Origin of the sequence: Gottfriedia acidiceleris, assembly GCF_036421055.1 — a bacterium.
Taxonomy (GTDB): Bacteria; Bacillota; Bacilli; order Bacillales; family Bacillaceae_G; genus Gottfriedia; species Gottfriedia acidiceleris_C.
On sequence record NZ_JAZGQS010000019.1, the window covers coordinates 1 to 52,833 of the forward strand.

Below are 52,833 nucleotides of genomic sequence, written 5' to 3' on the forward strand. Positions count from 1 at the left end.
TTAAGCTGATGTTTTTTTGTATTTATAATAAATTTAATGAACCTAAAGTGAAATTATGTGAAACTGGATTAATATGATTAAATAAAATTAATTTTTACCAGCACTTCACTTAAAGACATTGGTTAATGACCTCAGCAAGGCAAATTTGGTAACGAATAAAACAAGTGTTTGTCCGCTAATCTGAATATACAAACGAATTGTAGTCCTTTTTTAGTGTTAAAAAGGAACAAAAAAGAATCAAAGTAGGAAAGTAGTACCATGTAAGAAAAAATATTTAAATTATAGAGCACAAAATTAGAACTATTTTCATATATTACAAAAAAATAGGCCTTAAATTGTATAAAATGTTTTTAATTTGCAAAACTAAATAATAAACAAAATTGTTTAATCAATCGTAATTTGCACAGGAAAAACACTTAGAGGAGGAATAAAGGTGAATGGTATTTCAAAATGTATAGTTTGTGAAGAGAAAAAAGAAAAGGGCATTCATATAATTGAAGCATTCGTATGTGAAGAGTGTGAAAAGAAAATCGTAAAAACTGAAACAGACTCACCTATATACAATTCCTTTGTAGAAAAGTTAAGATGTATAAGTACGGTGAAAGAAGAAATTGCGAATTAGAGATTAGCATAAGCGTAATAGACTAATAGTAGTAGTCTAATAAGTTTTTGTAAGTTAAAATAGGATATAAAGTGAAGGACCGATTCTATATACAGGTACCTCTGCCATAATTTATTACTGGTTAGTCACACCATTAGTGACTGGGCCTTTAAGTAATGGAGAGAACTTGTAAATATAATCGGTTTTTATATTGTCTATAAACTATTGGATTTTGAGTTAGGTAGTTGTATTAACATGTTGAAACATATGTTTGAAATGTTTAATTTAAAATTCGATTTAAAAATATACTAGTATAACGAAACATACAAATAAATTGCGAAAAATTAAAGGAAGAGTTATTGATGAATAAAATGCCATTACTAAATGCACTGAAACAGTTTGTAAACAAAGAAACAATATCTCTACATGTTCCAGGTCATAAAAATGGAAAGCACACTTTTATAAATGAATTAAGATTACCAGATATTTTAAATTATGATGTGACGGAATTAAATGGTTTAGATGACTTACATTATCCTTCCGAGGTGATCAGTGAGGCTCAAAAAATGTTAGCGAAAGTATACAAAGCAGAAGAAAGTTTCTTTTTAGTAAATGGATCAACTGTGGGTAACCTAGCTGCAATTTTAGCGTTATGTGGCGAAAATGACGAAGTATTGGTACAACGTAATTGTCATAAGTCAATTTTTCATGGACTTTTACTTGCGGGAGCAAAGCCTATATTTTTGCCATTAGATATTGATGAAGAGCTAGGGCAGCCACTTGGGGTAAACAGTGAGCAAACGATGAATGTAATAAAAAATTATCCAAAAGCTAAAGCAATAATTTTAACAAATCCTAATTATTATGGAATGTCTCAGAATTTAAACAATATAATAGAGTTCGCTCATAGTATGGAGATTCCTACTATCGTAGATGAGGCACATGGAACACATTTTATAATTGGCCATCCTTTTCCAAATGATGCGCTTTCTATGGGTGCCGATATTGTCATACAATCAGCGCATAAAACTTTGCCCGCAATGACAATGGGTTCATATTTACATATAAAATCAAAACTTATTTGCAAAGATAGGGTAAGAGAAATGCTGAGAATGCTACAAAGCAGTAGTCCTTCTTATCCCATTATGGCTTCCTTAGATTACGCCAGGAGTTTTGTCGAAGCATTTTCTCATGATAAAGTGAAAATACTTCAAAAGAAAATTGCCGATTTTATTAATGGAGTTAATGATTTATCTAGTATACAAATTGTTACATCAAGTCAAAAAAACTATACACAAGATTTACTAAAAGTAATCGTAAAAAGTAAAAAAGGACATACCGGTAAGCAATTACAGGAAATATTTGAAAATGAGGGAATCTATTCTGAACTATCAGATTGGGGACATGTTCTGTTTATCCTTCCACTAGATGAGAGAATGGATATTAATCACCTTATTAATCGTATAAAAAAAGCAACTGAATCTATGGCTCATATTGAAAATAAACAACCTAAGCTTCATGTACCTAATTTTACGAGTACAGTTTTACATAGTTATGCTGACTTAAAGAAAAAAAGGAAGTTGGTAAAAAGTTTGGCAGATTCGGTCGGGCAAATCTCTGCAGAAAATATTGTTCCTTATCCACCAGGAATTCCAATTTTACTAAAAGGTGAACTAGTTACTACTGAGCATGTTAATTACATTCATGATGTATATCAATATGGAATGACGATTCAAAATTTGATTGAAGATAAAAATTTACTAATTGAAGTATTGATTTAGGAGGAAACACACTTGAAATCTTTATTTATTACATTTGAAGGACCAGAGGGTGCAGGAAAAACAACAATTATAAATATGATATCAGAAGAACTTCGTAAAAGAAGTGTAAATTTTATATCAACCCGAGAACCAGGTGGTATACGAATCGCTGAAAGTATAAGAAATATTATATTAGACACAGAGAATATTGAAATGGACAAGCGTACGGAGGCATTACTTTATGCTGCAGCAAGAAGACAGCATTTAGCAGAAAAAGTAATCCCTGCATTAGCAGATGGAAAAATCGTACTGTGTGATCGATTTGTAGATAGCTCACTTGCGTATCAAGGTGTCGGTAGAGGAATCGGAATAGATGAAATTTATAATATTAATCAATTTGCAATCGATGGATTAATGCCTGATTTAACAATTTATTTTGATTTAGATCCTAAAGTAGGACTAAATAGAGTTCACCAAGCAGATGAGAGAGAAATTAATCGACTGGATTTAGAAGAACTAGATTTTCATTTAAAAGTTCAAAGTGGATATGCTGAAATCATGAATAGAGAACCATGGCGTTTTAAACGAATTGATGCATCGAATCAGGTGGATCAAGTATTTAAAGATACCTTGAAAGTCATTTTAGAAAAGATAGAAGAAATTTAATTATTTACAAAATTGATTACATGAACAATAACATGACGGAACTGGTATAATAGAATAAACAATACTTTCTGAACTTAACTGAAAATTACTTGCATTAATAGTTTAGTGTAGGTCTAGGTTAGGCATAAGTAATTGGTAAACGAAAAAAAAACGATACAATTTAAAAATACCATTGATTAATTTATAGATATGAGTAGGTGTACAAATGAAAACATCTTGGGAGAAACTAAGCGAGCGTCAGCCAGTTGCCACAAAAATGTTAAAAAATGCATTAATAAAGAACAGGGTAGCTCATGCTTACTTATTTGAAGGCCCAAGAGGAACTGGTAAACGTGAACTTGCATTATACTATACAAAAGTATTACTATGTGAGAATGTAAGTGGCGCTACACCTTGTGAAACTTGTCGTAATTGTAAGCGTGTCGATTCTGGTAATCACCCAAATGTTTATGTAATTGAACCCGAAGAAGCCTCAATAAAGAAACATCAGATTCAACAATTACAAGAAGAATTCTCTAAAACAGCTGTTGAATCGAATCGAAAAATTTATATAATAGACCATGCTGATCGGATGACGACAAATGCAGCTAATTCTTTATTGAAATTTTTGGAAGAGCCGGTCTCAATTACAACTGCATTTTTATTAACTGAACAAGTACAACAAATTTTGCCAACGATACAATCTCGCTGTCAATCAATCCATTTTAATCCATTACCAACAAAATACTTTGAAGAACATTTAGTTAATATCGAGCTCCAATCAAACTTAGTACCGTTATTAGCGAGATTAACAAATAGTGAAGCAGTCGCACTTCAAATTGCTGAAGAAGAATGGTTTGCACAAGCTAGAGATTTAGTGATAGAATTATATGAAGCATTATTAACGACAAAAAAAGATAGTCTTCTAGTCATACAACAAAATGTTTCTCGTCATTTTGATACGAAGGAACAGTTACAAATGATGCTGGATATGCTTGTATTAGCCTTTAAAGATATGCTATATATATATGCTGAGCAAGATCAAAATGTTGTTTTTAAAAATGAAGAACCATTAATGAGACAAGCATTAAATCGTATTTCATTAGAGAGAATAACCACTTGTTTAGAAATCATCCTTTTTGCTAAAAAGCGATTAACTTCCAACGCAAATATGTTAATGGTTTTAGAGCAAATGATTATAGAGCTACAGGAGGGATTGTAGATTGTGTACGAAGTAGTCGGAGTACGTTTTAAAAAAGCTGGTAAAATCTATTATTTCGACCCAAATGGATTAGCAATCCCTAAAGATACTTTTGTCATCGTTGAAACGGTGAGAGGGATTGAATTTGGAAAAGTAGTTGTACCAAATAAAAAGGTCGGAGAAAATGACGTAGTCCTTCCGTTAAAAAAAGTTATGCGATTAGCTGATGAGCATGATCGTATGATTGTTGAAGAGAATAAACAATCAGCTAAAGAAGCTTATGAAGTTTGTTCTAGTAAAGTTATGCAACATGAACTAGATATGAAATTAGTTGATGTCGAATATACATTTGATCGAAATAAAGTCATCTTTTATTTTACAGCAGATGGTAGAATAGACTTTAGGGAATTAGTAAAGGATTTAGCTGCGGTATTCCGTACCCGAATTGAATTAAGACAAATTGGAGTACGTGATGAAGCTAAAATGCTTGGTGGGATTGGACCTTGCGGTAGAATGTTATGTTGTTCAACATTCTTAGGCGATTTTGAACCAGTATCCATTAAAATGGCTAAAGATCAAAACCTTTCTCTTAACCCAGCGAAGATTTCAGGACTTTGTGGTCGATTAATGTGCTGCTTAAAATATGAAAATGACGAGTATGAGGCTGCAAAAGAACAACTTCCAGACTTAGAGGATATCATCAAGACAGCAGAAGGTCCTGGAAGAGTAGTAGGATTGAACATCTTAGAACGAGTTATTCAGGTAGAATTGATTAAAAAAGAACGCGTTGTGGAGTATACCCTAGATGATTTAATTCACGAGGGAGTCGTGTCAATACAAACCACAGATTAAGAGGTGGTAAGATTGGACAAGAAGAATATATTCTTATCTCTTTCCAATATGGAAGAACAAATTCAAGATTTATCAAAACAGCTTAGTGATTTAAAACAATATATTGCTGAGCTACTAGAAGAAAATCACTATACGAAAATTGAGAATGATCACTTACGAGAACGATTAGGTCTAAATAAACGTATAGAAGAAAAAGAGCAAATAAAAGACTCAAAGAAGAAAAAGGTACAAAAGGATAAGGATCTTGGGGAAGGTTATGATAATTTAGCCAGATTGTACCAAGAAGGTTTCCATATTTGTAATCTACATTATGGAAGCGTACGTCATGGTGAGGACTGTCTGTTTTGTTTATCCTTCTTTGATAAAAAGTAATGGTAGGCTATTCCGGAAGAAGCGAGCGATTACCTTTTTAGAAAACAGTTATTAAAATAAGCTGTTTAAAAAGGTAAAGTGAGTAGGTTCCAAATGGAATAGCTTCTTTTTATGCATTGCTAGTTAATTGTTATACAATTAGGCAATGCTAAAAGATAATATTGGTGTGAATTTGAAAGGAACTAATTATGCTTAAAGGTGACGAACGCTTAGATTACTTATTAACCGATGATATGAGGATTATTCAAAGTCCATCTGTTTTTTCTTTTTCATTAGATGCAGTTCTTTTATCCAATTTTACATATGTCCCGATCCAAAAAGGTACAATTGTTGATTTATGCTCTGGTAATGGAGTTATTCCATTGATGTTACACCGAAGATCTAAAGCAAATATAATAGGTGTAGAAATACAAGAGCGACTGTATGATATGGCTAAAAGAAGCATTGAATATAACAAGTTAGATTTTAAAATATCAATGATTCATGACGATTTAAAAAATGCACCAAATAAAATAGGTAGGGAATTTGTAGATGTTGTTACGTGTAATCCACCGTACTTTCAAGATATTCCGACCTCTGAACAGAATATGAATGAGCATTATGCAATAGCGAGACATGAGATTAAAACAAATTTAGAAGAAGTAATCAATGCAAGTAAACAACTTTTGAAGCATGGTGGAAAATTAGCCATGGTTCATCGTCCAGGACGTTTGTTGGATATTGTTACAACAATGCGTAAACATGGAATTGAGCCGAAAAGAATTCAGTTTGTCTATCCAAAAATGGGTAAGGAAGCAAATACGCTTCTAATTGAAGGGATTAAAGGAGGAAAGGCAGACCTTAAAATATTACCTCCGATTTACGTATATGAGGAAAATAACGAGTATACGGCTGAGTTAAAGGAAATTCTATATGGTAGATCATAAACACTATTTATATGTGCTCGAATGTTCGGATGCAACTTTCTATGCTGGGTATACAACAAATATTGAGCGTAGAGTAAAACAACACAATGATGGAAAAGGTGCAAAATATACGAGGGGTAGAACACCTGTAAATTGTATCTTTTTTGAGGAGTACCCTACTAAAAGAGAAGCAATGCAAGCGGAATATGCTTTTAAGCAACTATCAAGAGAAAACAAAGAACGGTATATGAGAGGAGGAACGAGTAATGATTAAAAGTCAAAAGAGCTTCTTAAATGAAGAATTAGGCTGTCTTTATTTAATACCCACCCCTATTGGTAACCTAGAAGATATGACGTTTAGAGCGGTACGAATACTAAAAGAAGTAGATTATATTGCAGCAGAGGATACTCGTAATACAAAAAAACTTTGTAATCACTTCGAAATACCAACACCATTAGTGAGTTATCATGAGCATAATAAAGAAAAAGCAGGATTAAAGCTTGTAGAAGACTTAAAACGAGGATTAAAAGTTGGATTAGTAAGTGATGCTGGAATGCCATGTATAAATGACCCAGGTTATGAATTAGTCAAACTTTGTTTAGAAGAGGGCATTGCTGTCGTTCCTTTACCTGGTGCAAATGCTGCCTTAACATCTTTAATTTCATCTGGACTACCAACTGATTCGTTTTTATACATAGGATTCTTGTCACGACAAAAGAAAGATAAGAAGAAGCAATTGGAACCGTTAAAGGGTCAACTTAGTACAGTCATTATGTACGAGTCTCCACACCGTTTAAAAGAAACATTACACGTTATTCTTGAAGTATTAGGTGACAGAAAAATAGTACTTTGTAGAGAATTAACAAAGAAGTTCGAAGAGTTTCTACGTGGGACAGTAAGTGATGCATTAGACTGGGCAACGAATGAAGAAGTACGTGGAGAGTTTGTAGTTGTTCTAGAAGGGGCATCCGAAGAAGATGTAAAAAACAATGAGGAGTATTGGTGGCAGGAACTATCCATTAACCAACATGTCGATTGGTACATAAATGAAAAAAATGAAAAAAGTAAAGACGCAATAAAACTTGTTGCGAAAGATCGTTCATTAAATAAAAGGGACGTCTACGCTGAATATCACGAAATTTAATAAGGTTTAAAAATGAAGTTAGGCTGTCTTATTTATTTGTAATTCTCTACTCATTTTTTCTAGCTTTTATTTAGAGAATGCAATAAAAATAGGCAGCCTCTTCCATTTAATTATTATCAGCTATAAATTGTTCAATCTCGAATTTTAGAAGCTCTGCGCCTTTTTTACTTAAAACAATTTTGCCATCAGCAACCTCAAGGTTATTTTGAGAAATTTCGCCTGTCATCATACAAGTCATATTTGGTTCATACTTTTTTAGGATAATTCGATCATCTTTAACAAATATTTCAAGTGTGTCTCTTTCAGTGATGTTTAGTGTTCTTCTAAGTTCAATTGGAATGACTACACGGCCAAGCTCGTCTACCTTCCGGACAATTCCCGTAGATTTCATAATTAAACCTCCTATATAGTTTTATGAAAATAAATGTACAATGTAGTCCAAAAGACAGAGCTACATAACTACTATGCCAAAATGGGTTAATTAAAGAGAAAATGTATGTATATTTATGAGAAATAATAGAAATAGATGTTACTATTGTGTAAAATTTAACTTATAAATAAGTATGAAGTTGTAATTAGATGGGGATATGCAGATAACTCATTTTTCATTTTATAATGAAATGCAAAATCATGCGAATAATTTAGTGTCAATATTTAGAAATTTTGAAGGAGGATTTTTGGTCAATGAGTAATAAAACTTTTTATATTACAACCCCAATATATTATCCGAGCGGAAAATTACATATAGGTCATGCTTATACGACTGTTGCTGGGGATGCAATGGCTAGATATAAAAGACTTCAAGGTTTTGATGTTTTTTATTTAACGGGTACAGATGAACATGGTCAAAAAATTCAACGTAAAGCTGAGGAGTTAAATGTCTCACCTCAGGAATACTTAGACGATATCGTTGTTGGAATTAAGGATCTATGGACAAAATTGGATATTTCGTATGATGACTTTATCCGTACAACGGAAAGCAGACATAAAGAAATTGTTGAGAAGATTTTCAAGCAATTACTTGATCAAGGTGATATATACTTGGACGAGTATGAGGGTTGGTATTCTGTACCGGACGAAACATATTATACTGAAACACAAATTGTTGATCCTCTATATAATGAAGAAGGAAAAATTATTGGTGGAAAGAGTCCGGACAGCGGCCATCCAGTAGAGCTGGTTAAAGAAGAGTCATATTTCTTTAAAATGAGTAAATATGCTGACCGATTACTGAAGTATTATGAAGAAAACCCAGAATTTATTCAACCTGAATCAAGAAAAAATGAAATGATTAACAATTTCATTAAACCAGGTTTAGAGGATTTAGCTGTCTCACGCACTTCATTCGACTGGGGTGTGAAAGTACCTGGTAATGCTAAACACGTTATTTATGTTTGGATTGACGCTTTATCAAACTATATTACAGCTTTAGGTTATGGTTCAGATAATGAGGAAAACTATAAAAAGTATTGGCCTGCGAATGTCCATTTAGTTGGTAAAGAAATTGTTCGTTTCCATACGATTTATTGGCCGATTATGTTAATGGCATTAGACTTACCATTACCTAAAAAGGTCTTTGCTCATGGCTGGTTATTAATGAAAGACGGAAAGATGAGTAAATCAAAAGGTAATGTTGTAGATCCGGTAGTTTTAATCGACAGATACGGCTTAGATGCCCTAAGATACTACTTATTACGTGAAGTTCCTTTTGGATCAGATGGTATTTTTACGCCTGAAGGATTCGTTGACCGTATTAATTTTGATTTAGCGAATGATCTAGGTAATTTATTAAATCGAACAATTGCAATGATCCAAAAATATTTTAATGGTAATATTCCTACAATTAAAGGAACAGTAACGGATTTTGATGAAAACCTTCAACAAGTGGCAAAGAACACGAAGGAAACTGTGGAAGCAGCAATGGAAAATATGGAGTTTTCAGTTGCGTTAACAAATATTTGGCAGTTCGTTAGTCGTACAAACAAATATATTGATGAGACACAGCCGTGGGTACTTGCAAAAGACGAAAGCCGTGTACAAGAACTAGCTTCGGTAATGGCACATTTAGCTGAATCTTTACGTCAAGTTGGGATTTTATTAAAACCTTTCTTAACTCAGACTCCAGCGAAAATTTTTGCTCAGTTAGGACTAGTTGATGAAAAGATTCTTTCATGGGACAGCCTGAATGAGTTTGGAGTAATTCAAGAGGATACGATTGTACAAAAGGGTGAACCAATTTTCCCACGTTTAGAGACTGAGGTTGAAGTTGCTTATATTAAAGAACAAATGCAAGGTACTGTAAAACCAGTAGTAGAAGAGAAAGTGGAAGAAACTGTACCTGAAATTACAATTGATGAATTCTTTAAAGTTCAACTAAAGGTTGCTGAAGTAAAAGAAGCTGGTGCAGTAAAAGGTGCAAAAAAACTTCTTAAACTTCAATTAGACTTAGGAAATGAATCAAGACAAGTTGTATCCGGTATAGCGGAATACTATAAACCAGAAGAATTAATTGGTAGAAAAGTGATTTGCGTAACGAATTTAAAACCTGTAAAGCTTAGAGGAGAACTATCCGAAGGGATGATCCTTGCAGGAAGTATTGAAGGTAAGCTATCACTTGCAACAATTGATCAATCATTACCAAACGGTACGATTATTAAATAATGTTACTAGGAAAAGTATTTCGTGTAAAAACTAACATGAAATACTTTTCTTTTTTGATTTATTTTACTGGAATAATTGTTGTACTGTGCAGAAAATTGTAAAAATATCGTAATAATCACAAATATGATAATAATTTGTTGATTTATGGCATGTGTTAACAAGTTGTTGTTAGAAAATGTCACTATATGAAGAAAATATTACAGATTGATTACAATAGTAAACTAAAAAAATTATCAGAATTTTGTTTCAAAAAGTAAGAAAGTCCTGATATAACATGGAATTAATTTAAAACATCTTTAAAAATTTATTAGAAATGGCTTAATTTTGACCGTTTCTTTTTGTAACGGAATTGTTAACTGTGCGTTAGGTAAGAAATTTTACGGTATGCTAGACTAAATCTCAGATGAGCAAAGGGGAAGTAAAAATGCTTTTTGATACACATGTACATTTAAATGCAGATCAATACAAAGAAGACCTTGAAGAAGTAATTAGTAGAGCGTTGGAAGCAGGAGTTGTTCATCAAGTAGTTGTTGGCTTTGATCGACCAACAATTACGAAAGCTATGGAATTAATTGAGAAGTATGATTTTCTTTATGCAGCTATTGGCTGGCATCCAGTTGATGCAATTGACGCAACTGAAGAAGATTTTGAATGGATTAAGGAATTGTCAAAACATCCTAAAGTAGTAGCAATTGGTGAAACTGGATTAGATTACTACTGGGATAAATCTCCAAAAGAAATTCAAAAAGAAGTATTTCGCAAACAAATTCAATTAGCAAAAGAATGCGGACTACCGATTGTTATTCACAATCGAGACGCAACAGAAGACATTGTAACCATTTTAAAAGAAGAAAATGCATCAGAAGTAGGTGGCATTATGCACTGCTTCAGCGGAAGTGTGGAAACTGCAAAAGAATGTATTAAAATGAACTTCTATATTTCATTAGGAGGACCAGTTACATTTAAGAATGCAAAAAAACCAAAAGAAGTAGCGACAGAGATTCCGTTAGAAAATCTATTAATCGAAACGGATTGTCCATACTTAACACCACATCCGTATAGAGGAAAAAGAAATGAACCTAGCTATGTATCACTTGTTGCTGATGAAATTGCACGTTTAAAAAACATATCAGTTGAGGAAGTTCAAAAACGAACTTTCGAAAATGCGTGTAATATTTTTCAGATTAACAAATGATCTCATGAACTAGTACGAATACATAAAATTCGTCACAGTTCACGTATGAAGAGTTGAAGAATTTGTCGAAAGAAAACTCTTCTACTTCTAAATCTAGTAAACATACATTCAGTAGAGTAGAAGCACTAGTTAATAGGTTTGGAGCTAGTCAATCTTTTTTCTCAGGCGAAAAGGAGGAGTAAAATCGTGATAGACGCGAATAGGTTACTTTCTAGACTTGGGAGTAGTAAAAAACTAGCAGTACAACTTGCAGGAGCTTTAGTTTTCACTGGATCAGTAGGTACAGGAGCATATGAGGGACTTAAAGAACAAGTAACTCTTGAGGTAGACGGGAAGGAACAGGTTATTCAAACACATGCAAATACTGTGGCTGAATTATTAAAAGAACAAAATATTAATATTACGAATGCTGATGAAATATATCCGTCGGCCAAAACGAAAATATCAGATGATATGGATATAACAGTTCATTTAGCGAAACCTGTTAAACTTACGATCGATGGGCAAGAAAAAGTCATTATGACAACTGCTCAAACGGTAAAGGAATTATTAAAGGAACAAAATATTAAGATCAATCCTAATGATGTTATAATGCCTGCACTGTCAACACCGTTAGAGGAAAATGGTAAAGTATCTTACGAAAAAGCATTCCCTATGGTATTAAATGACGGAGGAGTTTCTAAAAAAGTTTTTGCAACTTCGACTACTGTCGCTGACTTTTTAGAAAAGCAGAACATTACATTAAACGAATTTGACCGAGTTGAACCAGGTGCCGGCGAAATGATCAAACAAAATGATACAGTTCGAGTTATCCGTGTCGAAAAAGTCAACGATGTGGTGGAAGAGCCTGTAGATTTTAAAGAAAAAGAGCAAAAAGATTCTTCAATGTATAAAGACGAATCCAAGGTCATTTCAGAAGGTGTAAAAGGACTTGTTAAACGTAATTTTGAACTGATTAAAGAAAATGGTAAAGTAGTTTCTAAAACGCTAGTAGATGAAACGATTTTAAAAGAACCAGTTGATCGAGTAGTTGCAGTTGGAACAAAGTCTGTGCCATCTTCTAGTGCATTAGTAAAATCTAGTGCGCCAAAATCAAGTAGTAAGGTAAAAGAAATGTATGTTGAAGCAACTGCATATTCACCTTACGATGCTGGGATGTCTGGTGTAACAGCTTTAGGTATTAATGTTCGTAAAAATCCTAATACAAAACTGATTGCAGTTGATCCAAAAGTGATTCCATTAGGATCTAAGGTATGGGTTGAAGGTTATGGAGTTGCGATTGCTGGTGACACTGGTGGAGCAATTAAAGGTAGAAGAATCGATATTTTAATGCCTACAAAAGACGATTGTTTTGATTTTGGTCGTCGTACTGTAAAAATTCGTATTATTAGCTAATATTTTTAAAATAGATCGTTATTTAAAAGAAAGTAGAAGGATAAGTCCTTCTGCTTTTTTTTATACTACTTTTAAGAGAGTATGAAGTTTTATTATCCTTATGGTATGATTACATATACTTGTATTGGTTGGAGGAACAAATGAAAATTAAAGAGATCATTGTTGTTGAAGGTAAAGATGATACGGCAGCAATTAAAAGAGCTGTGGATGCAGATACAATTGAAACAAGTGGTTCTGCTATAAATAAGGATACTTTAAAATTAATAAAGCATGCTCAGGAGACTCGAGGAGTTATCGTATTTACAGATCCTGATTATCCTGGTCAACGTATACGCTCGATTATAAAAGAACATGTACCAGGATGTAAGCATGCGTTTTTACCAAAGGAAGAAGCTGTTCGTTCAGGTAAAAAGGGGTTAGGGATCGAGCATGCTACTAGAGAATCTATTCGAAATGCTTTAATTCATGTTAAACAGGAATTTGTCGAAGCTGAATCTGAAATTACAAAGGAAGATTTAATAGATGCTGGATTAATTGGCCATCCCTCATCAAGTGAAAGACGAGATAAACTTGGAAAAATTCTTAATATAGGTTATACAAACGGTAAGCAACTAGAGAAAAGACTGCAAATGTTTCAAATCTCAAAAGATGAATTTGGGCAAGCAGTAAAAAAAGTTTTAATGGAGGAAAAATAATGAAGGATATCGCGACACCTAGTCGAACGAAAGAAATATTAGCCAAGTACGATTTCTTCTTTAAAAAAAGCTATGGTCAAAATTTCTTAATTGATACAAATATACTAGAAAACATTGTAAGTTATGCAGATTTAACTGAAGAAAGTTGTGCAATTGAAATTGGACCAGGAATTGGGGCATTAACTGAGCAAATTGCTAAGCGTGCTAAGAAAGTGTTAGCTTTTGAAATTGACAATAGACTAATCCCAATCTTAGAAGATACACTTTCACCATATGATAATATACAAATTGTTAATGAAGACGTTCTAAAAGCAGATGTTGAAAAAGCGATTAATGAATATTTGCCAAATGAGTTAGATATAATGGTTGTCGCAAACTTGCCTTATTATGTAACGACACCAATTATCATGAAGTTATTAACAGAAGGTTTACCAATCAGAGGAATTGTGTGTATGTTGCAAAAAGAAGTAGCTGACCGTATCGCTGCTAAACCGGGAACAAAGGATTATGGTTCACTATCAATAGCTATACAGTTTTATACACATGCTTCAACGGTTATGACTGTACCTAGAACAGTCTTCATGCCACAGCCAAACGTTGATTCTGCCGTTATAAAGCTAGTAAAACGTGAAGAACCAGCTGCAGAGGTAATTGATGAATCATTCTTTTTTGAAGTAGTTAGAGCTAGCTTTGCTCAAAGACGAAAAACATTAAATAATAATTTATTAAATAATTTTTCTCATCTTAAAAAGGATAAAGCAATACTTGAAGCTTGTCTTCTAGAGGCAGGTATCGAAGGAACAAGAAGAGGAGAAACTTTATCAATTCAAGAATTTGCAACATTAAGTAATAGCCTATATAAACAAGTTAAATAACAAAAAGATGATTATAAGCTAATTACCAACTAGTTTGTAATCATCTTTTTTATTTGATTTTAGTTCTGACGCCCTACAAAAGTTCATTAAACCTTCTTTTCACCCTTTTTTTTGTCCATACATAATCTAAAAAAAGAGAGCGAACTCGTAGTGTACTTAAGCAATTTTGGAGGGGAAGGCATGTGAATATTAATGTAGGGGATATAGTAGAAAGAGCATCTTATAAATATGACCTAGTTTTTCGAGTAGTGGAGGTAAAACAAATCGGGGATGAAGTCATTGCTGTTTTATATGGTGACGATTTTCGTTTAATTGCTGATGCGCCTTTATCTGATCTGCGAGTAATCATTGAATCAGAGTATCGAGAAAAAGGTAAAAGATCATCTGTTCAAATTGAGGAAAACTATAAACTATTTAAAAGAGAAGCTTTGGAGCAAAAAGAAAAAAGAAGATTTCAAGCAACAAATGGATATAGAACAGATGTAAATCTTTTTCAAATACCAGGTCGGGTTCTTCATATCGATGGAGATCCAATCTATTTAAAAAAATGTCTTGAAATGTATAATAAGATGGGTGTCCCCGTAGAGGGAATCTATTGTAAGGAAACAGAATTACCAACAAAAATTGGTTATTACTTAGATCATTATCGCCCCGATATACTAGTTATAACTGGTCATGATGCATACACAAAGGCAAAAGGGGTCGTTACTGATATAGAAGCTTACAGACATTCAAGATATTTTGTCGAAGCAGTAAAAGAAGCGCGAAAGAAAGTTCCGTCTTTAGACCACCTTGTAATTTTTGCTGGCGCATGTCAATCTCACTTTGAAGCGATTATCCGTGCAGGAGCGAACTTTGCAAGTTCACCAACTAGAGTTAACATACATGCATTAGATCCCGTTTATGTAGTTGGAAAGATAAGCTTCACATCATTTATGGATCGAGTAAATGTATATGATGTAGTTCGTAATACAATTACAGGTGAAAAGGGACTTGGCGGAGTAGAAACAAAAGGGATTTTAAGAACAGGGCTACCTTTCCAATCGATGGAAGAGGAGTAAGGAAAAGATTTTCTACATTAACGAGAGAACTCGTATGTAGAAAATCTTTTTTTTATTTTCATACATAATTTTCAGATTTTCACAAATAATAATCGGGTGTTGCAAAAAAATATTGACAGGTAACCAGTATCGTTGGTATAATTTTATCTTTTTTTGACTTAGTTTACATAAGATGGTATACTTGTCTTAGTGAGGTGGTATGAAATGGCAAAAAAATTATCTGAAATAAAGGATACTTTAGATAGTCATGTTGGACAACGACTTACATTAAAAGCAAACAGCGGACGTAGAAAGACTGTGGAACGTTCCGGTGTATTAGCAGAAACATATCCATCCATATTCGTAGTACAATTAGATCAAGAAGAGAACGCATTTGAACGCTTATCTTTTAGTTATGCAGATATTTTAACAGAAACAGTTGAATTGTTTTTCTGTGATGACCATACAAGTGGACTGATGGCGAATGGGCAGTAGAATTTTCTACTGTCCCTTTTCTTTTTATTATTCATGAAATTAAACAGATTTACACATACTAACAATGTCGAAGTGGAAAAAGGGGGTTGCTTTTTTTGGGTAGAAGAAAAAGAGGTATAATGTCACAGAGCTTTAAAGATGAACTTGCAAAAGATCTTGGTTTCTATGACGTCGTTCAAAAAGAAGGCTGGGGAGGCATTCGAGCGAAGGATGCCGGCAACATGGTTAAAAGAGCAATCGAATTAGCTGAGTTACAATTATCTAATAAGCAACAATAAACAATCTTCACTTCGACAAGCGAATTTGTCTACACATTAAACCGAAGCTTAAGTGCTTCGGTTTTTGTGAATCTTCCTAAAGAAAATTTACTGATCTAGCTCACTTTCATTAGGGTACATTTTTCTTATGAGTTAATTATGATACAATAGCAAAAAAGTAAGTGTTCATAAGAAGGTGAGAATAGTGAAATTAATGGTGAAGGCTCCTGCTAAAATAAATCTTTCATTAGACGTAGTAGGGAAAAGAGGCGACGGTTATCATGATGTAAAAATGATCATGACAACGATTGATTTAGCCGATCGAATTGAATTGGAGCTTATTCAAGAAGATAAGATTGTAGTAACATCGCATAATCGTTACGTGCCAGATGATCAACGCAATTTAGCTTATCAGGCTGCGATGCTACTCAAAGAAATGTTCGGAGTTAAATTAGGAGCGCATATTTTTATCACAAAAAATATTCCTGTTGCTGCTGGTTTAGCCGGAGGTAGTTCAGATGCTGCAGCAGTACTAAGAGGTCTAAATAAGCTTTGGAATTTAAATTGTTCATTAGATGAATTAGCGGTAATTGGTTCTAAAATTGGGTCGGACGTATCATTTTGTGTTTACGGTGGAACAGCTATAGCTACAGGTCGTGGGGAAAAAATTGAACATATTGATGCACCACCACCTTGTTGGGTTATTTTAGCAAAACCAACACAAGGCGTTTCAACAGCAACTGTTTATCAAAAGCTTAGATTAGAAAATATTCAACATCCTGATGTAGATCGGATGGTTAATGCCATTTCGAATAAAAATTACGACGATATTTGTCTGTCATTAGGAAATGTATTAGAATCAGTTACACTGCAATTACATCCTGAGGTTGCTATGATTAAAGATCAAATGAAACGTTTTGGTGCAGATGCTGTTTTAATGAGCGGAAGCGGTCCTACAGTATTCGGATTAGTACGTCATGATTCTAGGATGAATCGTGTTTATAACGGATTAAAAGGTTTCTGCGATCAAGTATACGCCGTTCGGATGTTAGGTGAAAGGGAAAAACTTGATTAAAAACGAATATTATTATAAAATTTTTATAAAATATTCGTGATTTGAGGTGCTGCATGAAAATTAGAAGAAGCTCTCGTCTTGTAGGTATGACACACTATTTGTTGCATCATCCACAACAATTAGTATCATTAACTTTTTTTGCTGACTTATATGCGTCTGCTAAATCGTCAGTAAGTGAAGATTTAGGTATTATCAAGCAGACGTTCGAACAGCAAGGAATTGGTACATTATTGACTGTGCCAGGAGCAGCTGGTGGAGTAAAGTATATTCCTAGTATCAGTAATCAAGAAGTAAATACAGTAATAGAAGAATTATGCGATCTACTTCAAAAACCAGACAGGGTGTTACCCGGTGGATACCTGTACATGACTGATATATTAAGCAATCCTAACTATGTTAATAGTGTAGGCCGTATGTTTGCATCTATATTCAGTAACCAAAAAGTAGATATCGTTATGACAATCGCAACAAAAGGAATTCCTTTAGCGTATGCTGTTGCAAACTTTTTAAATGTACCAGTTGTAATTGTTCGTCAAGATAACAAAGTTACAGAAGGATCAACAGTAAGTATTAATTACGTATCTGGTTCTTCAAAACGTATACAAACAATGTCATTAGCAAAAAGAAGTATCGAGGCAGGTTCAAATGTTTTAATTATCGATGATTTCATGAAAGCTGGTGGAACGGTAACTGGAATGAAAAATTTGCTTAAGGAATTTCAGGCAAATGTTGCAGGAATCGGTGTATTAGTTGAGGCAGTAAATATTGAAGAAAGATTAGTTGAAGATTATATATCACTTGTAAAGCTATCTGAAGTAAATGAAAGAGAACAGCTTATTCGAGTTGAAAGAGGCAATTTCCAAGAAGAATCATTTATTAAAATTGAAAGCTTATAGTCGTTAAATAGATAAGCTAATTGTATATAATGAAGAAGGGGAAGATACATAATGCAATTAATTCATACTGATCATGCACCTAAAGCAATTGGACCATATTCTCAAGCAATAATCGCTAATGGATTATTATACACTTCTGGACAAATTCCATTAACTGTAGATGGAAATTTAGTAGAAGGTGGAATTGAGGAACAAACAAAGCAAGTGTTTGCGAACCTTAAAGCAGTTCTAGAAGAAGCTGGAACAGATTTATCAAAAGTTATTAAAACAACTGTATTTTTAAAAGATTTAACAACTTTTGTTGATTTTAATGCTATTTATGAAGAGTTTTTCAACGGACACAAACCTGCAAGAAGCTGTGTGGAAGTTGCTAGATTACCTAAAGACGTATTAGTAGAGATCGAATGTATCGCAGTTGTATAAGACAAAAAACAAAAAAACCTGAAATTATTTCAGGTTTTTTTTATACTCTTTTTAATGTATTTTGCCTACGTACAGATTTCTTGTTTTCTCCTTCGAACACATATTCTTAGGAGGCGAAAGAATCTCGCCCCGTAAAAAGTGAGCACCCCGTAGTTGAAATCAACATCACTAAACTCCCTTTACGAAAATTTGATAATAATTGACTAGGATGTTTTCCAAAAGCGTAAAAAATCTGTATTATTTTTAGGTTTTTTCAGAGTGTTGAAATATAAAATAGTTAATTGGAAAACAGCCTTTAAGGGAACATTTAATTGATAAATAGCATTTTTTGAATGACCTATTTTATGGTTTAGTTTTTAGAAGTTAATATTTTAACTTTTTTAGAAAACAATTCGATAGTTTAGTTTAATATTTGTTCGATTTTAATTGATTTACGATCTATTTAATATAAAAATAAAGGCTATTTGATTAAGGTTTATGGCAGACTTTTTTTAATCAACATCACTAAACTCCCTTTACGAAAATTAGATAATTTAATTGACGAGGATATTTTCCAAAAGCGTAAAAAACCTAAAATTATTTTCAGGTTTTTTTTATACTCATTAAAATTCAATTAAAATAATCCGATAAATAAGTTGTGGACATCAATTTAGTAAACATTTATAAAAATTAAATAATTTAAATAAAAATTTTCCAAAAAGAAGGAAATTATTGATAATTGTTGAAACTTACTAATTATGGTTTAAGTTGATAAAGGTGGTGAACAAGATGGAAGTGACAGACGTAAGACTACGCCGCGTAAACACGGAGGGTCGTATGAGAGCTATCGCATCAATTACATTAGATCATGAATTTGTTGTTCATGATATTCGCGTAATCGATGGTAATAACGGTTTATTTGTAGCAATGCCAAGTAAACGTACTCCGGATGGAGAGTTCCGTGATATCGCTCATCCGATTAACTCTTCAACTCGTAGCAAAATACAGGATTCTGTATTAGCTGAATATCACCGTGTAGGTGAGTTGGAAGAAGACTTTGAAGAAGCAGGTGCTTCTTAAAAATATGACCAAAAAGAACCCATTATTGTATAATGGGTTCTTTTTTTATGGTATAATAAAATGGATGTATTTTGTGGAAAAATATTAAAATTAGCATTTTGAGCTACCAGGTATAGGTATTTAGATTGATGGAGGATGACTATGTCAAATAAATATGCGATTGTTCTAGCTGCAGGAAAAGGTACTAGAATGAAATCAAAATTATATAAAGTACTTCACCCTGTTTGTGGCAAGCCTATGGTTCAACATGTTGTAGACCATGTATTGTCAGTGGGTGTACAAAATATTGTAACTGTTGTAGGTCACGGAGCGGAATTAGTTAAAACACAAATAGGTGATCATAGCGAATATGCTCTACAAGCTGAGCAATTAGGGACTGCACATGCTGTTATTCAAGCGGCGCCAATGTTAAAAGATAAAGAAGGAACTACTTTAGTAATCTGTGGTGACACACCATTAATTTCACCAGAGACAATTCAAGCATTATTCGATGAGCATGAAAGATTACAGGCAAAAGCTACAATTTTAACAGCCCATCTTGAGGATTCAACTGGTTATGGTAGAATAATTAGGGGCGAAAATGGGTCTGTATTAAAAATTGTTGAGCATAAGGATGCAAGTCCAGAAGAGCTAACAGTTCAAGAAATTAATACAGGTACATATTGCTTTGATAATAAAGCATTATTTGAAGCATTAAATGAAGTAAACAATAATAACGCTCAAGGTGAGTACTACTTACCAGATGTTATTGAGATACTAAAAGCAAAAGGCGAAATAGTAGCTGCATATAAAACAGCAAATTTCGATGAAACATTAGGTGTGAATGATCGATATGCATTATCTATTGCAGAATCAATCATGCGCAAAAATATAAACAAAAAGCATATGTTGAACGGTGTAACAATTATTGATTCAGCTAGCACATATATCTCTGCAGATGCAAAAATTGGTTCGGATACAATTATTTACCCTGGTACAATGGTCTATGGAAATAGTATAATTGGAACGGGTAGTACAATTGGCCCAAACACTGAAATTATTGATAGTGAAATTGGTAATGATACAGTTATTAAACAATCAGTTGTACATGAAAGTAAAATCGGTCATTCAACTACAGTTGGACCATTTGCTCATATTCGTCCGGCATCAACATTAGGCGATGAAGTTCGAATTGGAAATTTTGTTGAAACTAAGAAAGTTACTTTTGGTAATGGAAGTAAAGCATCTCATTTAAGCTATATTGGTGATGCGGAAATCGGTCAAGGTGTTAATCTTGGTTGTGGTTCAATTACTGTGAACTATGACGGTAAAAATAAGTTTAAAACAACGATTGAGGACAATGTCTTTGTTGGTTGCAATTCAAATTTAATTGCACCTGTAACTGTGAAAAAAGGTTCATACATTGCAGCTGGTTCAACGATTACTGATGAAGTTCCAGAAGATTCACTAGCAATTGCAAGAGCAAGACAAGTGAACAAAGAAGGTTACTATAAAAATTAATTATAGATAAAAAGAAAAGAAAAAAAGCGGAGGGTACACGAAACATGCCTAATCATTATCCAGACAAGCATTTAAAAGTATTTACTCTAAACTCGAATCCTAAATTAGCTGAAGAAATTGCAAAACACATTGGTGTAGAGCTTGGTAAATGTTCGGTTTCTCGTTTTAGCGATGGAGAAGTGCAAATTAACATTGAGGAAAGTATCCGTGGTTGTGATGTATTTATCATTCAATCTACAAGTTTCCCTGTAAACGAAAGTATTATGGAATTATTAATTATGATTGATGCTTTAAAACGTGCATCAGCAAAAACAATTAACATTGTAATTCCTTACTACGGTTACGCTCGTCAAGATCGAAAAGCTCGTTCACGTGAGCCGATCACATCAAAGTTAGTTGCAAATCTACTTGAAACTGCGGGATCAACTCGAGTGATTACACTTGATTTACATGCTCCACAAATTCAAGGATTCTTTGATATCCCGATTGATCACTTATTAGGTGTACCTATCCTTTCAGATTACTTTAGAAAAAAACAGCTTGAAGATATCGTAATTGTTTCTCCTGACCACGGTGGAGTAACAAGAGCTCGTAAAATGGCAGATCGTCTAAAAGCTCCGATTGCTATCATTGATAAACGTCGTCCAAAACCAAATGTTGCTGAAGTTATGAACATCATCGGTAATATTGATGGTAAAACGGCTATCTTAATTGATGATATTATTGATACAGCGGGTACAATTACACTTGCTGCTAATGCATTAGTAGAGCATGGTGCAAAAGAAGTATATGCATGTTGTACACACCCTGTATTGTCTGGACCGGCAATTGATCGTATCGAAAACTCTTGTATTAAAGAATTAGTTGTAACAAATTCAATTTGTCTTACTGAAGATAAAAAGACTGATAAACTTGTTGAATTATCAGTTGCTGGCCTATTAGGTGAAGCGATTATCCGTGTATATGAAGAGCAATCAGTAAGTACTTTATTTGATTAATACAAAAATTACATCTTTGCTTAGAAACTTATAAGAGGACGTAACCAGAAGTGGTTACGTCTTTTCGTAATATACCCAAGTGAATTAGAATGGAGGATAATAAAATGAAGTTGTTTGTAGGATTAGGCAACCCAGGTAGAGAGTATGAAAGAACTAGACATAATATTGGGTTCATTGCAATCGATGAATTAGCTCACCGATGGGGCCTTTCGTTAACCCAACAAAAATTTAATGGAATTTATACTTCAGGTATTGTGAACGGAGAAAAAGTTTTCTTGTTAAAACCTTTAACATATATGAACTTGTCAGGTGAATGTGTAAGACCATTTATGGATTATTTTAATATTGATTTAGAAGATCTTGTCGTTTTATATGATGAAATGGATATTCCAACCGGAAAGCTACGTCTGCGTACAAAAGGAAGTGCCGGGGGTCATAATGGTATAAAGTCGTTAATTCAGCATTTAGGAACACAAGAATTCCAACGTGTTCGAATTGGTGTAGATCGTCCATCAAATGGTATGAGTGTCGTAAATCATGTATTATCAAACTTTTTTGAAGAAGAAATTGCTGAAGTAGTTGATGGGGTAAAAAGAGCCGCAGATGCATGTGAATATTTTTTAAAGCATTCTTTCGTGGATGTAATGAATCAATATAATAAAAAATAAAAAACAGGAATTTAAGCTTTCACATTGAATAAGTATAGTTAGTACAATCCATACTGTATATATGAATTTTTGTAGTATGGAGGCAGCAATGGAATTATTAGATTGTCAGTGTCGGTATTGTAGTAAACAAATGGGTAGTATTGAAAAACAACAGTTGTTACAAGTTTCATCTTCGTATTGTCATTCTTTCGATGAGGAATTAAGCGATTTTGTAAATTTTATTCAATCTCCTAATCAAGTAATTTATATTGTGTGCGAGGATTGCGAAATGACTCTATCTCAGTTTCCACATTATCATGAATATAAGAATTTCATAAATTAAATTGCCTTTGGTTTATAACTGAGGCGTTTTTCTGTTTTTTTCTAGACTCTGTTAAGATGTAGTGTGTTTATCTATGTAAATAACACTAAAAACGGAGCTAATTACTAAAAACTATAAATATAAACTTCAACTAAGATTATTGTAACTTAGATTGACTGTTAGGGGAGATTGACTTCGTGATTGGTTTAATTGAACAATTTAACCAGTATAAAGATATTAAGAAAGTAATAAACGGCTTAAAAAATGGTTTAAGGGAACAATTGGTTACAAACTTAACCGGGTCTGCGAAAACGTTGCTTGCTGGAGCTGTTTTTAAAGAAACTGGACAAACGCAGTTAATCGTGACAAATAATCTTCTCCAAGCTCAGAAAGTATCGGAAGACCTAAAATCAGTAGTTGGGGAAGATAATGTATTTTTATATCCTGCAAATGAATTGATTGCCTCAGAGATTGCAGTATCAAGTCCAGAGCTTAGATCACAAAGATTAATCGCGTTAAATAGTTTGATGTCAAAAAAACCGTCGGTAGTTGTTACACCTGTATCAGGATTAATTGGCTTTTTGCCGTCTCCAGAATTATGGTCTAACTATCAGATTAATTTTGAGATTGGTGAAGAAATCGACTTGTCTAATTTGATTTCAAAGTTTGTTCAAATGGGCTATGAACGTGTTGGAATGGTCGAAAGTAAAGGAGAATTTAGTGTACGCGGAGGAATTCTTGATATTTATCCGCTAACTTATGAAGATCCTATTCGAATTGAACTTTTTGATACAGAAATCGACTCAATCCGTTCGTTTTCTCCTGATTCTCAAAGATCTATAACAAAATATGAGAGTGTCCATATTGGTCCTGCTACTGAAAGGATCATTTCCAAGACTGATTTGCAATTAGGAGTTCAACGAATTGAACAAGCTTTTAAAACAACTCTATCAAAAATAAGTGATCAACAAGTAAAAGAGTTATTGGTTGAAAAGGTAACCTATGACCTTGAGCAACTAAAGCAAGGGCAATTGATTGATCAAATATATAAATATTTTGGTCTAATCTATGAAAACCAATTTAGTTTACTAGATTATGTTCCTAAAGAAACTGTTGTCGTAATTGATGAAATTTCGAGGGTTCATGAAATTGTAGAGCAGCTTAAAAAGGATGAAGCAGAGTGGTATACTTCTTTACTAGCTGAAGGAAATGCATTACATGGAGTAAGTTTTTCGCATGACTTTTTTGAATTACTACATTCGAGAAAACGCCAACAAATTCATACGAGTCTTTTTCCAAGAAGAGTACCTCATACGCATCCTGAACAAGTAGTTTCGATTCAATGTAAATCGATGCAAGAGTTCCATGGACAAATGAATCTGTTGAAAAATGAATTAGATCGTTGGAAGAAAAATAATTATACAATCGTTATGCTTGGCGAAAGTGATGATCGAACAAATAAAATTGAAAATATATTAGAAGATTATAAAATTGAAGGCAAAATTGTCTCTTCTTTAGAGCAAATAAAAAATGGTGAAGTATACATCATGAAAGGTGATCTTCTATCTGGATTCGAGCTTCCTTTAGAAAAGTTTGTTCTAATAACAGAGCGCGAGTTATTCACAAAAAAAGCTAAGAAGAAAAAAAGAATCAATACGAAATTATCAAATGCAGAACGAATAAAAAATTATTCAGAATTAAAAGTTGGAGATTATGTTGTTCATGTAAATCATGGTATCGGTAAGTTTTTGGGAATTGAAACTTTAGAGATTAATGGTATTCATAAAGATTATTTACATATTCGATATCATGGCGACGACAAATTATTTGTACCAATTGAACAAATTGATCAAGTACAAAAGTATGTTGGATCTGAAGGTAAAGAACCAAAGATTTATAAACTTGGTGGTACTGATTGGAAAAAGGTTAAAAAGAAGGTTGAAGGTTCCGTTCAGGATATAGCCGATGATTTAATTAAGCTTTATGCAGAACGCGAGGCATCAAAAGGCTATGCTTTTTCACCTGATGGCCTCGAACAACAAGAATTCGAATCTTCATTTCCTTATCAGGAAACTGATGATCAGCTTAGATCAATTCATGAAATTAAAAAGGATATGGAAAGAGAACGTCCAATGGATCGACTGCTTTGTGGTGACGTAGGATACGGAAAAACTGAAGTAGCTATTCGAGCAGCTTTTAAAGCAATTGTTGAAGGTAAGCAAGTTGCTATTTTAGTTCCTACTACAATTTTGGCACAGCAGCATTTCGAAACATTACGAGAAAGGTTTCAAGATTATCCAATTAATATCGGCTTGTTAAATCGTTTCCGATCTCGCAAGCAGCAGCTTGAAACGATGAAAGGCTTAAAAGAGGGCTCAGTCGATATAGTAGTTGGAACACATCGCCTGTTATCGAAGGATATTCTTTATAAAGATTTAGGACTTTTAATTATTGATGAAGAGCAAAGATTTGGTGTATCTCATAAAGAAAAAATAAAACAACTAAAAGCAAATATAGATGTTTTAACGTTAACTGCTACTCCAATTCCTCGTACATTGCACATGTCGATGCTAGGAGTAAGAGATTTATCAGTTATTGAAACACCACCAGAAAATCGTTTTCCAGTTCAAACATATGTAGTTGAATATAATGCTGCATTAGTAAGAGAAGCGATTGAAAGAGAGCTTGCTCGAGATGGACAAATCTATTTCTTGTATAATCGAGTAGAAGATATTGAACGTATGGCTGAACAGATTTCGATGCTTGTACCAGATGCAAAAGTAGCTGTAGCACATGGTCGAATGAATGAAGGGGAACTAGAATCAGTTATGTATGCCTTTTTAGATGGCCAATATGACGTATTAGTAAGTACGACGATTATTGAAACAGGTGTGGATATTCCAAATGTTAATACATTGATTGTGTATGATGCAGATCGAATGGGGCTATCAACGCTTTATCAATTAAGAGGGCGTGTAGGACGTTCGAATAGAGTGGCATATGCTTACTTCACATATAAACAGGATAAAGTATTGACGGAGGTTGCCGAGAAGCGCCTGCAAGCAATTAAAGAGTTTACAGAACTAGGTTCAGGTTTCAAAATCGCTATGCGTGACCTATCTATACGAGGAGCAGGAAATTTACTTGGGGCACAACAACATGGATTTATTGATTCGGTTGGTTTCGATTTATATTCTCAAATGTTAAAAGATGCAATCGAACAGCGTAGAGGTGTTAAGAAAGAAGATATCATTTCAATTGAAATTGACATTGAAGTAGATGCTTATTTACCTGATACGTATATTCAAGACAGTAAGCAAAAAATTGAGATGTACAAGCAATTTAGACGTGTTGAAACGTTTGAAGAGTTAAATGATTTACAAGATGAGTTAATGGACCGTTTTGGCGATTTCCCGTTAGAAGTAGGTTACTTGTGTCAGGTTGCTCATATTAAACTTTTAGCTATTGCGGAGAAGATTGAACTGATTAAACAAGTTAAATCAGAAGTTAGTGTTTATTTCTCTGAGAAGGCAAGTGCTAATATTGATGGTGGAAAGTTATTCCAACTATGTAATTCTTTCGGTAGAGGCATTGGTTTAGGAATGGATGGATCGAAGTTAAAAGTAACGCTAGACGTAAAAGGGAAAAATCCAGCTGACTGGCTTACTACACTAGAAGGTTTAATTAATGGATTAAAGAACGTAAAAAAAGAGAGTGTAAATGCTTAGGAATGTAATAAAATGGTTGCTTCAAGTAATTAAAAGTTACCAAATAGTGCTTATAGTACTATATTTTTAGTAAAGGTGTTAAAAAATCTCACTTATTTTGTATAGAACTTCCGTTGTGTAGGATACTATCATTAATTAAGGGTGACCTTACCTCATTGTCACTCGGATATCTTTCATCAACGTAGACATGCAAGTAAGTGAGGAGGCGCTTTACAAGAATGAAAGCAACAGGTATAGTTCGTCGAATTGACGATTTAGGTCGAGTAGTAATACCAAAAGAAATTAGGAGAACTTTACGGATTCGTGAAGGTGATCCATTAGAAATATTTGTGGACCGAGATGGAGAAGTCATTTTAAAGAAATATTCACCAATTAGTGAATTAAGTGATTTTGCGAAGGAATACGCTGATGCACTTTACGACACACTTGGACATACTGTCATTATAAGTGACCGAGATTCAGTTGTAGCAGTTGCAGGGGCTTCCAAAAAAGAATACTTAAACAAAAACATTGGTGATATTATCGAAAAAACTATGGCAGAGCGTAACTCAAAAGTAGTTAGCGAGCCTGGGGAAGCTTCATTTATCGAAAGCGTAATTGAAAAATATCAATCTTACGCAGTAGGAGCAGTTATCGCAAGTGGAGATCCAATTGGAGCTGTTGTTATCTTTTCAAAAGATAAAACAATTTCTGAAGTTGAAAAGAAAGCAATCGATACTGCTACTAACTTCTTAGCTAGACAAATGGAGCAATAATCATATATGTAAAAAACATAGGCCAGTAAAGGAATAGTACCTTAACTGGTCTTTGTTTTTTCCCCTTGATAAAAACTACCTAATTCACGCTTAATGAAAACCATTACTTTCTAAAATTGGAAAAGAGAGGTTTTTTCTTTTGGCAACTCTTTACATAAGCCCTAATAATGTAATACATTAAAGGGTGAACCGTCTAACAAAGGAGTTGTTATCCTTTTGCAAAAAGCCAAGCAAAAAGCAGCCCTACAAGGGGCTTTGTTCATTACAATAGCATCATTATTATCGAAAGTACTAAGTGCGTTTTATAAAATTCCTTATCAAAATATTGCCGGCGATTTAGGTTACTATATTTACCAACAGGTATATCCTGTCTACGCAATTGCTTTAGCATTTTCTACATATGGCTTTCCTTTAGTTTTATCATCTTATGTGGCTGAAAGAATCGCTAAAAAAGATGAAAAAGGGGCTAAAGATTTGGTTTATGCAACATTTATGATGTTGTTAGTCATTGGTATATTGTGTTTCTTTACTTTATACGTAGGAAGTAATAGTATAGCGAATTTTATGCGTGATGATCATCTAGCGATGTTAATTCGTGTTGTTAGTGTTGGCTTTTTATTTGTTCCAATCACTTCAGCATTTCGAGGATATTATCAAGGTTTAGGGGATATGGGACCTACTTCAGTCAGTCAGGTGATTGAGCAATTAATTCGAGTTATTACGATTTTAGTGCTGTCACTTTATTTAATGCAAACGACCGACAATCTTTATATTGTAGGTGCAGGGGCTGTTTCAGGTTCGATACTTGGTAGTATAGCAGCGATACTGTACTTCTTTTATTGGGTTTCTTTTCGTGGATCTGGTTTGACCATACCATCATTTGGATTACTTAAAACCTATCGCTTAGAGTTAAAAACAATTTTGTATCAAGGTATCCTACTGAGCTTAAGTAGCTTAGTACTTGTTTTCATTCAGTTTATCGATTCACTCTCCTTTTATCCATTATTAGTACAATATGGATATCATGTTGAAGGTGCTAAGCTAGTAAAGGGTATTTATGATCGTGGATTTCCGCTAATTCAATTAGGCTCTGTCATTGCTTCATCGTTTTCACTGGCCTTAATTCCGTACTTATCTAGTGAATTAGTTCGTAAAGAACATCATGCTATTAATAATCGAATCTCAGGTGCCATAAGAGTGAGTATTGTAGTAGGAGCAGCAGCAACAATTGGTTTAATTTCAATTATCCATCCGACTAATATCATGCTTTATCGAAATGATTTAGGAACGGATGTCCTAACAGTTTTATGTATATCGATCTTCTTTGCAGGGGTATCGATTACGACATCTTCAATCGCACAAGGATTAGGTAAAAGTCTAATTCCAGCTTTAAATGTCATTGCTGGCGGTTGTGTTAAATTTATTGGAAATGTTATTTTAATGGAGCAAATCGGATCTAAAGGAGCAGCTTATTCAACGGTCTCTGCTCTAATTGTTGTTACGATTTTGAACTTAGCTTATATATATAAATTGTCAAGAGTAACATTTTTTGACTTTAAGTTTATTGTGAAATTACTAGTAGCTGTAGCCATTATGTATGGTTGTGTAGATGGTTATGAATATGTTTTTGAAAAATATGCAATGTTTATTAACCCACTTCGTTTAAGAATGTTAGTGGAGGCTCTATCTTCAGCGATTGTAGGTGCAATCGTATTTGCGGTTGTATTAGTAAAAATTAAGTTATTTACGGTAGAAGAGCTAAGCTCAATCGTTAAAAGTGAAAAATTACAGAAATGGCTTTCTTAAAAGAACAGGAGGATCAAAATGAACAAGATTACAGTTTTAGGTTTAGGAGCAGGTGACCTAAATCAGCTTCCATTTGGTATCTATAAAGAGTTACAAAAAACTGACAATCTTTATTTGCGTACAAAAGACCACCCTGTTATAAGTGAATTAGAAACAGAAGGACTAACGTTCCAATCCTTCGATGAAATTTATGAAAAACATGATTGTTTTGAAGAGGTATATGAAGAAATTGTTCAGCTACTGATGAAAGCTTCTGAAGAAGGTGCAATTACATATGCTGTACCAGGCCATCCTCTTGTAGCGGAAAAAACTGTTCAGCTATTAATAGAGCTTGCAGATAAAGGAATTATCCAGTTAGATATCAAAGGTGGACAAAGCTTCTTAGATGCGATGTTTACCAGTTTGAAAATTGATCCAATCGAAGGCTTCCAGTTTGTTGATGCAACGGATTTAGAATCGGAACCAATTACGTTTAGACAACATTTGATCATCTGCCAGGTTTACGATCAAATGACGGCCTCACATGCGAAATTAAAGCTAATGGAGCAGCTTCCTGATGATTATGAAGTGGTAATCGTTACGGCAGCGGGTAGTTCAAATGAACAAATAAGAAGAGTACCATTGTTTGAGTTAGATCGCGATACATCGATTAATAATTTGACAAGTGTTTATGTACCTCCAGTTAAGAATGAAGAGGATCTATATCATCAATTTGAAACACTTCGTTCTGTTATAGCTACGTTAAGAGGTCCTAATGGATGTCCGTGGGATCAAAAGCAAACACATGAATCATTAAAGAAGTACTTATTAGAAGAGGCTTATGAGCTGCTTGAAGCGATCGATGAGGAAGATGACGACCATATTATTGAAGAACTTGGAGATGTATTACTTCAAGTCATGTTACATGCCCAAATTGGAGAAGATGAAGGCTACTTCTCAATCCAAGATGTAATAAAAGGATTAGTAAGTAAACTAATCTATCGTCACCCGCATGTATTTTCAACAGTTCACGTAAATGATGAGGAAGACGTATTAAAAAATTGGCAAGAATTAAAACAAGCTGAAAAAGGACATGTCGTTGAATCTGTTCTTTCAGGCATACCAAAGGATCTTTCAGGAATATTAAAAGCAGAGAAACTTCAAAGTAAGGCTGCGAAAGTAGGGTTTGACTGGAAGGAACTACCGCCAGTGGTAGATAAGGTTAACGAAGAGTTAGCTGAAGTTCTTGATGCCATCAAATTGAATGATCAGTCTAAAGTTGAAGCGGAACTTGGTGATCTGTTATTTAGTATTGTTAATTTAGCACGTTTTATTGATGTAAATCCTGAAGAAGCGATTTTAAAAACAAATATGAAATTTACAAAACGTTTTCAATATATTGAATCAAGACTTGGTGAAATAAATAAGACATTTTCTGATGTATCTCTTGAAGAAATGGATGAGATTTGGAATGAAGCTAAAAAATACGAATAATGTCTAATGGAATGAGAATTGAGGAGAATAAATTATGAGACTTGATAAATTTTTAAAAGTATCGAGAATTATTAAGCGTCGTACACTTGCTAAAGAAGTGGCTGATCAAGGAAGAATAACGATCAATGGAACAGTTGCAAAAGCATCTACTGAAGTCAAAGTAAATGACGAATTAAAAATTCGATTCGGACAAAAAATTGTTACAGCAAAAATTAATTTACTTAAAGAGACCGTTCGAAAAGAAGAAGCAGATGCAATGTATACAATAATAAGCGAGGAAAAACTGTCAGATAGCTTGTTCTAAAAAAGTTGTCCCTTCATATACTTGTACAAATAACACTGTATTAGGAATCGATTTACAAGAGGTACAGTTTATGTAAATGGAGGGACTAGTATGAATAATCCGTATGAGTTAAATGCGAAAAATACAAGCCAAATAATTGAGCAGGATTTATCGTTAAAAAGTAGAAGATATCTTGAAATCACTGGAGTAAAACAGGTTGAGAGCTTTGATAGTGAAGAGTTCCTATTAGAAACAGCTTTAGGTTTTTTGCATATTAAAGGTCATAATTTACAAATGAAAAACCTCGATGTAGAAAAAGGTCATGTAGCGATAAAGGGAAAGATTAATGAACTTTGTTATATTGACGAATACAATTCAGGGAAAGCTAAAGGAATCTTTAGCAAGCTATTTAAATGAGCTTAAACGTTCAGTTCTACTCAATGATCGCGATGGTCGGTATGGGTGCTTATCTAGGTATGGCACTAGATACATACCATCGTTTTTTATATCGAGGTACTCGTAATCGATTGATTGTATTTGCAACTGATATATTATTTTGGATTTTTCAAGCGCTACTAGTTTTTTATGTATTATACTTAGTTAATGAAGGTGCACTTAGGTTTTATTTACTATTAGCTTTACTATGTGGTTATGCGGCATATCAAAGTCTTTTTCGAGCTATCTATAAAAAAATATTAGAACTGGTTATTCAGCTCGTTATTAGCATTTATCGTATTATAGTAAAGTTAATCGTACTATTTATTGTAAAACCTATAAAGTGGATTATTCAGGTAATAATCGTCATTCTTTTGTTTATTTATGGTCTCCTTATTCGACTAATCCGTTTAGTTTACAACGTTGTACTATCAATTCTTTTGTTTTTCGGCAGAGTATGTTGGTTTTTTGTGCCAAAACGAGTCAAAAACTATTTAATACAATTTAAAGGAGTTTTCGGAAAATTCAAGAATATCTTCCTTACTACTATTAAAAAAGTAAAGGACCTTTTAGATAGGAGGAAGAAATAGGTGGAACATGCGAGAAAATTGGATTTAACTAGACAAGTTCAAGATAAACAAAATATTACCTTAGTTGAGGAACATGGTGTTAAGCCTAGGAGAAGGAGTTTTAAAAAGTTTTTAGTGCGAATTTCATTATTCTGCCTTTTAACTGTCCCCCTATTTTTTTTATTACAATCTCATTATGTAACACAACAACATGTGTATTCTTCTAAAGTAAAACAATTAAAACTAGCAAAAGTTGATTTAAAGAAAACAAAGAGTACGGTAGAGGATTCAAAGCGCATGATTGACCAATTGAACGATGATCAATATATTATTGAGTTAGCTAGAAAAAACTTATTTTTTTCTAAAAAGGGAGAAATAATTTTTCCTAATATCAAGTAATTATCGTTTCATTGACACTTGTTTTTATAATTTTATATAATATAGTAAATCCAGTTAAACATTTTTAAGGAGGAGCATTTTTTTTATGTCAATTGAGGTAGGCAGCAAAGTTAGTGGGAAAGTTACAGGGATTACAAATTTTGGTGCTTTTGTAGAGTTACCAGAAGGAGTAACTGGACTTGTTCACATTAGTGAAGTAGCTGACAACTATGTTAAAGATATTAACGAACATTTAAAAGTTGGCGATGAAGTAGAAGTAAAAGTAATCAATGTTGAAAAAGACGGTAAAATCGGTCTTTCAATCAAAAAAGCGAAAGAACGCCCACCAGTAAAAGAGGGAGAGCGTGAGCAAAGACCTCGTCAAAGCAGACCTTCATATGGAGGCGGCAATGGTGGAAACCGTGGCAAAAATCAAAACCGTTCGGATCAACGTCCGGTTAAAGAAACATTTGATCAAAAAATGAGTAAATTTTTAAAAGACAGTGAAGACCGTCTAGCTTCATTAAAACGCAACACAGAATCTAAACGTGGTGGCCGTGGAGCTCGTCGAGGCTAATTTCCTACCTTGTCAGGACATAAATAGGTATATAGAACACGCACTCTTTAATGGGTGCGTTTTTGTATGGAAAAAATAATAAAATAACTTTTAAAAAAACTGTTGACGGGTATTTGGTACCATGATAATATAAATCTTGTCGTTTAAAGATAATGGCGGTGTAGCTCAGCTGGCTAGAGCGTACGGTTCATACCCGTGAGGTCGTGGGTTCGACTCCCTCCGCCGCTACCATTCCCTTTAACGGCCCGTTGGTCAAGTGGTTAAGACACCGCCCTTTCACGGCGGTAACACGGGTTCGAATCCCGTACGGGTCATACAACAAAAACGTTTGGTCTCTATAAGAGAGGCTAGGCGTTTTTTTTTTTTCTTTTTTTCTGGAATATACGTCTCGTCTTTTAATCCCATTCTTCAATTACTTTCTGTCTTTATTCTGAATTTCGATTGACATAAAATTTAATAATTGCCTTTCTTTTACCCTATTAGAGAAATTATGCTGCAAGCTTTTCTCATATTTTGTAAAACAGTTGTACGTAAAAGCTTTTTCCGTCGAAGAAAACTTTTATTTGACTTTGTCATTTTGACATATTCCTTCAATTGGACAAGTTAAAATAGGTTCAATAAACCAATTCGGATGAGGTGGAAATATGACGAAACTGCAAAGAGGGTCTTCTAATTCTTCAGCAAGCTTGGTCCCTACTAATGGATTTCAATCAGTATTTCGGCAATCTTCTAAATCAATTAAATCAAAATTGGAGAGAGCATTCTTTGACTTTGGGCTACTAATCTTTTTAACGGGATTTTTATTAGGACGAGCGTTGATACTATCACATATTCTCCCGTTTGTATTACCGTTTTTTGCCTCAGTTTATATGATGAAACGCGAGCGAACAGGAATAGCTTTTGTTGCTCTTATGATCGGTTCATTAACTGTGTCGATTGAAACGGTGAGTTATGCATTTGCAACAATTATTCTGTTTTTTATCCTAAATATTTTCTTCGCTAGAGTTAAACGACATTATATAGGTCTAGTACCTTTTCAAGTCTTTTTATCAGTTTTTATTAGTCACTTATTAATTACTTATGCTTTTCAACAAGAAGTTTTGATGTATGATGTTTTGATGGCATCAGTTGAAGCGGGATTAAGTTTTATTTTAACGATGATCTTTTTCCAAAGTGTGCCTCTGCTTTCGATTCCTAAAAGAAAACAGCTTTTAGGGGTTGAAGAAATCGTATGTTTAGTTATTCTTTTAGCTTCAGTTGTGACGGGGACAACTGATTGGTATATCCAAGATTTATCAATTCAACATATTGTTACTAGATATATTGTCTTACTATTTGCCTTCGTAGCCGGAGGAACGGTCGGTTGTACAGTAGGGGTTGTAACGGGCCTTATATTAAGTTTAGCGAGTGTTTCGAGTCTATATCAAATGAGCTTATTAGCATTCTCTGGATTACTTGGTGGTCTCCTTAAAGAGGGTAAAAGATTAGGTGCGGCAGCTGGTCTATTAATTGGGACATGCCTTATTAGCTTTTATGCTGAGAAACAATCAGATATTATTTTTTCAATCATTGAATCAGTCATTGCGATTGTCTTATTCTTAATAACACCAACTTTCCTACTAAAACAATTAGCTAAACTAGTACCAGGAACAGAAGAACACTCTACAGATCAACAACAATACTTACGTAAAATAAGAGATTTGACAGCTAATCGAATTACTCAATTTTCAAACGTGTTTGAAGCATTATCTGCCAGTTTTTCACAGCCTAGCCAGTTTGCCCATATTGAGGACGAACTAACTGATGAAGAACTGTTTATTTGTAGTATTTCAAATAAGTGCTGTAATAGTTGTATGAAAAAGGACCATTGCTGGTCAAACAATGGTGACCGAACATATCAATACATGGAAAATATGATGCATTTAGTTGAAAAGGATCAGCTCATTAAGAATGGCCAATTTATGAGAGAGTGGGAAAAATATTGCCAACGTTCATCAAAAATGGCAGATTTAATGAAGCAAGAAGTTTTCTACTTCCGTGCAAACCAAAGACTTAAAAAACAAGTTCAAGAAAGTAGAAGATTAGTGGCTGAGCAATTGCGCGGAGTTTCAAAAGTAATGGTCGACTTTGCAAAAGAGATTCAACGAGAAAAAGAGAATCATCAATTACAGGAAGACCAAATCCTACAAGCTTTACTAAACTTTGGAATTGACGTTAGCCAAGTAGAGATTTATAACTTAGAGCAAGGAAATATTGATATAGATATATTAATTCCGTTTGAAAATGAGTATGGTGAATGTCAAAAATTAATTGCGCCGATTTTATCAGATATTTTAAAAGAGACGATTGTCGTATTAAAAGAAGAATCAGCGACAATACCAAATGGAGGTAATTACTTAGTTACATTTGGATCAGACAAAGCATTTGTTATTGAAACCGGGGTTGCGACTGCAGCCAAAGGTGGAGGCTTTATTTCAGGTGATGCATTTAAAATAATGGATGTTGGAGCAGGAAAGCACGCGATTGCGATTAGTGATGGAATGGGTAATGGTGAGCGAGCTCATATTGAAAGTAATGAGACATTAAAACTACTACAAAAAATATTAAACTCAGGTATTGAAGAGACCGTCGCTATTAAATCGATTAATTCAATTCTATCATTACGTACTACTGAAGAGGTCTTTGCTACCCTAGATTTAGCTATGGTGGATTTACACGATGCTTCTGCAAAATTCTTAAAAATTGGTTCATCGCCAAGTTTTGTTAAACGAGGCAAGCAAGTTATTAAAATTGAAGGTAGTAATTTACCGATTGGGATCATTGATGAATTTGATGTAGAAGTCGTAAGTGAGCAGTTAAAAGCTGGAGACTTATTAATTATGATGAGTGATGGTATTTTTGAAGGTCCTAAACATGTTGAAAATTATGAAATGTGGATGAAACGTAAAATAAGTGAATTTGAAACGGATGATCCACAATCAGTAGCAGAGTTGTTACTCGAGGAAGTAATTCGTTCGAATACAGGAGATATTAATGATGATATGACGGTTGTGGTGGCTGTTGTTAAACGAAACTTGCCAGAGTGGTCTTCGATTTCATCATATAGTGCGATGGCTTAGTAAAATAAAATAATAAGGTTTATCCCCTCCCGTAATTGGACAAAATGGTAACAACTTTTACGCGGAGGGGATTTTGTATGTATAAGGGAAAGTTAAAACAAATTCTATTAATAACTGATGGTTATTCAAACCATGGTGAAGATCCGTTAGCTGTTTCAAGTCTGGCACAAGAATACGGTATTACAGTAAATGTAATTGGAATTTTGGATGAAAATGTACAAAGTGGCGACGGTTTAAAGGAAATAGAGGAAATTGCTAGAGCAGGTGGAGGGATTAGTCAAGTCGTTTACACAAAGCAACTTTCTCAAACTGTCCAAATGGTTACTAGAAAAGCGATGACACAAACAATACAAGGGTTTGTTAATAAAGAATTAAAGCAAATTTTAGGTGATAGCAATTCGATTGAATCACTTCCTCCTTCAAAGCGAGAAGAGGTATATGAGGTTGTAGAGGATATTGGCGAAACTGTAGGTTTAGAAGTTATTATTTTAGTAGATACGAGTGCTAGTATGAAAGATAAACTAGAAACTGTTAAGGAATCATTATTTGATTTACAAATCAGTTTAAACTCAAGAACAGGAGAAAATGCCTACTCGTTATTTATATTTCCCGGGAAACATGACGATGTAGACAAATTATTAGATTGGACACCTAAATTAGAAAAACTAAACACAATTTTCCCTAAGTTAACGATGGGCGGTATGACGCCAACCGGTCCTGCTATACGAGAGGCTTTAAACTATTTTAACGAACAAAACTACAATAGAGGTAATAATGGTGATGATGAACAATCAATTGAATGGGCAGATTAATTTAGCGCCTGGGACTCACATTACTGGAAAGTGGAATAAAAACAAATACGAAATTAAGAGTTTACTTGGAAATGGAGCAAATGGAACAGTTTATCTAGCTTCTGGAAAAACTGGAGAAGTTGCTATTAAGCTAAGTAAAGATTCTACTAATATCACGAACGAAGTAAATGTTTTAAAAAAAATCACACAGGTCCAGGATTCAATCCTTGGGCCTTCTTTTATCGATGTTGATGACTATATAAATCCAGGAACAAATGATTGCTGCTATTACTATGTTATGGAATACGTAAATGGTGTAAGTTTACCAAAATTTATTGAAAGAAATGGAATGGAATGGAGTAGTATTTTTATCATACAAGTTTTATCATTGTTAGATAAATTGCACCATAAAGGCTTTATTTTTGGTGATTTAAAAACAGATAATCTACTAGTTACGAAAGAACCAAATAAAATCCAGTGGATCGATTTTGGAGGAGTTACTCAAATTGGACGCGCAGTTAAAGAATTTACTGAGTTCTTTGATCGTGGTTACTGGGGCTTAGGTTCTAGAAAAGCAGAAGTTTCCTATGACTTATTTGCTGTAACGATGATTTTTATCCACTTGCATTGTAAAAAGCAGTTTTTAAAAAACGGGTTGGGAATAAATCAAATTGAACAAGTAATAACGCAAACACAAACCCTTAATCCATATAAAGAATTTCTAATGAAGGGATTAAAAGGGGAGTATGCTAATGCGAGTGCTATGAAACAAGCTCTACTAATGTATGAACAAAAGATAAATGCTACAAAAAAGAAGAAGAGTAAAAAGGATCAAGCTACTATAGCACAAACGATGAATCAAACAAGGCAATCGAAAAAGCAAAATCAGTCCGCTAATCAATCAACACAATCAAAAAAACATAGCCAGCCTACAAATCAACCTAGAAACTCGACTAATCAGAATCAAAAAAATAACCAATCCACACAGACAAGAGCAGGGAACAACATCCAAGTGAAGCAAAAGAAAAAAAGAATTCACTGGTTCGAAACATCGACCATTCTCTTGTTAATGGGCTTGGCCTATGCATTATATTTTTATTATCAGCTGTAAATAATAGTACTCCAAGTGTGTGAATGGTAACATATAAATATGAATTTTACTTTCATTAGGAGTATAGGTAAATGGTAATTAACCAATTAAAGGAATTTGTAAAACAAAATAATATTATCAGAAATAGTGTAATTGTGATCGGTGTTTCTGGAGGTCCAGATTCAATGGCGTTAGCTCATTCTTTTTTATCAATTAGAGAGGAATTTGGGTTCTCGATTATTATTGCACATGTGGATCATATGTTTAGAGGACAAGAATCTTTAGATGATTTGGAATATGTTAAGAACTGGTGCCTCCAAAATAACGTCCAATTTGAAGGAAAGCGCATAAATGTGAATCAGTATATCGAGGAAACGGGTTTAAGTAGTCAATTGGCAGCAAGGGAATGTCGATATCGTTTTTTTGACGAAACGATGAAGAAATATGAAGCGAATTATTTAGCTTTAGGTCATCATGGAGAGGACCAAGTTGAAACGATTTTGATGCGTTTAGTTAGAGGTAGCTCGCATGTCGGTTACGCTGGCATTAGGGAAAAGAGGTCTTTTAGTACAGGCGAAATTATTCGTCCATTTTTGGATTTACGAAAACAAGCATTAACTACATATTGTCAAGAACAAGGCATTATCCCTCGAAAAGATCCAAGTAATGATAAAGATGTTTACACAAGAAATCGATTTAGACACCATATTCTACCTTTTATTTTTGAAGAAAATCCAACTGCACAAAAGAGATTCCAGCAGTTTAGTAGACAGCAATTGGAAGATGATCAATATTTAATGGAATTAACTGAAGACGCAATGAATACAGTAATAAGAAATAAAGAAAAGCAAGCAGTCACTATTGACATTAAACAGTTTTTAAATGTGCCTATATCTTTACAAAGAAGATGTATTCAACTAATATTAGATTATGTCTACCTATATATCCCTAAAGGCTTGACACAAGGGCATCTTAATTCAATTCTGACTTTATTACGAAATGAAAAATCCACTTGGGAGCAGCATTTACCTGGAGGACTTTTTGTCAAACGCTCATATAATGAATGCTTCTTTACATTCGAACAGATGAATGTGAAGGATTATACTATTTCTATTAATGAGCCTGGTGTATATGAACTACCAAATGGTTTTTCAATAAAAGTCGAATTAAACAATCAATGTTTAGAACAAAAAAATGACACGTTTATTTGTTCTGTCAAGGATGTTTCTTTTCCACTGGTTGTTCGGAATCGAAAGATTGGTGATCGAATGTCATTAAAGGGTATGAATGGGTCAAAAAAGTTAAAAGATATATTTATTGATGAAAAAATGAAACAATCATTACGTGATGAATGGCCAATAATTACGGATAGTCAAAATAATATATTATGGATACCTTTCGTAAAGAAATCTGCTTTTGAAAGAAATTTTTCGACAGATGAGTCACTCATTGCAATACAGGTGGTTTCTAAGAGTTTCTAGGAGGAAAAAATGAAACAAGACATTCAACAAGTATTAGTAAGTGAAGAGGCAATTCAACAAAAAGTAGTAGAATTAGGTGCAGTACTAACTGAAGAGTACAAAGACCGCTTTCCACTAGTAGTGGGTGTTTTAAAAGGAGCTCTTCCGTTCATGTCTGACCTTATCAAGCATATTGATACATATATCGAAATTGATTTTATGGATGTTTCTAGTTATGGACATAGTACAGTTTCTTCTGGTGAAGTAAAAATTGTAAAAGATTTAAATACTTCTGTAGAAGGAAGAGATGTAATCATTCTAGAAGATATTATTGATAGTGGTCTAACTTTAAATTATTTAGTTGAACTATTTAAACATCGCAAAGCTAATACAGTTAAAATTGTTACTTTGTTAGATAAGCCAAGCGGACGTAAAGCAAATATCGAGGCTGATTTAGTTGGTTTCGAAGTACCAGATGCTTTCGTAGTAGGATATGGTTTAGATTATATTGAGCGTTATCGAAATCTGCCATATGTTGGCGTTTTAAAGCCTGAAGTTTACACGAAATAAGTCAAGTTTTATTCGTTTGTTTACAAGGTATAACTATGCTACTATATAAAGTAATTAAATTGAAAGAGAGGAGGTTTGGAATTGAATCGAATTTTCCGTAATACAGTCTTTTACATATTAATCTTCTTAGTTGTGATTGGTGTTGTTACATATTTCAATGGGCCAGAATCTCAAGTTAAGAAAGTAAGTTACGATACATTTTATACTAAGTTACAAAAAGGTGATGTTAGCAGCTTAACATCTATCCAACCTAAAAATGGAGTGTACATAGTAAGAGGTCACTTTACAGATGTAAAAAAAGGCGAATCTTTCCAAACTCAAGTACCAATTAGTGACGAAACGACAAAAATAGTTAACAAAGCAGTTGCTGACTATAAAATAAAGGCTAATTGGAATCCAGCTGAAACAACAAGTGCATGGGTGCAAATCTTCACTTCACTCATTCCATTTGTTATTATTTTCATTCTTTTCTTCTTCTTAATGAATCAAGCACAAGGTGGCGGAAGCCGTGTTATGAACTTTGGGAAGAGCAAAGCTCGTCTGTATAATGATGAGAAAAAGAAAGTACGATTTAAAGATGTTGCAGGTGCAGATGAAGAAAAGCAAGAGCTTGTTGAAGTAGTAGAGTTCTTGAAGGATCCTCGTAAATTCTCTGAATTAGGTGCAAGAATTCCTAAAGGGGTACTATTAGTAGGACCTCCTGGAACAGGTAAAACATTATTAGCGAGAGCTGTTGCAGGAGAAGCTGGAGTTCCATTCTTCTCAATCAGTGGTTCTGATTTCGTTGAAATGTTTGTAGGGGTCGGTGCTTCTCGTGTTCGTGATTTATTTGAAAATGCGAAGAAAAACGCTCCTTGTATCATATTTATAGATGAGATTGATGCTGTAGGTCGTCAACGTGGTGCTGGATTAGGTGGAGGTCACGATGAGCGTGAACAAACATTAAACCAGTTACTTGTTGAAATGGATGGTTTTGGTGCTAATGAAGGTATTATTATCATCGCAGCAACAAACCGTGCAGATGTTCTAGACCCAGCGTTATTACGTCCAGGTCGATTTGACAGACAGATTACAGTAGATCGTCCAGATGTAGTAGGACGTGAAGCAGTATTAAAAGTTCATTCAAGAAATAAACCATTGTCACCAGAGGTAGACTTAAAAGCTATTGCTCAAAGAACTCCTGGTTTCTCTGGTGCTGATTTGGAAAATTTATTAAACGAGGCAGCATTAGTTGCGGCTCGTCGTGATAAAAAGAAAATCGATATGCTTGATATTGACGAAGCAACTGACCGTGTAATTGCGGGACCTGCTAAGAAAAATAAAGTTATATCTGAAAAAGAGCGAAAAATTGTTGCATTCCACGAAGCTGGACATACGGTTATTGGCCAAGTGTTAGATGAGGCTGAAATGGTTCATAAAGTAACAATTGTACCTCGTGGTCAAGCTGGTGGTTATGCAGTAATGCTTCCAAAAGAAGATCGTTACTTTATGACAAAACCAGAATTACTTGATAAAATTACAGGTCTACTTGGTGGACGTGTAGCTGAAGAAGTTGTATTTGGTGAAGTAAGTACAGGAGCTCATAATGACTTCCAACGTGCAACAGGTATTGCTCGTCGTATGGTTACTGAGTTCGGTATGAGCGATAAGCTAGGTCCATTACAGTTTGGTCAATCTCAAGGAGGAAATGTATTCCTTGGTAGAGACTTTAATAATGAACAAAATTATAGTGATAAAATTGCTTATGAAATCGACGTTGAGATTCAAACAATCATTAAAGAATGCTATGCAAAAGCAACTGATATTATTAAGACGCATCGCGATAAATTAGACTTGCTTGCAAACACATTATTAGAAGTGGAAACTTTAGATGCAAAAGGAATCAAGAGTCTTTGGGAACAAGGCACACTTCCTACATCTCCAACATCAAAAGATGAGGTTAAAGTTAATATTTCTAAAAAGAATGATGAACCAACTGAGCCTAAAATCACTGAATAAAAAGTTAAGAGTGTCTTTCTAGACACTCTTTCTTTTGTTTATTGGTGTATAGAAAATAGGCCAAGGTCATGAAGGAAGCTGGTTCATTGAAATGTTTGAATAAACCATTATGAACCCAGGTCCACTACAGAAAGCATCTATTTTTAAACTACTATCAACTTGTGTTATCATTATTTTTATAGTGATTAAAAAATGTACTTGAGACAAAAAATATAAAATAAAAGTTTTATTTTTGAAATGGAGAGACGGTGGAATATATGTTATTTGTAATCGATGTAGGAAATACAAATACTGTTTTAGGTGTTTATCAAGAAGATGAGTTAATACATCATTGGAGAATTGAGACGAATCGTTATAAAACAGAAGATGAGTACGGGATGGTCATTGGTTCATTACTTGAATATGCAGGTATTGGGTTTGATGAGTTTCATGCAGTTATTATTTCATCAGTTGTCCCACCGATTATGTTCTCACTGGAAAGAATGGCAACAAAGTACTTTAAACAAAAGCCACTAATCGTTGGTCCTGGAATAAAAACAGGCTTAAACATAAAATATGATAATCCGAAAGAAGTTGGGGCAGACCGAATTGTTAATGCCGTTGCAGGAATTGCACAATACGGGAGTCCGCTGATTATTGTAGATTTCGGAACAGCTACTACATATTGTTATATAGATGAAAATAAAAATTATATTGGTGGAGCAATTGCACCAGGCATCAATATTTCAACAGAGGCACTTTATACAAAGGCTTCAAAACTGCCTCGTATAGAGCTTTCAAGACCTTCTAATATTGTTGGTCGTACAACTGTAGAAGCAATGCAGGTTGGAATCCTATATGGTTATGTAGGTCAAGTTGAAGGTATTGTAAAACGAATGAAAGCTCAAGCAAAGGTAGAACCTACTGTTATAGCAACAGGTGGACTTGCATCTTTAATATCTAAGGAATCGGATATTATTGATGTGATGGATCCGTATTTAACCTTAAAAGGTCTGCATTTAATTTATAAACGAAATTCATAAAAAGGGGTATAACATGAAAGATTATTTAGTAAAAGCATTAGCTTTTAACGGTGAAGTCCGTGCATATAGCGTTAGATCAACAAATATTGTAAAAGAAGCTCAAGAACGTCATGACACTTGGTCAAACGCTTCGGCTGCATTAGGTCGTACATTAACGGCTGCTACTATGATGGGTGCTATGCTAAAAGGTGATGAAAAATTAACTTTAAAGGTTGAAGGTAATGGTCCAATTGGCCATATTTTAGTCGATAGTAATGCAAAAGGTGAAGTCCGTGGATATGTACAAAATCCACATGTCCAAACTGAACTTAACAAACATGGAAAAATTGATGTAGCTAAAGCTGTTGGTACTGTAGGTACAATCTCGGTTGTTAAAGATATTGGAATGAGAGAACCTTTTACAGGCTCAGTACCTATTGTTTCAGGTGAACTTGGTGAAGACTTTACTTACTATTTTGCTGTATCTGAACAAACACCTTCATCTGTAGGTGTCGGCGTATTAGTTAACCCGGATCATTCGATTTTAGCAAGCGGAGGATTTATTATTCAAATCTTACCTGGTGCAAGTGAAGAATGTATCACTCAAATTGAAAATCGTTTAAAAACAATCAAACCAGTTTCTAAACTAATTGAAGAAGGTTTGACTCCAGAAGAAATTTTATATGAAGTGTTAGGAAAAGAAGAAGTTAAAGTTTTAGAAACAATGGATGTGAAATTCCAATGTCAATGCTCAAGAGAGAGAATTGAAGGCGCTCTTTTAAGTATTGGTAAACAAGAATTAGAATTAATATTAGAAGAGGATGGAGAAGCAGAAGTTACATGTCATTTCTGTAATCAACATTATCATTATTCTGATGAACAATTAAAAGAATTAATTAACAAATTGTAGGTGAAAATTGAAGGGATTTGTCTAGCTTTCTTTTCATAATTTATTATGAATTTCATACAAGTTATGTATAGGAGAAAGTAATTGACAGATTCTTTTGTTTTTTACATAATGTATATTAAACAGGTCAATATACTGGGAATTAGGAGTGGATGAAATGAAAGTTGCAAATTCAGTTTACGAATTAATCGGTAGAACTCCAATTGTAAAACTTAACAGATTAGTAGATGAAGACAGCGCGGAAATTTACTTAAAACTAGAATTTATGAATCCTGGTAGCAGTGTTAAAGATCGTATTGCACTTGCGATGATTGAGGATTCGGAGAAAAAAGGTTTAATTAAACCAGGTGACACAATTATTGAACCAACTAGTGGAAATACTGGTATTGGATTAGCAATGGTAGCAGCTGCTAAAGGTTATAAAACAATTCTAGTAATGCCAGAAACAATGAGTATTGAAAGACGCAACTTATTACGTGCATATGGCGCAGAGTTAGTTTTAACTCCAGGTCCTGAAGGAATGGGAGGAGCAATTCGTAAAGCAGATGAATTAGCAAAAGAAAATGGATATTTCGTTCCACAACAGTTTAATAATCTTGCAAATCCTGAAGTCCACCGTTTAACGACTGGTCCTGAAATTGTTGAACAAATGGGAGACCAACTTGATGCATTTATTTCAGGAGTAGGTACGGGAGGAACAATCTCTGGTGCAGGTTCTGTACTAAAAGAAGCTTACCCTGGAATTAAGATTGTCGCAGTTGAACCTGAAGACTCTCCAGTTTTATCAGGTGGTAAACCAGGTCCCCATAAAATTCAAGGTATTGGAGCAGGGTTTATACCTGAAACATTAAACACGGATATTTATGATGAAATCGTACAAATCAAAAATGACGATGCAATGGAGACGGCTAGAAAAGTAGCAAAAGAAGAAGGCATACTTGTAGGTATTTCTTCAGGTGCTGCAATAAGTGCTGCATTACAAGTTGCCAAAAAACTTGGTAAAGGTAAAAAAGTACTTGCAATCATTCCAAGTAATGGAGAGCGTTATTTAAGTACAGCATTATACCAATTTGAGTAATTTTTTTTAATGGATTATATGATAAAATTTAAAATCCCTTTGCGAGCTGCAAAGGGGTTTTTTGTTTTTCCATAAAATGCTTTGATGTATACTTCTTACTTTTTGTGTAAAATGAAAAAAGAAGCGCTATATGAGGGGGATATTCACACATGAATTATGAAATCTTTTCAAAAGTAATTAAATATACTACACCTTTCTTTAAATACTTTGTAGAAACGGCAAAAGAGAAAAAGAACGCCGTACTTCTTGAAAGTGGTCGTGACGGAAGATATTCAATTATGGCATCTAATCCTGTTGCGAAGTTATATGGAAAGGATAACAAATTAACGGTCGAAGTAGGGATCGAAGGATACTCGGAAATAGAGGAGTATGTAGGAAATCCTATTGATTTAGCAAAGGAATATCTATCAAAATACACAATCGAAAAAAGAGATGATTTACCACCATTTCAAGGTGGAGCAATTGGTTATTTCACATATGACTGTAACCATTATATTGAAGACCTACCAACAATAGCTAAGGACGTCTACAATATTCCAGATGTTTATTTATTAATCTTCCATGAAGTTGTTATTTATGATCATCAAGAAAATCAATTATATTTTATTGTAATAGATGAAATGAAAAATGCTGACAAGGCAAAAGAACGAATAAACGCTTTAGAAGAGTTCTTCATTAGTGAAATAGAGCAAATCGATTTATCTAGAAGAACTTCTACTGAAGAGATTGAAAAAACAATTTATATGTCTGAACAAAAATTTACGGATGCAGTTGGAAATGTTAAAGAATATATCAGTGCAGGGGATGTATTCCAAGTGAATTTGTCTGTACTACAATCTGAGACGCTTGTAACAGATCCACTGTATATATATGAGCAGCTTAGAGAAATAAATCCTTCCCCATATATGTCGTATTTAGATTTTGAGGAGTTTCAAATAGTTAGTTGCTCACCAGAGCTATTAGTAGCAAAACGTGATCAAGATGTTTGGACAAGACCAATAGCAGGTACGAGATCTCGTGGTAAAACAGTTGAAGAAGAACAACAACTGATGGAAGAACTACGTTCAAATGAAAAAGAACAAGCTGAGCATATTATGTTAGTTGATTTAGAGCGCAATGATTTAGGAAGAGTATGCGAATATGGAACTGTTGAAGTAGACGAATTATTAGTAATTGAAAAGTATTCGCATGTTATGCACCTTGTTTCAAATGTTAGAGGAGAGCTTCAAAAGGGTAAAGATGCATTTGACCTATTAAAGGCAGTATTTCCCGGGGGAACAATAACAGGAGCTCCAAAAATCCGTACGATGCAAATTATTGAAGAACTAGAACCGACCAAGCGTGGCATTTATACAGGTTCTGTTGGATGGATTAGCTTCACTGGGGATATGGAGATGAACATTACGATTCGAACAATGATTACAAAAGACCAACAAGCATTTGTACAAGCTGGTGCTGGCATTGTTATTGATTCTAATCCAAAACATGAGTATTTAGAAAGTCTTAAGAAAGCTCAAGCTTTATGGACAGCTAAGAAAGTAAGTGAAGAAAAAGCACAGTTGGGTGGGAATGTAAAATGATATTAATGATTGATAATTATGATTCATTTACCTATAATCTAGTTCAATATTTAGGTGAATTAGGTGAAGAGTTAATTGTAAAACGTAATGATGAAATTACTTTAGAAGAAATTGAAGCATTAGCTCCATCTTATTTGATGATTTCTCCAGGTCCTTGTACGCCAAACGAAGCTGGAATCAGTTTAAAAGCAATTGAACACTTTGCTGGGAAAATCCCAATTTTAGGAGTATGCTTAGGTCACCAATCAATCGCTCAAGTGTTTGGGGGTGACGTAGTACGGGCAGAACGATTAATGCACGGAAAAACATCGGCAATTACACATGAAGGTTTAGGATTATTTAATGATCTACCATCACCAATTGATGTTACAAGATATCACTCTTTAATTGTTAAAAAAGAAACTTTCCCTGAGGAACTTGAAATAACAGCTTGGACGAATGAGGGAGAAATCATGGCTTTAAAACATAAGACATTACCGATTGAAGGTGTACAATTTCACCCGGAATCGATTATGTCACAATTCGGTAAAGAGATGCTTAGGAACTTTTTACAAGCATATAAACCGACTAGGAGTACAGTATGAAACTATATGTTAATGGAGAATTCTTAAATGATCATGAAGTAAAAATATCTCCATTTGATCATGGTTTTTTATATGGGTTAGGAGTATTTGAAACATTTCGGATCTATAATGGGCATCCTTTTTTATTATTTGATCATTTAAAGCGTTTAAGAAAGTCGTTATTAAACCTAAATATCGAATGGAATTTGCTAGATGAGGAAATACAAACGATTTTATATAGGTTAATCGAATTAAATGGATTACAAGATGCGTATATTCGTTTGAATGTTTCAGCAGGTGAAGGTGAAATAGGTTTATACACTGGTAAATATTCGAATCCAAATACCATCATTTTTATAAAACCTATGCCTGAAAGTAATATCCTAGAGAAAGAAGGGGTAATACTAAATACCCCTCGAAATACCCCTGAAGGAAAAGAGCGTTTAAAGTCTCACCATTATTTAAATAATATTATCGGAAAAAAAGAGATCGGGAACTCACCTAGTATAGAAGGAATCTTTTTAAACAAAGATGGGTTTCTTTCAGAAGGTATCGTTTCAAATCTCTTCTTTATTAAACAAGGTCGATTATACACACCACACGTTGATACAGGAATCTTGAATGGGATAACAAGACAGTTCGTGATTTATTGGGCTAAATTAAAAGGGATTACAGTTGAAGAGGGTTTTTACACAGAGCAAGAGCTGTTAAAAGCGGATGAAATATTTATTTCAAACTCAATCCAAGAAATTATTCCCGTGACAGTAATTGGCGAGCGGATCTTTACTGTTAGTGAAAGTAGCATAATAAAAGATTTGCAAAAGGATTATAGGCATCACCGAAAATCTTTATTAAGCATGAATGAAATGGAAAGAAGTGAACAAGTGTGAGAAGAGCAATAAAACCCTTGATTTGTGGAAATTACGAATTACCAATTCAAAATGAAACAATTGTAATGGGGATTTTAAACGTAACCCCAGACTCATTTTCTGATGGTGGTCGTTACAATGAAATCGAATTAGCAATACAACATGCAAAAAAGTTAATTGCTGATGGAGCAAAAATTATTGATGTAGGTGGGGAATCGACAAGACCTGGAGCTGCTACAGTTGATGAAGACGAAGAGTTAAGAAGAGTAATTCCGATTATCAAAGCATTATCTAAAGAAATTGATGTACCAATTTCCATAGATACATATAAATCTGAAGTGGCAAAACAAGCTGTAGAAGCAGGAGCTACAATCATTAATGATGTTTGGGGAGCAAAGAAAGACCCGAAAATTGCTGAAGTGGCTGCTGCGTACAATGTTCCAATTTGTTTAATGCACAATCGAACAGATGAAAACTATTATAGTTTAATGAGTGATCTTGTCTGTGATTTAGTTGAAAGTATTAATATAGCAAAACGCGCAGGTGTAAAGGATGAAATGATTATTTTGGATCCGGGTGTTGGTTTTGCAAAATCGGCTGGGCAGAATTTGGAAGTTTTAAACCAAATGGAGCAAATTAAAGCATTGGATTATCCAGTATTACTTGGTACTTCTCGAAAAAGGTTTATAGGAGAGGTTCTTGGTACTGAAGTACATGAGCGAATGGAAGGTACAGGTGCTACAGTCTGTTTAGGTATAACGAAAGGCTGCGAAATTGTACGAGTGCATGACGTATTAGCGATTTCCCGAATGGCTAAAATGATGGATGCAATGTTAAAGATTGGAGTAAAAAATGGATAAAATTTATGTAACAGGTATGAAATTTTATGGTTACCATGGTGTATTTAAAGAAGAGAAAACATTAGGGCAACGATTTAATGTTGATTTAATTGTCGAACTAGATACAAAAAAAGCAGGAGAAACAGATGATTTGGCGTATTCAGTAAGTTACGCAGACTTATTTAAAACCTGTGAAGAAGTAGTTCAAGGTCAGTCATATGATTTAGTTGAATCAGTTGCTGAAGAAATTGCCAGACAAATATTAAATACATATGATTTAATTCAACAATGTACTGTAAAAGTCATAAAACCAGATCCACCAATACCAGGACATTATGATTTTGTAGCAGTTGAAATAACAAGAGGTCGCATATGAAAAATCAATCTTATTTAAGTTTAGGCACGAATATAGGCGACCGCGAAGGTTTTCTTACAAAGGCTATTAGGGAATTAGCGAATCATCCCGACATTCAAGTAGAACAAATCTCTTCTATTTTTGAAACAGACCCAGTTGGATACGTAGACCAAGATTCATTTTTAAATCTCGTTATTAAAATTTCTACCAATTTGACACCACTTCAATTACTTGATATTACGCAAGGAATCGAAGAAAACCTTGGTAGAAAAAGGGAATTGCGTTGGGGTCCAAGAACAATAGACCTTGACATTTTACTCTATAATCACGAAGATATAGAAGTTGAGCACCTAAGAATACCGCACCCGAGAATGTTTGAAAGAAGCTTTGTATTAATCCCCTTAAAAGAAATTAACCAATCAATTAAGGTTGAAACTAAATTTTTAGAGGATAAAGGAGTTCGATTATGGAAGCTGAAAAATGGGGTAGACGGATTAGGGCTTTTAGAAAATTAAAAGGTTTTACCCAAGAAGGCTTTGCAAAAAACCTTGGTGTTTCTGTTTCGGTGTTAGGTGAAGTTGAGCGAGGAAATCGTATGCCGACTGAACAGTTTTTACATGATTGTGCAAAACAATTAAAAGTAAGTGTAGAGGAATTATCAATATAGAGTTCTATTGTAATAGAAGGAGGATGGGATGTGCTAAAAATTGGTGACATCGAGATGAAAAATCCCGTCGTATTAGCACCGATGGCCGGAGTTTGTAACTCAGCTTTCCGTTTGACAGTAAAAGAATTTGGTGCAGGTTTAGTATGCGCAGAGATGGTAAGTGATAAAGCTATTCTTCATAACAATAAAAGAACATTAGATATGCTTTATATGGATGAACGTGAAAAGCCATTAAGCTTACAAATTTTTGGTGGTGAAAAATCAACATTAGTTGAAGCTGCTAAGTACGTTGACGAAAATACGAATGCAGATATTATTGATATTAATATGGGATGTCCTGTTCCTAAAATTACAAAAGTAGACGCAGGAGCTAAATGGCTTTTAGACCCAAACAAAATTCATGAGATGGTATATGCTGTAGCACAGAATGTAAGTAAACCAGTTACAGTTAAAATGCGTCTTGGATGGGATGACGATCATATTTATGTAGTAGATAATGCAAAAGCAGTTGAAACAGCGGGTGGAAAAGCAGTTGCGATCCATGGACGAACTCGTTATCAAATGTATGAAGGGAAATCTGACTGGAGCTGGATTAAAGAAGTTAAAAATCAGGTTTCCATTCCGGTAATCGGTAATGGTGATGTAGAGACACCTCAAGATGCCAAGCGTATGTTAGATGAAACAGGCTGTGATGGCGTAATGATTGGTCGTGCTGCATTAGGTAACCCGTGGATGATTTATCGTACAGTTAAATACTTGGAATCTGGTGTGTTAATGCCTGAGCCAGAAGCACGTGAAAAAATTGATGTATGTTTATTGCATTTAGACCGATTAATTGATTTGAAAAATGAACATGTAGCTGTAATGGAAATGAGAAAACATGCAGCTTGGTATTTAAAAGGTTTGAAAGGCACTGCATTAGTTCGAAATCAAATTAACGAGGTTAGTACTCGTGCTCAAATGGTTGAAGTATTAACAACATACGTTAATGAAGTGGAAGAAAAAATGAAAGCTACTCAAGCTTTGTAAGTTTGACAGGTTTCGCTTGACAAAATATAATAAGTTATAGTAAACAAAACTGCCAGATCGAAATACTGGCAGTTTTTCTATTAAAAACATATTGTATTTAAATATTTATTGAATAATTACGTGGAGTTGAGAAAATGAGTCACGAAGAATTAAATGACCAAGCCCTTATACGTAGGGAGAAATTAAAAACACTTGAAGGAAAAGGTATCGATCCATTCGGTAAAAAGTTTGTGCGCACACATTCTTCAAATGATTTGTTAGCACAATTTGACCAGTTCTCTAAAGAAGAATTAGAAGAAAAAGCGATTGTTGTTTCTTTTGCAGGTCGAGTAATGACTAAACGTGGTAAAGGTAAAGCTGGATTTGCACATGTTCAAGATTTAAATGGACAAGTTCAAATCTATGTTCGTAAAGATGCTGTAGGTGAAGAACAATATGAAATCTTTGATATTACTGATTTAGGTGACATAGTAGGTGTTACTGGTGTGGTATTTAAAACGAATGTAGGGGAATTATCTATTAAAGTTAAAGAATATACATTCCTTTCAAAAGCATTATTACCACTTCCTGATAAATTCCATGGTTTACAAGATGTTGAACAACGTTACCGTCAAAGATATTTAGATTTAATGAATATGGATAGCCGACAAACATTTATTGCTCGCAGTAAAATTATCCAATCTATGAGACGTTATTTAGATAGCCAAGGTTATTTAGAAGTTGAAACTCCTATGCTACATGCTATTGCAGGAGGAGCTTCTGCAAGACCTTTTATCACTCATCATAACGCGCTTGATATGGAATTATATATGCGTATTGCAATTGAGTTACACTTAAAACGACTAATAGTAGGTGGACTTGAAAAAGTTTATGAAATTGGTCGAGTATTCCGTAATGAAGGTATTTCTACTCGTCATAACCCAGAGTTTACGATGATTGAATTATATGAAGCTTATGCTGATTATGCTGACATTATGGAACTTACAGAGAACCTAATTGCTCATATCGCTAAAGAAGTTTTAGGTACTACTACTATTCCTTACGGTGAGTACACAGTAAACCTAGAGCCAAAATGGACTAGGCTTCATATGGTAGATGCGATTAAAGAAGCTTGTGGAGTGGATTTCTGGCCAGAGATGTCAGTTGAACAAGCTAGACAATATGCTAAAGAACATAATGTTGAAGTTAATGAGAATATGTCTGTTGGCCATATTATTAACGAATTCTTTGAACAAAAAGTTGAAGAAACATTAATTCAACCTACATTTATTTATGGTCACCCTGTAGAAATTTCACCGCTTGCGAAAAAGAATGCTGACGATCCACGTTTTACTGATCGTTTTGAGTTATTTATTGTGGCACGTGAACATGCTAACGCATTTACAGAGTTAAATGACCCAATTGATCAAAAAGAGCGTTTTGAAGCACAGCTTAAAGAACGTGAGCTTGGTAATGATGAAGCACATATGATGGATGATGATTACATCGAAGCACTAGAGCATGGTATGCCACCAACTGGTGGACTTGGAATAGGTATTGACCGATTAGTTATGTTATTAACTAATTCTCCTTCAATCCGTGACGTTCTATTGTTCCCATTAATGAGACATAAATAAGATTTACCTAACTGGCTAAAGGATTCCTTTTAGCCAGTTTTTTTATGATTGATGTATCTTTTTCAAGGAATAAGGACATCATTTATTTATTGGAATCTGGTAGAAACTATCTGAATAAAAAGAATTTAAATTTAGGTATTGTATTTTGTTTTTTTAGGTGTTATATTATTAAACGTTGTCACATTAAACGAAACGACAACGAAAAAAACTTTTGAAAAAAACGTTGACAACATTCGATAGAAAATGTTAAGATGTTTAAGTCGCCTCAAAGCGACAAGATGAA

53 protein-coding genes and 2 tRNA genes are annotated in these 52,833 nt (G+C 34.0%); 54 read left to right on the forward strand and 1 reads right to left on the reverse strand.

Annotated features, from left to right (window positions below; translation table 11 throughout):
- Positions 1-433 precede the first annotated feature (433 nt).
- The 9 genes from RAH41_RS20480 (at position 434) to rsmI (ending at position 7,481) form a co-directional block, all read left to right on the forward strand.
- Positions 434-622, forward strand: coding sequence for a sigma factor G inhibitor Gin (locus tag RAH41_RS20480; protein ID WP_331225157.1), 189 nt, complete (start codon positions 434-436; stop codon positions 620-622).
- 341 nt (positions 623-963) lie between these two features.
- A complete protein-coding gene (locus tag RAH41_RS20485; protein ID WP_331225159.1) occupies positions 964-2,382 on the forward strand; it encodes an aminotransferase class I/II-fold pyridoxal phosphate-dependent enzyme in 1,419 nt (472 codons plus the stop codon).
- A 12-nt stretch (positions 2,383-2,394) separates the two neighbouring features.
- On the forward strand, positions 2,395-3,027 hold the full coding sequence (tmk, locus tag RAH41_RS20490) for a dTMP kinase (protein ID WP_331225161.1): 633 nt from the start codon (positions 2,395-2,397) through the stop codon (positions 3,025-3,027).
- Between the two features lie 205 nt (positions 3,028-3,232).
- On the forward strand, positions 3,233-4,228 hold the full coding sequence (gene holB, locus RAH41_RS20495) for a DNA polymerase III subunit delta' (protein WP_331225163.1): 996 nt from the start codon (positions 3,233-3,235) through the stop codon (positions 4,226-4,228).
- Positions 4,229-4,231: 3 nt separating this feature from the next.
- The gene (locus RAH41_RS20500) at positions 4,232-5,059 is read left to right on the forward strand and encodes a PSP1 domain-containing protein (RefSeq protein WP_097979278.1); all 828 of its coding nucleotides are present in this window, start codon (positions 4,232-4,234) and stop codon (positions 5,057-5,059) included.
- Positions 5,060-5,071: 12 nt separating this feature from the next.
- Positions 5,072-5,431 (forward strand): DNA replication initiation control protein YabA, encoded by a 360-nt coding sequence (gene yabA / locus RAH41_RS20505; RefSeq protein WP_331225165.1) that lies wholly within the window; start codon positions 5,072-5,074, stop codon positions 5,429-5,431.
- Positions 5,432-5,616: 185 nt separating this feature from the next.
- Positions 5,617-6,357 (forward strand): tRNA1(Val) (adenine(37)-N6)-methyltransferase, encoded by a 741-nt coding sequence (locus RAH41_RS20510; protein WP_331225228.1) that lies wholly within the window; start codon positions 5,617-5,619, stop codon positions 6,355-6,357.
- Entirely contained in the window at positions 6,344-6,610 is a 267-nt protein-coding gene (locus tag RAH41_RS20515; RefSeq protein ID WP_331225167.1) for a GIY-YIG nuclease family protein, read from the forward strand. The genes RAH41_RS20510 and RAH41_RS20515 overlap by 14 nt, the downstream gene beginning before the upstream one ends.
- Positions 6,606-7,481: a 16S rRNA (cytidine(1402)-2'-O)-methyltransferase gene (rsmI, locus tag RAH41_RS20520; protein ID WP_331225229.1), complete on the forward strand. Its 876-nt coding sequence runs from the start codon at positions 6,606-6,608 to the stop codon at positions 7,479-7,481. The genes RAH41_RS20515 and rsmI overlap by 5 nt, the downstream gene beginning before the upstream one ends.
- A 106-nt stretch (positions 7,482-7,587) precedes the next feature.
- Here rsmI and RAH41_RS20525 read toward each other — a convergent pair whose 3' ends face one another.
- Positions 7,588-7,872, reverse strand: coding sequence for an AbrB/MazE/SpoVT family DNA-binding domain-containing protein (locus RAH41_RS20525; protein ID WP_331225168.1), 285 nt, complete (start codon positions 7,870-7,872; stop codon positions 7,588-7,590).
- Between the two features lie 293 nt (positions 7,873-8,165).
- Between RAH41_RS20525 and metG the strand changes: the two genes are divergently transcribed.
- The 45 genes from metG (at position 8,166) to lysS (ending at position 52,550) form a co-directional block, all read left to right on the forward strand.
- The gene (gene metG, locus RAH41_RS20530; protein ID WP_331225169.1) at positions 8,166-10,142 is read left to right on the forward strand and encodes a methionine--tRNA ligase; all 1,977 of its coding nucleotides are present in this window, start codon (positions 8,166-8,168) and stop codon (positions 10,140-10,142) included.
- Between the two features lie 424 nt (positions 10,143-10,566).
- On the forward strand, positions 10,567-11,337 hold the full coding sequence (locus RAH41_RS20535; protein ID WP_056474510.1) for a TatD family hydrolase: 771 nt from the start codon (positions 10,567-10,569) through the stop codon (positions 11,335-11,337).
- Between the two features lie 186 nt (positions 11,338-11,523).
- On the forward strand, positions 11,524-12,732 hold the full coding sequence (locus RAH41_RS20540) for a ubiquitin-like domain-containing protein (RefSeq protein ID WP_331225171.1): 1,209 nt from the start codon (positions 11,524-11,526) through the stop codon (positions 12,730-12,732).
- A gap of 140 nt (positions 12,733-12,872) precedes the next feature.
- Complete coding sequence (gene rnmV / locus RAH41_RS20545) at positions 12,873-13,427, forward strand: ribonuclease M5 (RefSeq protein ID WP_331225172.1); 555 nt, start codon at positions 12,873-12,875, stop codon at positions 13,425-13,427.
- Complete coding sequence (rsmA, locus tag RAH41_RS20550) at positions 13,427-14,302, forward strand: 16S rRNA (adenine(1518)-N(6)/adenine(1519)-N(6))-dimethyltransferase RsmA (protein ID WP_331225174.1); 876 nt, start codon at positions 13,427-13,429, stop codon at positions 14,300-14,302. The genes rnmV and rsmA overlap by 1 nt, the downstream gene beginning before the upstream one ends.
- 182 nt (positions 14,303-14,484) lie before the next feature.
- Complete coding sequence (gene yabG, locus RAH41_RS20555) at positions 14,485-15,363, forward strand: sporulation peptidase YabG (RefSeq protein WP_331225176.1); 879 nt, start codon at positions 14,485-14,487, stop codon at positions 15,361-15,363.
- Between the two features lie 204 nt (positions 15,364-15,567).
- Positions 15,568-15,837: a biofilm formation stimulator Veg gene (gene veg, locus RAH41_RS20560; RefSeq protein ID WP_069033953.1), complete on the forward strand. Its 270-nt coding sequence runs from the start codon at positions 15,568-15,570 to the stop codon at positions 15,835-15,837.
- A gap of 119 nt (positions 15,838-15,956) precedes the next feature.
- Positions 15,957-16,115, forward strand: coding sequence for a small, acid-soluble spore protein, alpha/beta type (locus RAH41_RS20565; RefSeq protein WP_331225230.1), 159 nt, complete (start codon positions 15,957-15,959; stop codon positions 16,113-16,115).
- A 184-nt stretch (positions 16,116-16,299) separates the two neighbouring features.
- Positions 16,300-17,169, forward strand: coding sequence for a 4-(cytidine 5'-diphospho)-2-C-methyl-D-erythritol kinase (ispE, locus tag RAH41_RS20570; protein ID WP_331225180.1), 870 nt, complete (start codon positions 16,300-16,302; stop codon positions 17,167-17,169).
- A gap of 53 nt (positions 17,170-17,222) precedes the next feature.
- Complete coding sequence (gene purR / locus RAH41_RS20575) at positions 17,223-18,065, forward strand: pur operon repressor (protein ID WP_331225182.1); 843 nt, start codon at positions 17,223-17,225, stop codon at positions 18,063-18,065.
- A gap of 51 nt (positions 18,066-18,116) precedes the next feature.
- A complete protein-coding gene (locus RAH41_RS20580; RefSeq protein ID WP_331225183.1) occupies positions 18,117-18,488 on the forward strand; it encodes a RidA family protein in 372 nt (123 codons plus the stop codon).
- Positions 18,489-19,256: 768 nt separating this feature from the next.
- Positions 19,257-19,547: a septation regulator SpoVG gene (gene spoVG, locus RAH41_RS20585; RefSeq protein WP_056474486.1), complete on the forward strand. Its 291-nt coding sequence runs from the start codon at positions 19,257-19,259 to the stop codon at positions 19,545-19,547.
- 141 nt (positions 19,548-19,688) lie between these two features.
- Complete coding sequence (gene glmU, locus RAH41_RS20590; RefSeq protein WP_331225186.1) at positions 19,689-21,047, forward strand: bifunctional UDP-N-acetylglucosamine diphosphorylase/glucosamine-1-phosphate N-acetyltransferase GlmU; 1,359 nt, start codon at positions 19,689-19,691, stop codon at positions 21,045-21,047.
- 44 nt (positions 21,048-21,091) lie between these two features.
- Positions 21,092-22,045, forward strand: coding sequence for a ribose-phosphate diphosphokinase (locus RAH41_RS20595; RefSeq protein WP_069033957.1), 954 nt, complete (start codon positions 21,092-21,094; stop codon positions 22,043-22,045).
- Positions 22,046-22,149: 104 nt separating this feature from the next.
- The gene (pth, locus tag RAH41_RS20600; RefSeq protein ID WP_331225188.1) at positions 22,150-22,713 is read left to right on the forward strand and encodes an aminoacyl-tRNA hydrolase; all 564 of its coding nucleotides are present in this window, start codon (positions 22,150-22,152) and stop codon (positions 22,711-22,713) included.
- Positions 22,714-22,801: 88 nt separating this feature from the next.
- Positions 22,802-23,035 (forward strand): anti-sigma-F factor Fin, encoded by a 234-nt coding sequence (locus tag RAH41_RS20605; protein ID WP_331225190.1) that lies wholly within the window; start codon positions 22,802-22,804, stop codon positions 23,033-23,035.
- A 176-nt stretch (positions 23,036-23,211) separates the two neighbouring features.
- A complete protein-coding gene (mfd, locus tag RAH41_RS20610) occupies positions 23,212-26,742 on the forward strand; it encodes a transcription-repair coupling factor (protein WP_331225191.1) in 3,531 nt (1,176 codons plus the stop codon).
- Between the two features lie 218 nt (positions 26,743-26,960).
- Positions 26,961-27,497 (forward strand): stage V sporulation protein T, encoded by a 537-nt coding sequence (spoVT, locus tag RAH41_RS20615; protein ID WP_114347079.1) that lies wholly within the window; start codon positions 26,961-26,963, stop codon positions 27,495-27,497.
- A gap of 216 nt (positions 27,498-27,713) precedes the next feature.
- On the forward strand, positions 27,714-29,303 hold the full coding sequence (locus RAH41_RS20620; RefSeq protein ID WP_331225195.1) for a polysaccharide biosynthesis protein: 1,590 nt from the start codon (positions 27,714-27,716) through the stop codon (positions 29,301-29,303).
- Positions 29,304-29,321: 18 nt separating this feature from the next.
- On the forward strand, positions 29,322-30,776 hold the full coding sequence (gene mazG, locus RAH41_RS20625) for a nucleoside triphosphate pyrophosphohydrolase (RefSeq protein ID WP_331225197.1): 1,455 nt from the start codon (positions 29,322-29,324) through the stop codon (positions 30,774-30,776).
- 34 nt (positions 30,777-30,810) lie between these two features.
- Positions 30,811-31,080, forward strand: coding sequence for an RNA-binding S4 domain-containing protein (locus RAH41_RS20630; RefSeq protein WP_056474461.1), 270 nt, complete (start codon positions 30,811-30,813; stop codon positions 31,078-31,080).
- Between the two features lie 90 nt (positions 31,081-31,170).
- On the forward strand, positions 31,171-31,476 hold the full coding sequence (yabP, locus tag RAH41_RS20635; protein ID WP_056474457.1) for a sporulation protein YabP: 306 nt from the start codon (positions 31,171-31,173) through the stop codon (positions 31,474-31,476).
- Positions 31,473-32,084, forward strand: coding sequence for a spore cortex biosynthesis protein YabQ (gene yabQ, locus RAH41_RS20640; protein ID WP_331225201.1), 612 nt, complete (start codon positions 31,473-31,475; stop codon positions 32,082-32,084). Before yabP ends, yabQ begins: the two co-directional genes overlap by 4 nt.
- Positions 32,085-32,462, forward strand: coding sequence for an FtsB family cell division protein (locus RAH41_RS20645; protein WP_331225204.1), 378 nt, complete (start codon positions 32,085-32,087; stop codon positions 32,460-32,462). It begins immediately after the preceding gene.
- Between the two features lie 85 nt (positions 32,463-32,547).
- On the forward strand, positions 32,548-33,018 hold the full coding sequence (locus RAH41_RS20650) for a S1 domain-containing RNA-binding protein (protein ID WP_331225205.1): 471 nt from the start codon (positions 32,548-32,550) through the stop codon (positions 33,016-33,018).
- A 154-nt stretch (positions 33,019-33,172) separates the two neighbouring features.
- Positions 33,173-33,249: transfer RNA gene (locus RAH41_RS20655), tRNA-Met, on the forward strand.
- Between the two features lie 11 nt (positions 33,250-33,260).
- Positions 33,261-33,332 (forward strand) — tRNA-Glu (locus tag RAH41_RS20660).
- 330 nt (positions 33,333-33,662) lie between these two features.
- Positions 33,663-36,137 carry a stage II sporulation protein E gene (spoIIE, locus tag RAH41_RS20665; RefSeq protein ID WP_331225206.1) on the forward strand — a complete coding sequence of 825 codons (2,475 nt, stop codon included), beginning with the start codon at positions 33,663-33,665 and terminating at the stop codon, positions 36,135-36,137.
- 77 nt (positions 36,138-36,214) lie between these two features.
- The gene (locus RAH41_RS20670) at positions 36,215-36,949 is read left to right on the forward strand and encodes a VWA domain-containing protein (RefSeq protein WP_248267573.1); all 735 of its coding nucleotides are present in this window, start codon (positions 36,215-36,217) and stop codon (positions 36,947-36,949) included.
- On the forward strand, positions 36,918-38,039 hold the full coding sequence (locus RAH41_RS20675) for a serine/threonine-protein kinase (RefSeq protein WP_331225209.1): 1,122 nt from the start codon (positions 36,918-36,920) through the stop codon (positions 38,037-38,039). Before RAH41_RS20670 ends, RAH41_RS20675 begins: the two co-directional genes overlap by 32 nt.
- Positions 38,040-38,110: 71 nt before the next feature.
- A complete protein-coding gene (tilS, locus tag RAH41_RS20680; RefSeq protein WP_331225211.1) occupies positions 38,111-39,499 on the forward strand; it encodes a tRNA lysidine(34) synthetase TilS in 1,389 nt (462 codons plus the stop codon).
- Positions 39,500-39,508: 9 nt separating this feature from the next.
- Entirely contained in the window at positions 39,509-40,048 is a 540-nt protein-coding gene (hpt, locus tag RAH41_RS20685) for a hypoxanthine phosphoribosyltransferase (protein ID WP_088014785.1), read from the forward strand.
- 81 nt (positions 40,049-40,129) lie between these two features.
- Positions 40,130-42,046, forward strand: coding sequence for an ATP-dependent zinc metalloprotease FtsH (gene ftsH / locus RAH41_RS20690; protein ID WP_098846231.1), 1,917 nt, complete (start codon positions 40,130-40,132; stop codon positions 42,044-42,046).
- A 257-nt stretch (positions 42,047-42,303) separates the two neighbouring features.
- A complete protein-coding gene (locus RAH41_RS20695) occupies positions 42,304-43,068 on the forward strand; it encodes a type III pantothenate kinase (RefSeq protein ID WP_056474433.1) in 765 nt (254 codons plus the stop codon).
- A gap of 13 nt (positions 43,069-43,081) precedes the next feature.
- Positions 43,082-43,957, forward strand: coding sequence for an Hsp33 family molecular chaperone HslO (gene hslO / locus RAH41_RS20700; protein ID WP_331225214.1), 876 nt, complete (start codon positions 43,082-43,084; stop codon positions 43,955-43,957).
- Between the two features lie 154 nt (positions 43,958-44,111).
- Entirely contained in the window at positions 44,112-45,032 is a 921-nt protein-coding gene (gene cysK / locus RAH41_RS20705) for a cysteine synthase A (protein WP_331225215.1), read from the forward strand.
- Between the two features lie 149 nt (positions 45,033-45,181).
- Positions 45,182-46,612 (forward strand): anthranilate synthase component I family protein, encoded by a 1,431-nt coding sequence (locus RAH41_RS20710; RefSeq protein ID WP_331225216.1) that lies wholly within the window; start codon positions 45,182-45,184, stop codon positions 46,610-46,612.
- Positions 46,609-47,196: an aminodeoxychorismate/anthranilate synthase component II gene (pabA, locus tag RAH41_RS20715; RefSeq protein ID WP_331225217.1), complete on the forward strand. Its 588-nt coding sequence runs from the start codon at positions 46,609-46,611 to the stop codon at positions 47,194-47,196. The genes RAH41_RS20710 and pabA overlap by 4 nt, the downstream gene beginning before the upstream one ends.
- Positions 47,193-48,065: an aminodeoxychorismate lyase gene (pabC, locus tag RAH41_RS20720; protein WP_331225218.1), complete on the forward strand. Its 873-nt coding sequence runs from the start codon at positions 47,193-47,195 to the stop codon at positions 48,063-48,065. The genes pabA and pabC overlap by 4 nt, the downstream gene beginning before the upstream one ends.
- Before the next feature lie 65 nt (positions 48,066-48,130).
- Entirely contained in the window at positions 48,131-48,904 is a 774-nt protein-coding gene (folP, locus tag RAH41_RS20725) for a dihydropteroate synthase (RefSeq protein WP_331225232.1), read from the forward strand.
- A complete protein-coding gene (gene folB, locus RAH41_RS20730; RefSeq protein ID WP_331225220.1) occupies positions 48,897-49,259 on the forward strand; it encodes a dihydroneopterin aldolase in 363 nt (120 codons plus the stop codon). The genes folP and folB overlap by 8 nt, the downstream gene beginning before the upstream one ends.
- Positions 49,256-49,753: a 2-amino-4-hydroxy-6-hydroxymethyldihydropteridine diphosphokinase gene (gene folK / locus RAH41_RS20735; RefSeq protein ID WP_331225222.1), complete on the forward strand. Its 498-nt coding sequence runs from the start codon at positions 49,256-49,258 to the stop codon at positions 49,751-49,753. Before folB ends, folK begins: the two co-directional genes overlap by 4 nt.
- A complete protein-coding gene (locus tag RAH41_RS20740; protein ID WP_056474403.1) occupies positions 49,705-49,905 on the forward strand; it encodes a helix-turn-helix domain-containing protein in 201 nt (66 codons plus the stop codon). Before folK ends, RAH41_RS20740 begins: the two co-directional genes overlap by 49 nt.
- A gap of 30 nt (positions 49,906-49,935) precedes the next feature.
- Positions 49,936-50,934: a tRNA dihydrouridine synthase DusB gene (gene dusB / locus RAH41_RS20745; protein WP_331225225.1), complete on the forward strand. Its 999-nt coding sequence runs from the start codon at positions 49,936-49,938 to the stop codon at positions 50,932-50,934.
- A 134-nt stretch (positions 50,935-51,068) separates the two neighbouring features.
- A complete protein-coding gene (gene lysS, locus RAH41_RS20750; RefSeq protein ID WP_069033980.1) occupies positions 51,069-52,550 on the forward strand; it encodes a lysine--tRNA ligase in 1,482 nt (493 codons plus the stop codon).
- Positions 52,551-52,833: the final 283 nt, after the last annotated feature.

Coding starts and splice junctions, on each gene's coding strand:
- mazG (WP_331225197.1), top strand. CDS start 29,322: ATGAACAAGATTACAGTTTTAGGTTTAGGAGCAGGTGACCTAAATCAG.
- cysK (WP_331225215.1), top strand. CDS start 44,112: ATGAAAGTTGCAAATTCAGTTTACGAATTAATCGGTAGAACTCCAATT.
- purR (WP_331225182.1), top strand. CDS start 17,223: ATGAAAATTAGAAGAAGCTCTCGTCTTGTAGGTATGACACACTATTTG.
- RAH41_RS20630 (WP_056474461.1), top strand. CDS start 30,811: ATGAGACTTGATAAATTTTTAAAAGTATCGAGAATTATTAAGCGTCGT.
- rnmV (WP_331225172.1), top strand. CDS start 12,873: ATGAAAATTAAAGAGATCATTGTTGTTGAAGGTAAAGATGATACGGCA.
- veg (WP_069033953.1), top strand. CDS start 15,568: ATGGCAAAAAAATTATCTGAAATAAAGGATACTTTAGATAGTCATGTT.
- RAH41_RS20525 (WP_331225168.1), bottom strand. CDS start 7,872: ATGAAATCTACGGGAATTGTCCGGAAGGTAGACGAGCTTGGCCGTGTA.
- pabA (WP_331225217.1), top strand. CDS start 46,609: ATGATATTAATGATTGATAATTATGATTCATTTACCTATAATCTAGTT.
- RAH41_RS20605 (WP_331225190.1), top strand. CDS start 22,802: ATGGAATTATTAGATTGTCAGTGTCGGTATTGTAGTAAACAAATGGGT.
- pabC (WP_331225218.1), top strand. CDS start 47,193: ATGAAACTATATGTTAATGGAGAATTCTTAAATGATCATGAAGTAAAA.
- folB (WP_331225220.1), top strand. CDS start 48,897: ATGGATAAAATTTATGTAACAGGTATGAAATTTTATGGTTACCATGGT.
- RAH41_RS20670 (WP_248267573.1), top strand. CDS start 36,215: ATGTATAAGGGAAAGTTAAAACAAATTCTATTAATAACTGATGGTTAT.
- RAH41_RS20695 (WP_056474433.1), top strand. CDS start 42,304: ATGTTATTTGTAATCGATGTAGGAAATACAAATACTGTTTTAGGTGTT.
- RAH41_RS20675 (WP_331225209.1), top strand. CDS start 36,918: ATGATGAACAATCAATTGAATGGGCAGATTAATTTAGCGCCTGGGACT.
- lysS (WP_069033980.1), top strand. CDS start 51,069: ATGAGTCACGAAGAATTAAATGACCAAGCCCTTATACGTAGGGAGAAA.
- RAH41_RS20485 (WP_331225159.1), top strand. CDS start 964: ATGAATAAAATGCCATTACTAAATGCACTGAAACAGTTTGTAAACAAA.
- RAH41_RS20595 (WP_069033957.1), top strand. CDS start 21,092: ATGCCTAATCATTATCCAGACAAGCATTTAAAAGTATTTACTCTAAAC.
- folK (WP_331225222.1), top strand. CDS start 49,256: ATGAAAAATCAATCTTATTTAAGTTTAGGCACGAATATAGGCGACCGC.
- spoIIE (WP_331225206.1), top strand. CDS start 33,663: ATGACGAAACTGCAAAGAGGGTCTTCTAATTCTTCAGCAAGCTTGGTC.
- RAH41_RS20650 (WP_331225205.1), top strand. CDS start 32,548: ATGTCAATTGAGGTAGGCAGCAAAGTTAGTGGGAAAGTTACAGGGATT.
- RAH41_RS20740 (WP_056474403.1), top strand. CDS start 49,705: ATGGAAGCTGAAAAATGGGGTAGACGGATTAGGGCTTTTAGAAAATTA.
- hslO (WP_331225214.1), top strand. CDS start 43,082: ATGAAAGATTATTTAGTAAAAGCATTAGCTTTTAACGGTGAAGTCCGT.
- yabQ (WP_331225201.1), top strand. CDS start 31,473: ATGAGCTTAAACGTTCAGTTCTACTCAATGATCGCGATGGTCGGTATG.
- spoVG (WP_056474486.1), top strand. CDS start 19,257: ATGGAAGTGACAGACGTAAGACTACGCCGCGTAAACACGGAGGGTCGT.
- RAH41_RS20710 (WP_331225216.1), top strand. CDS start 45,182: ATGAATTATGAAATCTTTTCAAAAGTAATTAAATATACTACACCTTTC.
- RAH41_RS20580 (WP_331225183.1), top strand. CDS start 18,117: ATGCAATTAATTCATACTGATCATGCACCTAAAGCAATTGGACCATAT.
- rsmA (WP_331225174.1), top strand. CDS start 13,427: ATGAAGGATATCGCGACACCTAGTCGAACGAAAGAAATATTAGCCAAG.
- hpt (WP_088014785.1), top strand. CDS start 39,509: ATGAAACAAGACATTCAACAAGTATTAGTAAGTGAAGAGGCAATTCAA.
- folP (WP_331225232.1), top strand. CDS start 48,131: ATGGGGATTTTAAACGTAACCCCAGACTCATTTTCTGATGGTGGTCGT.
- glmU (WP_331225186.1), top strand. CDS start 19,689: ATGTCAAATAAATATGCGATTGTTCTAGCTGCAGGAAAAGGTACTAGA.
- pth (WP_331225188.1), top strand. CDS start 22,150: ATGAAGTTGTTTGTAGGATTAGGCAACCCAGGTAGAGAGTATGAAAGA.
- holB (WP_331225163.1), top strand. CDS start 3,233: ATGAAAACATCTTGGGAGAAACTAAGCGAGCGTCAGCCAGTTGCCACA.
- RAH41_RS20535 (WP_056474510.1), top strand. CDS start 10,567: ATGCTTTTTGATACACATGTACATTTAAATGCAGATCAATACAAAGAA.
- spoVT (WP_114347079.1), top strand. CDS start 26,961: ATGAAAGCAACAGGTATAGTTCGTCGAATTGACGATTTAGGTCGAGTA.
- tilS (WP_331225211.1), top strand. CDS start 38,111: ATGGTAATTAACCAATTAAAGGAATTTGTAAAACAAAATAATATTATC.
- yabP (WP_056474457.1), top strand. CDS start 31,171: ATGAATAATCCGTATGAGTTAAATGCGAAAAATACAAGCCAAATAATT.
- metG (WP_331225169.1), top strand. CDS start 8,166: ATGAGTAATAAAACTTTTTATATTACAACCCCAATATATTATCCGAGC.
- RAH41_RS20515 (WP_331225167.1), top strand. CDS start 6,344: ATGGTAGATCATAAACACTATTTATATGTGCTCGAATGTTCGGATGCA.
- RAH41_RS20565 (WP_331225230.1), top strand. CDS start 15,957: ATGTCACAGAGCTTTAAAGATGAACTTGCAAAAGATCTTGGTTTCTAT.